This window comes from Cupriavidus sp. D39 (assembly GCF_026627925.1).
Taxonomy (GTDB): Bacteria; Pseudomonadota; Gammaproteobacteria; order Burkholderiales; family Burkholderiaceae; genus Cupriavidus; species Cupriavidus ulmosensis.
Genome location: NZ_JAPNLE010000009.1, coordinates 1594518 through 1652188 on the forward strand (window position 1 = coordinate 1594518; position 57671 = coordinate 1652188).

The following is a 57671-nucleotide window of genomic DNA, read 5'->3' on the forward strand; positions in this document are numbered from 1 at the left end:
CATGGGGATGCCGTGATGGCGGCAGATCATCGCCAGGCAGGCAGCGCCGCAATCCATCTCCTCGGCTTGCTCGACCAAGGCGAAGCGGCGGATCACGCGTTCGCCGAACTCCGGCTTCGAGCGCAGGTCGAGCATCACTGGATGCTTGCGCCGCTCGGCCATCTTCTTTTGCCGGTGCAGCTCCCGGTCGATAAAGCGGATGCGCTCCTCCAGCACTTCGCGCAGCTTGGGATTGCGCTCCAGGATCAGCTGCACGGTCTTTTCCGGAATCACCAGCAGCCGCGCATCCGTGCCGGCGATAGCCGACGCGATCTGTTCCTGGCGCATCACGCAGGCGCGCTCGCCAAAAATGTCGCCCTGGCGCAAGGTCGCCAGCGGATACTCGACGCCCTCCTCGGTCCGCACGATGCGGACTTCGCCCTGGCGCACCACGTACAGGCGGCGGTCTTCCCGTGCATCCTGCTTCAGGATCTCCTTGCCGGCGGACACGCGCTTCACGCCCACGCTGCGCACGGCCTCCTCTAGCTCGCTCTTGTCGAGCTTGCCGCGCAGGTCGAACAGCCGGGCAACAAAGCCGCCGGCCGAACTGATCGCCACATAGCTGGCGACAAAGGCCATCGCCGCCGGATTCTGCGCGATCATGGGCTCGGTCACGCTGCGCGGAATATAGAGCAACTCGGTCTTGGCGGAAGACCGCACCGAGGATTCGTGCCGGTACTCGCGCAGCATGGCAATGTCGGCGAACACCTCGCGTGCCTTGCGCACGCCCAGGCTGACTTCCTTGCCATTGTCTTCGTTGAAGATGCGCACTGACCCCGACTTGATGATGAAGAGCCCGTCGGCCGGCTCGCCCGCATTGCAGATGGTCTCGCCAAAGCCGTAGGAAAGCGATTGCGCATGCTCCGCCAGCCGCTCCATTTCCTCGCGCGAGAACGGCGAGAGTATTTCCACGCCAGCCAGGAAGTCGGCGAGCGGATGCAGTTCGGGGCTGGCTTCCATATGCTCTGGGCCCTCGCGGCTAGCGCGCTTCGATGACGTGTTCCTGCGCCCTGGCCATCAGCCAGTCTTCACGCAGGAGCCGGCGCACCTCCGCCGCCACATCGGCATCGAGCGTGGCGGGATGCTTGGCGCTCACCATGAAGATCTCGAAGAAGGAGCGGTCCTGGGACGGGAACGGACCGAGCAGGTCGCCGGTGGCGGCGTTGAACACCTTGGCTTCGATATCCGTCTTCAGTGAGCCGCGCAAGACCTTGCCGATCGCGCCGCCCTGCTCTTTCGTGTCCGCGATGGAGTGCTCGCGCGCCATCTCGGCAAAGCTGTCGGGATCGTCCCTCAGGTAGGAGATCAGCTCCTTTGCCTTGCCCTCGGCGTCCACCACGATATGGCTCACCTCGATGCTGTCGAACTTCGGCGAGTGCAGCTTGAAGTAGCCCTCCACGGCCTTGTCGCTGGCCACCTCGGCGAGCATCTTTTCCTGGTAGAGGCTATCGGTCACGAACGCCTCGAACTCGTCCAGGCTCACACCGAGCACATCGAGGTAATGGTTCATCTCCGTCGCGCGGTGCAACCCCTGCACGCGGCGGAACTGATCGGCGCGTTCCTGGATTTCCTCCGGCGACACGGTGATGCCCTGCTTCTTCGCCGCGTGCACCGTGAGCTTGTCCCTGACGATCTGCTCGATCAGCCCTTCGAATTGGCCCGTGAGCTTCAGGACACGGATGAATTCCTCGACCCCGATGACTTCATCGTCGACCCGCACAATCGCTGTCATCTCGTCAGCTCCTTGATTGTTCCCATTCGCCAAAATCCGCCGGCACCAAGTGCGGGCCGCCGATGCGTCTCCACCCACCTTCCAATCCTTGCCTCTATCCGCTTGCTTCAGCCCTCCGCTTGCTTCAGCCCGCCACCTGCCGGAACGGATCCAGCCCCAGGTCGATCAGGCGCCGCTCGCGCACCACGATTTCCGCCGTGGCGGTCATGCCGTAGCGCAGCGGGTATTTGCTGTCCGCCACCGTGTAGTAGTCTTGCGCCAGCCGGACCCGCCCCTCGTACACCGGTTGCTTGTTCGCCCCCGCCAGCTTGGTCGCCGGCGAGATGTACTCGAGCGTGCCGGCGATCAGGCCATAGCGCTGGTAGGGAAAGGCGTTGAATTTCAGCTTGACGGGCAAGCCCTCGCGCAGGAAGGCGCGATCGCGCTCGGCAATCTCGATCTTTAGCACGGGGCGCGCGTTCTTGGGCGCGATGCCGCCCAATGGCGCATTGGCCAGGACCTTGTCACCGCGCTGCGTGGAGCTGACATCGGTGATCACGCCCGCCACGGGCGCCAGGATCAGCAGGAAGTTGTCCTTGTCGATATTCTCGAAACGGATGCGCGCCGCCGCCTCAGCAACCAGCCGCGCGGTCTGCACCTGCAGGCGCAGCTTGTCTTCCGTATTGGCTATCTCGCGCAGCGCGGCGTCGTACTGGATGCGCAGGTTGGTCAGCTCCTGGCTGCTGCCTTCGAGTTGCACGGTGGCCTGGTTGAATTCCTGGCTCAGCTTGGAATCCAGCTCCGCCAGCCGCGACTGGGCAATCTGCAGCGCGTTCTCCGCTTCCACAGCCGCGATCCGCTTGCTCTCCACCTGCGACTGCGAGACCCCGCCGCCGCCCGACAGCGCAAACAGGCGGGCATAGCGGTCCTGCTCCTGGCGTGCGAATTCACGAGCCCGCCGCGCGCTGTCCAGGTTGCTGCGCGCCTGCTGCAACTGTGCCCGCTGCTGCTCCGCAAGGCGGGTGGTGCCCTCCGCCGTACGATTCTCGTGCAGGCGCTCCGCCACATCGATCTGCTGCTTCAACGCCGCCGCCTTGCGCTCCATCAACAGCTTCTTGTCGGGAAACTGCTTCCACTCGCGCTCGGAATCCTGCAGCTTGAGCTGCGCCTCCAGCGCATTGGTGGCGGCCTCGATCGCGCCGCGCGCATTCAGCCGCGCCAGCACGTCGTCCTTGTTCACCGGCTGGCCCTCGGCCACATAGAGATCCGCCAGTTCTCCATCGACCGGCGCGTAGAACCGCCGCACTTCCGACTCCGGCGCGAGGGTGCCGTCCGCGGACACGATCACATCCGCGTGGCCCACGAACGACCAGACCAGCGCGCAGACGACCAGCGACACCATGACCAGCACGGAGATCTGCATCAGCTTCCAGGGCTCTGCGCTGAGAATGGCGATGCCCTCAGCGCTGTGGTCCTCGAGCGCCTCGGACAGCGGCTTAAGGCGATTGTCTCGGCTGTCGTCCTTCATCACCCTCCCCTCCAATCAATGCCAGCTTGGACTTGAGCAGCGCCGGGCTCAGCACCATGCGCAATTCCTGCAGGGAACGCCGCTGCAGCTCCGTCTCCGAATCGATATCCGCCTGGACCTGGCTCCATTGCGCCGTATCGCCAACCTTCAGTTGCGCGTAGATGCGCATGCCCTGGTGCGCCTGCGCGCTGGCATTGGACAGCAGGCGTGCCTGCGCGCGGAATTTGGCGGAGATGTCGGACTCCAGCCGCTGCTCGCCGCCGATGGCGCCATCGCGGCGATACTGGCGCCACGACGCAAGCGCGGCGTTCATCAGTTCCTGCGCGCGCCGGATCGCCGCATCGTGTATCGCCGCCACATCGGGCTCGACCGCCTTGAGGAAATAGGTATCCTCCGCGGGATCGAGCATGGCGTAGAACGACAGCAAGGCATCCTCGTTGCCATTGCCGCCGCGCGCCTTCTGCAACTCGGCGAACTGCGCAGCGACGGCCTGCTTGCGCGCGAGGTCCTTGGCGGCGGCCGCGGCCCATGGCCCCGTCTTTATCGCTTGCAGCCCGGCGAACGCCTTGGCGCTATCCCCCGCGCGCCAGGCCTTGTCCACCTCGGCGTACTGCCGCGCCAGTTCCGGCGTCGGCAGGCGGCTGGCCGCCAGTACGCGAAAGCGCGCCTGGAAGGGCGGCGTGGAAAAGCTGGCCTTGGCCATCTGGGCCATCAGCGGGCCCAGTGCCGCCGCGCGTGCCGCACTGTCCAGCGCGATGTACTGCCGCAGGTCCTCCTTGAGGCGATCCATGCCGGCGAGCCTTGGATACTTCTCCGCGTAGTCCGCCAGCACGGCCTGCAGCGCTTCGGGATGCTCGCCCGCCAACCCGGTGGCCAGCGATGCATTCAAGCGGTCGACGGCGGCCAGGTAGACCGAGTCGTCGCTTTGCAGCTTGCGCACATAGCTGAGCGCATCGGCATATGGCTCCCTGAATTGCGGCACATAGGCTGCAATGCGGTCCAGCGCGCGCTGGTGGGCGGGAGTGTCGTCATTCCAGTGCTTGAGCAACGCGCGGATGCTGGCCTCATCGGTGTAAATGCGGATCGGCGCGTCCACGCCTCCCCGGCCCGCCACGAAGCGGTTCAGCCGGCCAATCCAGTCGAGCTCCTCCAGCAGGCCGCGCGCGTCGGCATTGTGCGCGCCGAGCGTCTTCATGCGAGCCAGCGTCGCCTCGGCGCCATTGAAGTCGCGCCCCTGTAGCTTGGCGATCCATCCCGGCACCTGGTCACGCAGCAGCGCCTCGGTGCCCATCGCCCTGAACTGTGCATTGTCCGGGTGGCGCTCTAGATACGCGTCGGCCACGGCCGCGGCGCGGGCATGGTCGCCGCTGGCCATCAAGGACCTCATCTCGCGCTCGGGGGCGCCGCGCAAGTACAGGAAGAGCAGCAGCGCCACAACCGCCACGGCCACGACACCGCCCCAGCGCGCCGCGCGCTTCAGGCCGGCGCGCTCCGATGCGCCAAAACTGCTGCCTAGCCTGCCCATGACGAGCGCGAACTTGCCCTGCGCACGCGGCTTGTCCGTCGCGCCACCTTCGCCTTCCGGCTGGGGCAATGCCTCCTGATTGACCTCGTCTTCCTGCTGCGCGGCGTAGTCGACGCAGAAAATATCCAGGAAGGAGCCGGCAGCGGCGACGAACGTGGTCTTGTCGGGATCGTGCGTCGGGGCGGCGGGTTCTGGCGCCGCGGTGGGTGCAGCTGCCGGCGGGGCCAATGCCGCCGCCGGGCCCTGGGCAGGCACTTCGGCGCCATCGGGCGGCGGCGGGATCGAACTGGTCAGGGTTGCGTCGGTGGTGGCGGTGGCCTCGTTGCGTATGCCTACCCGATAGACAAAATGATTGCCGCCGAACGCGAGGAGATCTCTCTCGCCGAGCGCAACCGCGTGCTCATCCACCCGCTTGCCGTTGACGAAGGTCCCGTTGGTGCTGCCGAGGTCTTCGACAAATGGATCGTTCCCCTTCAGGAAGATGTGCGCATGACGGCGCGAGACATAGTTCACCTGGTGCGGATAGACCTCCTTGTAGCGGGAGAAAGTCTCGTCCGCCTTGCTGATCAGGTAGGGAAATCCAGCTACCTCGATCGGCTGCAGGCCAAGATCGTCGCGCTCAGGCACAAGCGTCAGCACCATCGGCGTGTGGCTCTGCGCCTGGACCGGCGCGCGCGAATGCAAGCGCACCCGGTAGGACAGCGCAGCGCCGAAGCGTAGTTCGTCGCCGTCGCGCAGCCTGGCTGGCTGCTGTGCCACGGTCGCGCCATTGACAGTGGTGCCGTTCTTGCTGCCCAGATCCGCGATATAGGCCGCGCCATGCTCGGAAAAGATGCGCGCGTGGCGGCGCGAGAGCACCGCGGCCACGTCGGCCGGGTATGCGGCGAAAGGCGCTTCCGCGCGGCCCACGGCGAACAGGCTCTCGTCGATGCGGATCTCGCCGAGCTCAGGGTTGGAGATGGCTTCGAGCACGATATCGAACGCCTGCCCCACCTTTGCCCGCATCTCGACAATCAGAGCTTCGTCTGGAGCCATGTTTCGATACCACCAACAGCGCGTGCCATGACGCGTACGCCAATGGCAAGCCATGTTTCATGGCGACGGCGCGAGCCTGTGCGGCCCGCTGCGTCGTGAACGTGTTGACTAAGGACATAGTAGGCCACGCTTGCCCGTAGTCAAACGTCCGCCGGCGGCGTATTTCGCGCCTTGCCGGGCTTGCCCGGCTTGCGTGCGCAACGGGTTGCAGCCCCTTACTTCGCGATCTGTTGCGACGTCTCTTTCGGCGCGTTGCTCACCTCGGTGCTTGGCCACCCGCCGCCAAGTGCCTTGTAGAGGGTGACAGTGTCAGCCAGGATTTGTTGGTGGTTGGCCAACAATTCCTGTTGCGCGCTCAGCAGCGATCGCTCGGTCTCGAATACATCGAGCTGGGACACCACGCCTTCCTTCAGCTGCGCCTCGATCTGCGCCGACACCACGCGCAATTGCGCTACCTGCTGCTGCAGTTCCACGCGTTGCTTTTTGTGCGCGTCGACATTGACCAGCGCGTTCTCCACTTCCTCGAACGCCGTAATCACGGTGCGGCCATATTCGTTCTCTGCCACCTTGGTCTGTGCCTCCGAGGTCTTCACCCGGGCACGCACGCCCGGGTCCAGCATGGGCAGGTTGATGCTCGGCATGAAGCCGAAGGTGAACGACTTCAACAGGTCGCTCAGCGCAAAGCTTGCCGTGCCGCCGCGGCCCGTCAGGCTGACGCTGGGCAGCTGCGCCAGGCGCGCCTGGCCGACCAGGTTGACGGACTCGAGCACGCGATATTCCGCCGCCACGATGTCAGGGCGCCGCGAGAGCAATTGCGACGGCAGGCCCGCCGGCACCGCCGGCAGCTGCACCCGCTCCTGCAGTCGCCCGGCCGGCACCTTGAACACGCCAGCCGGCACGCCCACCAGCGTGGCCAGCGCATTCTCGGAAATATCGCGCGAGCGGCGCAACTCCAGCAGGTCCTTGGTGAGCCGGTTGATCTCGGCCTGCTGCTGCATCACGCGGATCTTCGGGATCAGGCCGTTCTGGACCATGGCCTGGTAGGTGGTGAGGATCTGCTTGTTCCTCACCAGTGTCTTGCTCTGCTGATCGATCTGTTCGTCGAACTGCAGGATCTGGAAGTAGGTGGTGGACACGTTGGAGACCAGGGTGAGGTAGCCGGCACGCCAATCCGCTTCAGTCGCGTTGAATTCGGCCGTCTGGGCCTGCACCCCTTTTCCACCTTGCCCCAGATATCGATGTCCCAGTTGACCTGGGTGCCCAGGTTGTAGCTCTTGACGAGCGGCGTGCCTGTGCTCTTCTCGAAGCTCGCGCCGGCACCCAAGTCGAAGACCGGCAGCGCGCCGGCCCTGACCTCGGCAATCTGCGCGCCGGCCACCTTGATGCGCGCGGCCAGCACCTTGATGTCGTAGTTGCCCGCGATTGCCTTGTCGACCAGTCCATCGAGGTACGGATCCCGGAACGCCTGCCACCAGTTCGGCACGATCGTGTCCGACGGCGAAACCGTGATCGATCCCTGGCGCGCCCAGTCAGGCTTGGCCGGCGTTTCCGGCCGCTGGTACACCGGCGGACGAAAGTCGGCGCAAGCTGCCAGCACCAGCAGGCAGGCGCCAGCCGTCAGGCATCGCCGCAAAGCGGCGCGCGCACCGCGCACGACAAACAGGGGGAATGGTCTGACACGATCGCCTCCTGCGAGCGTCAGCGGGCTGAACATGACCCGGCGGGCACCGGCCCCCGTCAGCCACATCGCCGGCGCCAGCTGCGCCGGGTCAGTCACGGCCCGAATACAAAGGAGCCGCGCCATCAACTCGCCATGCATGCATTGTGTATCCGCTAGCGGCGCGATCCAACCTGTAAATGAAGGCCCTGCGGCAAGAAAAGGGCCGCCCTGCCCGGCACGCCGGGAGGGCGGCGGTGGCTTCAACGATAGATGTTGTTCTGGGCGTTCTGCGTTGAGCTCACGTGGGACTTGATGTCCTCGGCAAAGGCCGTGTTGTTGCCATTCATGTTGACGACGTTTTGCGTCTGCCCGATCAGCTGCTGGGCATTGAAGGTCGAGTCGATCTTGACCGCGCTGAAGACGGGCAGGAATGGCACGAAGCCGCCGCGCACGGCGCGCATGGCGCGGGCGTCGAGTTCTTCGGTGACGGACAGGTCCTTGATGGCGAGGGTGATAGTCATGGCAGTTCTCCGGGGTATTCAGTAGTTCGCGAATTCAGCGTGGGGCGTGGCCCGCGGCTCAATAGATGTTGTTGCTGGCGTTCTGGGTCGACTTCACGTGGGATTTGATGTCGTCGGCAAAGGCCGTATTGTTGCCGTTCATGTTGACGACATTCTGGGTCTGGCCGATCAGCTGCGAGGCGTTGAAGGTCGAGTCGATCTTGGTCAGGCTGAAGACGGGCATGAAGGGCACGAAGCCGCCGCGCACGGCGCGCATGGCGCGGGCGTCGAGTTCTTCGGTGACGGACAGGTCCTTGATGGCGAGGGTGGTAGTCATGGCAGTTCTCCGGGGTATTCAGTAGTTTGCGAATTCAGCGTGGGGCGTGGCCTGCGGCTCAATAGATGTTGTTGCTGGCGTTCTGCGTCGAGTCGACACGGGACTTGATGTCGGACACGAAGGCGGCGTTGTTGCCGTTCATGTTCACGACATTCTGGGTCTGGCCGATCAGCTGCGAGGCATTGAAGGTCGAGTCGAGCTTGACCGAGCTGAAGACGGGCATGAAGGGCACGAAGCCGCCGCGCACGGCGCGCATGGCGCGGGTGTCGAGTTCTTCGGTGACCGACAGGTCCTTGATGGCGAGGGTGGTAGTCATGGCAGTTCTCCTTGGGAGCGATTGGGACTTTGGTTCGTTTGGGTTGAGCATCTGTGCTGCGCTCGGGAGGTACAAACGCATGGAGTGTGCCAAGGCGGGCCATGCCATCGCAGATCGCCCGCAAACGCAGGCGGGGCTTGGGGAAAAGTTTTGTTGCGCCGGAAAAGAGGGGCCAGCAGGCCACGTGGGGCGGCCTGGATCTGATGGGCGGCGGCCAACACAACAGACACCATGTGTTTGCTCGCTGACGACAAACGCCTGGCCCACTCGACGCGCGCGGCCGGTGCAACGAAGACAGAGGGGAATTGTGTAGCGCGCGCCGCGCGGCAAGCGCGCAATGAGATCAGCAGTGAAGCGCCCCCGCGGCGCGCGTCATGCGGCGCCGTGAGAAACCAGGCTCGAAATCGAATTAGCGATCGGGGTCACTTCACATAGATCGTGATCTTCTTGGAGTAGATCGGCGGGTTGTGCGGGATGTGCTTGTCGTCGGCCATCAGCAGTTGCAGGGTATGTTTGCCGGGCGGCAGCTCGATCGTGGTCTCCGTCTCGCCGGCGCCGAAGTGCAGATGGTTGCGGTCGTTCGGGATTTCCTTGTCCATGGGCGGCAGGTCGGTATCGATCAGCAGGTGGTGATGGCCGCTGTTTGGAAACTTCACGCCGCGTGGCGCCACGCCCATGCCGCGCAACCCGAACCACACCTTGACCGGCTTGCCCGCCGGCAGGACCTGGTTGTTGTTGGGAAAGCCGATATACAGGTAGGCATGGGCGGGCGCGGGCGTGGTGTCCGCGATTGCGCCGGTCGGCATGCCACCGATCAGAAGCAGGCTGGCGGCGAGCGCAGCAGCCGGAATGAGCTTACGCATGGACTGTCCTCCCGTATCGTGCCGCCGGCCCGGCGGCCGGGGCCTTATCGAACGGTGATGGTGATCTTCTTGGAGTAGATCGGCGGGTCGTGGGGCTTGTGATCCTTGTCGCCGAGCAGCAACTGCAAGGTGTGCTTGCCCGGCGGCAGCTCGATCCGCGCCTCGGTCTCGCCGGCACCGAAGTGCAGGTGGTTCCGGTCGTTCGGAATCTCCTTGTCCATCGGCGGCAGGTCCGTGTCGATCAACAGGTGGTGGTGGCCGACGTTGGCCATGTCGATGCCCTTGGGAGCGACCCCCATATTGCGCAGGCCCATGCGCACCCAGAATTTGCCACCGTCGATCACGGCGCCGTCAGGCGGCCAGATGATGTAGGCCTCGGCATTGGGTGGGGATGTCGTGGACAACGAGATCGAGGGCAACGGAGCCAGCAGCGATGCTGCCAATGTGCCGAGCACGGTTCGCCTGTGCATACGATAGCCCTCCCGAACAACTTGTCTCGAAACGCGGTGCGTTCTTGCTATTGGTGCTTGGCTTTTGGCTTATTCGTTGATTGGCTTCAGGCCGCGGCGCACTGCATTTCGTCATCCAATTTTGTCATTCAGCTTAGAACGGAAAACTGCAAAAAGATACTTGGCGATACCCTGCATCGCGCCGGCGGCGCGCGGGCGTGAGATTGCTACGCCACCCCGTGTTGCGAAGCACCTCCGGATTCACAATCGCTGTGCTATGGTTGATTGAGCCAGCCCAGTGCCGCCCGCGCTGCATCACGTCGGCGCAAAGGACAAGGCGGGCCGGCCAGGTGATGGCCGGGCATCATCGCACTCGCGTGCCGCGTGACGCGCCGTTGGCACGTGGACCGCCGATGCACTTCGGCGCCGTACGAACAAGGCCTGAATATGTGGCGAAAACTCCTTGTCGTGTGCCTGCTCGGGTTGGCTGCGGCCGTGCGCGCCGAAGCCGGCATCGACACGCCAACCCTCACCGCCGAAGCAGAACACGCGGCCTCCGCCCCCGCGAGCGTTCCGGCCAGGCGCCTCGCCCTGGTCATTGGCAACGCCGCCTATGCGGACCAGCCGCTGCCCAACGCCGCCAATGACGCCCGGGCAATGCGCCGCGCATTGGCCGGGCTCGGTTTCGACGTCATGCTCCGCGAGAACCTGGACCGGGAAGGCATGGCACGTGCGCTTGCCGAATTCCGTCAGCGCCTGCAGGCCGGCGGCACGGGCTTGTTCTACTTCGCCGGACACGGCATCGAAGTCGCTGACAGCCCGGTGCTGATTCCGGTCGATGCCGGCAGCCGCACACCTGGCCGCCTGCTCACAGCGGGCACCGAGCTTGGCGCCGTGCTGGCCAGCATGTCGACGCCGCGACCGGACATGCTTAACGTGGTGATTCTCGATAGCTGCCTGGACAACCCCTATCGCGGCAGTGCCGTCAAGCCGGCCGCCGCCCCCGCCAACACGCTGATCGCCTATGCTACGGCCCCCGGCGTCGTGGCAGCCGAGGGCGCGCGGCATGGCGCGTTCACCGCCGCCCTGCTGCGCACGATGCGCATGCCCGGCCTCGATGCCGAGGCCGCCTTGCGCCGGGCTGGCGAAATCGTGAGCCAGCAAACCGGGCGGCGGCAGCAACCGTGGATGTCATCGTCGTTATCCGCCCCGCTCCGGCTCGCGGCGAACGCCGCGGCCACCAGCGACGATGCAGCCTTCACTCCCGCGCTCAGGCAAGCCGGTCCGCTGATCCTTGCACAGCATCGCGGCATCCTTCCCAAGGACAGCGACGAGCAGTACGAGCTGAGCTTCTGGGACTCCATCAAGAACAGCAATTTCGCGAGCGACTACGAGGCCTACCTGAAAGCCTATCCGAACGGCCGCTTCGCGCCGCTGGCACGCGCCAGGATCGAACGGCTGCGCGCGGCCGGGCCGCAGGCCGGCGCGCCTGCCGAGCGTGCGCGCACGCCAGGCGCCTCATCCGGGCAAGCCACCGCGCAAGGCACCGTCACGCCGCCGGCGCGCGCGCAGTCCGGCAAGGTGCAAGCGCCGCCTGCCGCGCCCCCACGAACGGCACCCGCTGCATCCGCTCCACCCGCCCCGGCCGCCCCGGCCGCAAGCGCGCCCGCACCCGCCACGCAACGTGCTGCCGCGGCCGGCGCCGTGACAGTCGACATCAAGCCGGGCGAGGTCAAGGACTGCCCGGCCTGCCCCGTGCTGCACAGCCTGCCGGCGGGCAGCTTCACCATGGGCAGCAACGGAGGCGACCCGACCGAAAAGCCGCCGCATCATGTCACCATCGGCCAGCCCTTTGCCATCGGCAAGTACGAAGTCACGGTGGAACAATGGGACGCCTGCGCCGACGCCGGCGCGTGCCAGCGCATCGCCACCGTGGCCAACGCGCCCAGGAACGCACCCGTGCGCGATGTAAGCTGGGACGATGCCCAGCAGTACGTCGCCTGGTTGAGCAAGGTCAGCGGCAAGCACTACCGCCTGCCGACCGAGGCCGAGTGGGAGTACGCCGCCCGGGGCGGCACCTCGACGCTCTACTGGTGGGGCGACCAGATGCGCAAGGGCACGGCCAACTGCAAGGACTGCGGCGAACCGTGGAATGCCGACGCGCCCGCCAACGTCGGCTCCTTTGCCGCCAATGGCTATGGCCTCCACGACATGAACGGCAGCGTGTGGGAATGGGTCGCCGACTGCTGGCACATCTCGTACAAGAACGCACCTGCCGACGGACGCGCCTGGGACGAGCCCGGCTGCAGCGTACGCGTGATCCGTGGCGGCTCGTGGCATGAAGGTGCAAGCTACATGCTCTCCTCCACGCGCTTCAAGTACAGCGCGAGCGTGCGCCAGTCGCAAAACGGCTTTCGCGTCTTGCGGGACCTGAAGTAGCCGCTGCAAGCGCCGCCTTGCTAGCGTGGCTTGGTGGATATCTGCACCATGTCGGCACCGATGTGGCTTTCTCCGTGCTTCGCCGCCATCGGACCCAGTTGCCGGTCGAGCGCGCGCAGGTAGTCCTGCCTGGACTCGGACTCCGGGCGCAGCGCGTCGAACAGCGGCGCTGGCGTGGTGATCAGCACGATCAGCTCCGTGCCGAACGGCTTCGAGATCACCCAGTCGCCCAGGCTGCCCACGGCAGCGGTGTAGCTGGCGGGCGCCTGGTTGGCCTTGGCGCGCTCGCTCGGCACCATATGCACGACCTTGCCATCGGCCATGTAGTAGTCGACGTAGACATAGGTGTCGTACGGTGGCGTGGTGATGTCCACGATCAGTGGCGTGCCCTCGGTCAGTTGCGCGCCGGGCTCCCGGGTGTGGATCGTGGTCAGGGCCGCGCCGGTACGGCGCCCCGACCAGTAGGGCGAGATCAGCTTGACCACGTCGCACTTGTCATCGCCAAGCGGCTGCACGTCCAGGTTCAGCGTCTGCACGCCGGGCACCGCACTCAGCTCATCTTTCAGCCGCTTGATGCCGAAGCGCTCCGCTACGTAGCCACCCACCTGGAGTACATGGTCCTGCCCGGTGGCCGACAGCAGCGAGCAAGGCGCGCGCGCCAGCACCGGCGCCACGGCCTGCATGGAGAGCGCGCGCTCGGCCTTGGCTTCCTGGCGCGGTTGCGCCGGCGAGCCCGGCGCAGCGGATGGCGCCGCTGCGTCTTCCGGAGCCGCAGATCCGACCGCGCCTGCAGCGGACTGCGCTGCAGGCTGCTGGCCCTCCAGCGCGCCGCGCGAGCGCCACACGTAGTAACCCAACCCGCCGGCCACCAGCAAGCCGGCCACGGACGCCGCGCCCAGCTTGGCCATCGGCATGCCACCACGGCGCTCGGTGCCCATCTCAGCCAGGAAGCGCGCCACGGTAGGCGTGCGCGTCGCGCGATCGAAGGACAGCGCCGCGCGCAGCGCACGCCACTGCCCGCGGCTGAGCACCTTCGGGCGCTGTGGCTTGAGTCCCGCGCCGCGCGCCTGGTTGGCCGACAACCGCTCGTAGGGGTGCTTGCCCGTCAGCAGTTCGTAGGTCACGCAGGCCAGCGCGTAGATGTCGTCACGCGGATCCGGCTCGCGATGCTCGAACATCTCTGGGCTGGCATAGGCGGGGGTCATGCCACCGAGCGTGCCCGGATCGAACACAGTCGGGTCCGCATCGTCAGCCGGTTGCTGGAAGACGCGCGCGATGCCGAAATCGATCACCTTCACTTCGCCGCTATCGGTGAGGAAGACATTGGCGGGCTTGAAGTCGCAGTGGACGAAGCCACGCTCGTGCGCATAGGACAAGGCCCGGCCCATGCCGGTGATGATCGGCAGCGCCTTGGCGTAAGGCATGCCGACAAAGTCCGGTGCGCGCAAGACGCGATTGAGCGACTTGCCGGACAGGTACTCCATGGTCAGGTACACCACCGAGCCGTCGCGGTCGAAGTCATAGACCGTCACGATATTGCGATGCGCCAGCGTCTGCGCCTTGCGCGCCTCACGCTGCAGCGCGATCAGCGATTTCGGATGACCGCGGAACTGCACATTGAGGACCTTGATGGCGATGTAGGGCTTGCGGTCCGAGGCCTCGAGCTTGCGCAGGTCGAGTGCCTTGTAGACCGTTCCCATGCCGCCCACGCCCAGGCACTCCTCCAGCACGAAGCGGCCATTCAAGGTGTCGCCCACCCCTTTGGTCTGCTCCGCCCCGGCAATCGCCTGGTCGGCCGGCGGCGGCGGCGCCGAGGAAGGCGCTGACGCCATGCCGGCGTGAGCAGTCTGCACGCGGGTTTCCTCGCCGCCCTCCTCGAACTGGGTTGCCCCGCGGCGCTCGATGCGCCTCAGCACTTCTTCATAGACGCCAGGCGGCAGCGGGAAGCGGGTGTTCTCCTCGCTAAGCATGTCCGCCAGCTGCGTCGCGCTGGCCTGGTCCACGGCCAAGGTGCTGTCAATGCGGGCCAACAGCTCGTCGTGCGACAGACCACCGCTTTGGAAGGTACGTATCAGGTCTGGAATGCTAGGCATCGATGCAGCCGCGACGTGATTGCGCGAAGTTGCGCATTGAGCGCCCACTCGCCCTTCTACGGCGAGTACCTGCCCACGATGGATACTAGTGCGCACTCATGCCAATCGCAAACCCCTCGTGCATTGCATCAACGCCGGCAAGCCACGCAAGCGGCACGATGGCGCCGCAAGAGCAGCCACCTGTCGCGCATGCGCGAACACACGGTGTTGTTGTGTTGGCCGCCGCCCATCAGATCCAAGCCGCCCCACGTGGCCTGCTGGCCCCTCTTTTCCGGCGCAACAAAACTTTTCCCCAAGCCCCGCCTGCGTTTGCGGGCGATCTGCGATGGCATGGCCCGCCTTGGCACACTCCATGCGTTTGTACCTCCCGAGCGCAGCACAGATGCTCAACCCAAACGAACCAAAGTCCCAATCGCTCCCAAGGAGAACTGCCATGACTACCACCCTCGCCATCAAGGACCTGTCGGTCACCGAAGAACTCGACACCCGCGCCATGCGCGCCGTGCGCGGCGGCTTCGTGCCCTTCATGCCCGTCTTCAGCTCGGTCAAGCTCGACTCGACCTTCAATGCCTCGCAGCTGATCGGCCAGACCCAGAATGTCGTGAACATGAACGGCAACAACGCCGCCTTCGTGTCCGACATCAAGTCCCGTGTCGACTCGACGCAGAACGCCAGCAACAACATCTATTGAGCCGCAGGCCACGCCCCACGCTGAATTCGCAAACCACTGAATACCCCGGAGAACTGCCATGACTACCACCCTCGCCATCAAGGACCTGTCCGTCACCGAAGAACTCGACGCCCGCGCCATGCGCGCCGTGCGCGGCGGCTTCGTGCCCTTCATGCCCGTCTTCAGCCTGACCAAGATCGACTCGACCTTCAACGCCTCGCAGCTGATCGGCCAGACCCAGAATGTCGTCAACATGAACGGCAACAACACGGCCTTTGCCGACGACATCAAATCCCATGTGAAGTCGACGCAGAACGCCAGCAACAACATCTATTGAATGGTCCCGGCACCCGCGCGAGGCGGCCCCGCCGCCTCCGTTGCCAGCCGGTTCCAGCCATTTCCAGTGATCAAGTGAAGTCTAGGAGAACCATCATGTCATCCATCATCGTGCGCGACCTCGCCCTGAACCAAGACCTCGACAGCAAGTCGCTAGCCGCGGTGCGCGGCGGCGCCAATTCCTGGTTGCAAGGACTGGGCCCGGTGGCCAACGTCAATGTCAACGTCAACCAGAACATCGCCCAGTTGCAGAGCATCAACGTGAACACGCTCAACAACGTCGGCGTGATCGGCGCCGGCTTTGGGCCGCTGAGCATCGACGTCAACCCGTCGCAGTGGGCCGCCACCCACGCCGCGGTCTGAGCGACATGCGCCCCGCTCCGTGGAAACCCAAGGGTTTCCACGGCTGTTGCGCACGAGTTGGCACTGCCCCGGAGGTAAAACCCGTGGCCTATACTGATCTGGCTGGGCTTGCCGCATCGCGCGCACCCACCCGGCGAACCCCGGCCGCGCCGGCCTTCGCCACCCTGCAGGAGGAAGTCATGGCCGTCATCGTCATCAAGGATTTGCCGGACAGCGTGGATCTCGACAGAGAAGCCATGGTGGCAATCACAGGCGGCGCGAGAGCGCGCGCCGGTCATGCATGGACGTCGCGCAAGCTCGGGGGAGCCTTGCGCGTCATCAGCTATCCGGAGGGCTTTCCAGGCCAACCGCTGGCAGGCACGCAGGCGCGGCCGGCCGGGGACATCAAGCGCAAGTAAGCCGAATCAGAAGCGCAAGGCAGCGATATTCTGCCCTCCGCGCCCGTTGCCCTGTCGGCAACGGGCGTCAGTCTTTTGGGCGCTTGGTTTTGCGCAGCTTTGGCGGCTAACGTGGCGCGTTGCGCTCGATCCATTTGCGCGAAAGGAACCGCCGGTCGCCAGCCTACAGCGCCGCCAGCGGATGCTCGCCGTGCGCCCAGGGGCTGTCGAAGAAGGCGCGCACGCGCTCGCGGGTCACCTCGTCGAGACGAGCGGGCTGCCACTTCGGCGCGTGGTCCTTGTCGACCGCCAGCGCGCGAATGCCTTCCACGCCATCGCCGTGGCGGAACACGTAGTACATCATGTCCAGCTCCATGCGCAGTTCGTCGTTCAGCGCCATGGTGCGGGCGCGGCGGATCTGCTCCAGCGTGACGTTGAGCATCAGCGGTGAACGGGCGCGCAGCATGGCGGCGGTCTGCGCGGCCCAGTCGGAGCCGCCGTCGCTCACCGCTGCCACGATCCCGGTCACCGAAGCACCGGCGAACAGGTGGTCGATCTCGTCCTGCAGCATGGCCAGGTGGCTTTCGCCCGGCGGGCAGGCGGCACGGTGCGCCGCGGTGGCTTCGTCGATACAGGCCAGCACGGCATCGCCATCGGCAAACTGGCGCGCGCGCAGCACGTCCACCAGTTCGGCCAAGGCGTTACTCGGCAGGTAGGCATCGGCCAGGCCCGCGTAGAGCGCATCGGCGGCATGGATCATGGCGCCGGTCAGGCCCAGGTACTCGCCCAGGCGGCCGGGCGTGCGCGACAGGAACCAGCCGCCGCCCACGTCCGGGAACAAGCCGATGTTGGTTTCGGGCATCGCCATCTTGGTCCGCTCGGTCACCAGGCGCCGGCGCGCGCCTTGCGAGATGCCCATGCCGCCGCCCATCACCACGCCGTCCATCAGCGCGATGTAAGGCTTGGCGTAGGTATGGATCAGGTGGTTGAGCGCGTATTCCTCGACGAAGAACTGGTCGAGCGCCGGATCGCCGGCGAGCGCGGCCTTGTGGAAGAAGCGGATGTCGCCACCGGCGCAAAGGCTTTGCCGCCGGCGCCGGCGATGACCACGGCCACCACCTCCGGCGCCACCTCCCAGTCATTGAGCGCCGTGGTGATGGCGCGAATCATCTCGAGCGACAGCGCGTTGAGCGCCTGGGGCCGGTTCAGCGTCAGGTAGCCGATGCCACCCTGGATCTCGCTTGTGACCAAGTCAGTCATGTCTCTTTTCTCCGCGAATGCAACCCACGACTTTACACCAGCCAAGCTGCGGGCCGCACCCCGAGCGGCGTTGGCGGCGCCGCTTTCAGGCCACCCTTCAGGCCACCCGAAACGCGGACATCAGCCCGGTGAGCCGCTGCGCCTGGTCCTCCAGCGAAGCCGCTGCCGCGGCGGCCTGCTCCACCAGCGCGGCGTTCTGCTGGGTCATGCCGTCCATCTGCGCCACCGCCTGGTTGACCTGCTCGATGCCCCGCGACTGCTCATCGGACGCGGAGCTGATGCCGCCCATGATGCCGCTCACGCGGCGCACGGCGCCCACCATTTCCTGCATCACCTGCCCTGCCTGCTCGACCATCTCGCCACCGGCGCGCACGCGCGACACCGAGTCGCCGATCAGCGTGCGGATCTCCTTGGACGCGCCCGCGCAGCGCTGCGAGAGATCGCGCACATCGCCCGCGACTACCGCGAAGCCACGTCCGTGCTCGCCGGCCCGCGCGGCTTCCACCGCCGCGTTGAGGGCGAGGATATTGGTCTGGAACGCGATCTTCTCGATCACGTCGATGATGTCGACGATCTTGTTGGCGCTGGCGTCGATCGCCTGCATGGTGCTGGCCACGCGCGCCACCGCGTCGCTGCCACGCTCGGCCAGGCCGGTGGCGTTGCTGGCCAGGTCATTGGCCTCGCGCGCGCTGTCCGCATTCTGGCGCACCGTGCCCGTGAGTTCCTCCATGCTGGACGCCGTCTCCTCGAGCGATGCAGCCTGCTGCTCCGTGCGCTGCGACAGATCGCTGTTGCCGCTGGCAATCTGCTTGCTGGCAGCGGCAATGGAGTCGGCCCCGCCACGTACGTCGGCCACCATCGCGGCGAGGCTTTCCTGCATGCGGCCGAGCATGGCAAGCATGCGGCCGGTTTCGCTGCGCTCGCCCTCGGCACCGGAAGCAGAGGCGGAGGCGGAGGCGGCGCCATCCGCCTTCGCGCCAAGATCGCCGGCGGCGATACGCTCGAAGCGGGCAATGGCCACATCCAGCGGCCCCACGATGGAGCGGCGCAGGCGCCAGGCCACCACGGTGCTGAAGCACAGGCCGAACAGCAGCACGCCGATCGACAGCGAGCGCAGCGTGGTGTAGCGCTCCTGCGAGCCGTGATAGACCTCCTGCGCACCGGCGAGCTGCAGCTTGCCCAGTTCGGTGTTGACGGCCGTAAAGGCAATATCAAGCTTGGGAATGGTCTCCAGCACAGCGCGCATCACCGCCTCCCGGTCGCCTTGCTTGAGCGCCGCGATCATCGGCGACACGCCTTGCGTGAACAACGCCTCACGCTTGGCGGCTACGTCCGCGGCCGCGCGGGCTTCCTCCGCTGAACGCGGCAACGCCAGGTAGGCCTGCCAGGCGGCGTCGGACTGGCGCGCAAACCCCTGCGCGGTATCGGCGCGCGCACGGGCGTCGGCGGGATCGGCGGCAAAGGTGGCCTGGTCGAGCAAGACGCGTACGAGCAACTGGTTGGAACGCGCCTCGGCCAGGTTGACCGCGGCGGCGAGTTGCTGCTGGTAGATCTGCCGCGTGGCGTCATTGCTGCGCGACATGCCAAGCCAGCCTACGGCCCCGACAATCAGCAACAATGCATTGGTGACGATAGTCAGAATCCACAATCTTGTGCCGATAGTAGTGTTGCGAAACATGAGGGCTCCCCGTTGGATTTAGTGCTGATGCGGCTGCGTTTTTGGCCGCCCCGCTATAACGGCGCCCCTCGCCGCGCCTTGACCCCGCGCATGCTGATATTCAGTCGTGCAAAATGGTCAGTAATGCGAATGTGCGCGGTAAGCATTCCGGGGTGCATCAGCGTGCGCATCTGGCAACGCCGCACGGGCGTATAGAGGATCGCCTCAAGACAAAACAGACAGAATCGGGCAACACTTTGCGCATGACACCGTCAACAATCGATCCCGGCCTGATCCTGCTGGCATTCGCGCCGGTCTTCCTGCTGACCATCGGCGCGGAGGCCTGGTACTGGGCGCGCCGCGACCCCGCCATCTACAGCCTGCGCGATACCGCATCCAACGCCGCGCTGGCGTTGATGCACCAGGCGTCGGACGCGTTCTTCCTGTGGCTGATGGTGCGCACGGTCTACACATGGAGCTACCAGCATGGCCTGAAGGCGATGCCGCAGACCGTCTGGTCGTTCCTGCTCCTTCTGCTCTTGCAGGATTTCCTTTATTACTGGTTTCATCGCGCCAGCCATCGGGTACGCTGGATGTGGGCTTCGCACGTCACCCATCATTCCTCGGAGGGCATGAATTTCTCGACGGCGTTCCGCCAGAGCCTCACGTATCCGCTCTCGGGCATGTGGCTGTTCTGGATTCCGCTGGCGCTGATCGGTTTCACGCCCGACTGGGTGATCCTGGCAGTTGGGCTGAACCTGGCCTTCCAGTTTTTCGTGCACACCCGGTTGGGCGGACGCTGGCGCCGGCTCGAATGGCTGGCCAATACGCCCTCGGTCCACCGGGTGCACCATGCGCGCAACCCGCAGTACATCGACCGCAACTATGCGGGTGTGCTGACCGTGTGGGACCGCATGTTCGGCTCCTTCGTGCCCGAAGAGGCGCCGCCCGAATACGGCATAACGCGGCGCATCGCGAGCCATAACCCGATCACCCTCACCTTCCATGAATGGCGCGACATGTTCACGGACGCGTGGCGTCATCGCGACCTGCGCCATCTCTGGAAGCCGCCAGAGTGGCGTCATCCGCGCGATATGGCCGGGGACGTGTCGCGGACCGCCACCGCGTTCGGGACGGATCGCAGCCAGGACGCCTGATGGCTGGATCGCTCGATTGCCAGAGGCGCCACGAAAAACAGCCAACAAAAAACCGCGCACAAGGCGCGGTTTTTTGTCGGCAAGGTTGCCTGAGGCGAAAACGCTTACACGGATTCGCGCGAAGCACGCTTACGCTCGTGCTCCTTCAGGTGACGCTTGCGCAGACGGATGCTCTTCGGCGTGATTTCCACCAGCTCGTCGTCGGAGATGAACTCCACGGCGTACTCCAGCGACATCTGGATCGGCGTGACCAGGCGCACGGCTTCGTCGGTACCCGAGGCGCGCACGTTGGTCAGCTGCTTGCCCTTGATCGGGTTCACGACCAGGTCGTTGTCGCGGCTGTGGATGCCGATGATCATGCCTTCGTACAGCGCATCGCCCGGCTTGACGAACATGCGGCCGCGATCCTGCAGCTTCCACAGTGCGTAGGCCACGGCATCGCCGTCGTCCTGCGAGATCAGCACGCCGTTGTGGCGCTCACCCAGGCCGCCTTCGCGCAGGGGCGCGTAGTCGTCGAAGATGTGGCTGATCAGGCCGGTGCCGCGCGTCAGCGTCAGGAACTCGCCCTGGAAGCCGATCAGGCCACGGGCCGGAACGCGGTACTCGAGGCGGGTGCGGCCCTTGCCGTCGGACGCCATGTCGAGCAGTTCGCCCTTGCGGCGGCCCAGCTCTTCCATCACGCTGCCCTGGTGGCCGTCTTCGACGTCCACGGTCAGCAGTTCGTACGGCTCATGCTTGACGCCGTCGATTTCCTTGAACACCACGCGCGGGCGCGACACGGCCAGCTCGTAGCCTTCGCGGCGCATGTTTTCCAGCAGGATGGTCAGGTGCAGCTCGCCGCGGCCCGACACTTCGAAGATGGTGTCGTCGCCGGTCTCGGCCACGCGCAGCGCCACGTTCGACTTCAGTTCGCGGTCCAGGCGTTCACGCAGCTGGCGGCTGGTCACGAACTTGCCTTCACGGCCGGCCAGCGGCGACGTGTTGACGCAGAAGTTCATGGTCAGCGTGGGCTCGTCCACCTTCAGCATCGGCAGGGCGTCCTGCGCGTCCGGTGCGCACACGGTGCAACCAATGCCGAGTTCTTCGATGCCGTTGATCAGCACGATGTCGCCGGCTTCGGCTTCTGCCACGATTTCGCGCTCCAGGCCCTGGAACTTCAGCACCTGGTTGATACGACCCTTGATGGGGTTGCCTTCCGGGCCGAACTTGACCACCACGTCTTGCAGCGAACGGGCGCGGCCACGCGAAATGCGACCTACGCCGATCTTGCCGACATAGCTGTTGTAATCGAGCGAGATGATCTGCAGCTGCAGGGGGCCATCCGGGTTGTCGTCACGGACCGGCACCTTGGCCAGCACGGTCTCGAACAGCGGCTTCATGTCGCCTTCGCGCACGTCGTCGGTCAGGCCGGCGTAGCCGTTCAGGCCGGATGCGTAGATCACCGGGAAGTCGAGCTGCTCGTCGGTGGCGCCCAGCTTGTCGAACAGGTCGAACGTCTGGTTGATCACCCATTCAGGACGCGCGCCCGGACGGTCGACCTTGTTGATCACCACGATCGGCTTCAGGCCCAGCGCCAGCGCCTTGCGCGTGACGAAACGGGTCTGGGGCATCGGGCCTTCAACAGCGTCAACCAGCAGCAGCACGCCGTCGACCATCGACAACACGCGCTCCACTTCACCGCCGAAGTCGGCGTGGCCAGGGTGTCGACGATATTGATGTGGGTGCCGTTGTATTCGACGGCACAATTCTTCGCGAGGATGGTGATCCCGCGTTCCTTCTCAATGTCGTTCGAGTCCATCACGCGTTCAACCATTTGCTGGTTGTCGCGGAAGGTGCCTGCCTGGCGCAGGAGTTGGTCGACCAGAGTGGTCTTGCCATGATCGACGTGAGCGATGATGGCGATATTGCGGATGGCGCGGGTCATTGCAGCGTCTCGCTTTGGGGCTGAGCATCAAAAGATAACCCGAAATTATAGCATGCTGCGGCGCAAAACCCGAGGACGACGTTGGGAAGCTTCCTAGGCCGTCCCGCCGCCACAAACCCAATTATTGCGATATCCGCAATAGCAAATTGCCGTCCTTGCGGTTCGGCGAACGTAAACATATAGTTGCCACGGCAAACATTGCAGCGACAAGCAACCAGCCGAGATGTCCGAGCAGATCCAGCCCATTTCCGACGAAGCCTTCCCCTTCGACCCGGCCGAATACCGTATGGGCGAAAGCATTGGCTATCTGATGGCGCGCGCCAAGAACGTGCTGTCGCACGGCGTGGAACAGGAAGTCGATGGCCTGGACATCACACACGCCCAGGCTACCTGCCTGATGATGCTGGCCGCCGGACGTGGCAGCACGGTGACCGACCTGGGCCGGGAGCTCAATTGCGATATGGGTTCGGTCACGCGCCTGCTCAGCCGCCTGGAAAAGCGTGGCCTGATCGAGCGCCAGCGCAGCGATGCCGACCGGCGCGTGGTCGACCTGTCGATCACGCCCGCCGGCCGGGTCCTCGTGGACCAGTTGCCCCAACTCTACTGTCGCGTGCTGAACCGGCATTTCCGCGGCTTCTCCGAGGCCGAACTGCAAACCTTCCGCTCGATGCTGCTCCGGATCATCGGCAACAACAGCGGGTAGCCGCCAGGCTTGCCGGCCAGTGACGCCAGCGGCGCCACGATCTCTCCAATACAAGAACAAACACTAACGCCCTGTCGCAGGGCACCCAGATGAACCAAGCACTCTCTTCTATTTCCGCCTTGTCGCCGCGCACGCGCGCGGCGGGCCGCCGGGCCGGCACGCTGGCGCTGACCGCGCTGGCGGCCGCGGTGCTGGCAGGCTGCGCCGCGTTTGGCAACTCGCACAGCACGCAGACCGTTACCGCGCCGGCCTCGCTCGCCAGCGCCCAGACCCTGCCCTCGCAGCATGGCCAATGGCCCTCGCTCGACTGGGTCGACCAGTTCAAGGACCCGCAACTGCGCGCCCTGGTCGATGAGGCGGTGAAGGACAGCCCCAACCTGCAAGCCGCTTTCGCGCGCGTGGAAGCCTCCCGAGCGATGGCCGACGCCACGCGCAGCGCGCTGTACCCGCACGTCGACTTTGAAGGCAGCCTGGTACGCCAGCGCTTCTCGCAAACGGACCTGTTCGAAGGCACGCCACTGGCCGGCTCGTGGCAAAACCAGTCACGCCTGCAGGCTGGGCTTTCGTATGACTTCGACTTCTGGGGCAAGAACCGCAAGGCGCTGGAAGCCGCGCTGTCCGACGACCGCGCCGCCGAGGCCGAAAGCCAGGCCTCGCGCCTGATCCTGACCACGTCGGTCGCCCGCACCTACGCCCGGCTGGCCGCCGTGTACGCGCAACGCGACGTGGCCGAGCGCGCCATTGCCCAGCGCCGCGGCCTGAGCGACCTGTCGCGCGACCGGCTCAACGCCGGCCTGGACACCCAGGTCGAAACCACGCAGGCGCGCGGCACGGTGGCATCGGCACAGACCGACCTGCTGCGCGTGGATGAAGATATCCTGCTGGCGCGCAACCAGCTCGCCGCGCTGCTGGGCAAGGGCCCGGACCGCGGCCTGGCGATCCAGCGCCCGACCATCCTGGCGCAGAGCACGCCATTGCTGCCGGACAATCTCACCATCGACCTGCTGGGCCGCCGCCCGGACCTGGTTGCCGCGCGCTGGCGCGTGGAGGCCACCAGCAAGGATATCGAGGTGGCGCGCACGGAATTCCTGCCGGCCGTCACCTTGTCCGCCTTCGCCGGCGTTGCCTCGCTGGACCCGTCCAACCTGCTGATGGGCATCAGCCGAACCTTTGGCATCGGCCCGGCCATCAGCCTGCCGATCTTCGAGGGCGGCAAGCTGCGCGCCAACCTGAAGGGCAAGTACGCGCAATACGACCTCGCCGTGGCCAACTACAACCAGGCGCTGGTCGATGCGCTTCGCGAAACCGCCGACACGGTGGCCAGCATCCGCAGCGTGGACACGCAGATCACGGCCCAGCGCGAGGCGCTTGCTCTGGCCGAGCGCGCCTACTCGCTGTCCACCATTCGCTACAAGGCCGGGCTGGGCACCCAGCTCACGGTGCTCAATGCCGAAAGCAACGTGCTGCAGCAACGCCGCCTTGCCACCGACCTGCAGGCGCGCCGCCTGGACCTGCAAATGGGCCTGATGAAAGCGCTCGGCGGGGGTTACCAGGAACAAGCCGAAGGCGCCGGGACGGATGCGCAGAAGCCGGCAGAGGCACGCGGTTAAGCGGTTAAGCGGCTAAGCGGTTAAGCGGTTAAGCGGTTAAGCGGTTAAGCGGTTAAGCGGTTAAGCGGCTAAGCGGTTAAGCGGCTAAGCGGCTAAGCGGCCTGAAGAACAACGAGCAGTACCGACAGCATTCTTAAAAGACGATCATGAGCGATAACAAGCAAGCGGCCCAGACTCCCGCCTCCCCGGCGGCTCCCGTCAACAACAACGGCAAGCGCAAGCGCCTGCTGCTCTCGCTGACCGCCGCGGTAGTGGTTGCCGGCGTGGCCTACGGCATCTACTGGGGCCTGTACGCGCGCCACTTCGAAAGCACCGACGACGCGTATGTCGCGGGCAACGTGGTGCAGGTCACCCCGCTGGTCGGCGGCACCGTGATCTCGATCGGGGCCGACGACACGCAACTGGTCACCGCGGGCCAGCCCCTGATCCAGCTCGACCGCGCCGATTCGCAGGTCGCCCTGGAGCAGGCCGAGGCGCAACTGGCACAAGCCGTGCGTGAAGTGCGCACCCTCTACGTCAACAACGGCTCGCTGGCTGCCAACGTGGCCATGCGTGAGGCCGATGTGGCCAAGGCGCGTGAAGACCTCAAGCGCCGCGAGGCCATCGCCGGCTCCGGCGCGGTCTCGGGCGAAGAAATTTCCCACGCGCAGACCGCGCTCACGGCAGCGCAATCGGCACTGCTGGCCACGCGCGAGCAACTCGCATCCAACAAGGTGCTGACGGACCAGACCACGGTGGAGAAGCACCCCAACGTGCAGCGCGCCGCCGCCAACCTGCGCGCCGCTTATCTCTCGTTCGCGCGCTCGACGCTGCCCGCGCCCGTGACCGGCTACGTGGCCAAGCGCTCGGTGCAGGTCGGCCAGCGCGTGGCCCCGGGCGCCCCGCTGATGGCCGTGGTGCCGCTGGACCAGGTGTGGATCGACGCCAACTTCAAGGAAGTGCAGATCACGCATATGCGCGTGGGCCAGCCGGTGACGCTGGAGGCCGACCTGTATGGCTCCAAGGTGACCTACAACGGCAAGGTGGAAGGCTTCTCGGCCGGCACCGGCTCGGCCTTCTCGCTGCTGCCGGCGCAGAACGCCACCGGCAACTGGATCAAGGTGGTGCAACGCCTGCCGGTGCGCATCGCGCTGGACCCGCAGCAACTCAAGGACCACCCGCTGCGGGTTGGCCTGTCGATGAACGTGACGGTGGATGTGCGCAAGGAAGAAGGCGCGGCCATGACCAACGCCACGGTCGCGCGCCCGATGCAGACCGACGTCTATGAGAAGGTCGCGCAGGACGCCGACGCGCTGATCGCCCGCGTCATCTCGCTGAACAACGGCGGCCGCCAAGCGGGCGAGCCCATGGCAGCGCCGGTATCGGCGCCCGTTGCGGCCAAGCCCGCCAACACCTGAACATGGCTACCTCCCTTCCCGCGCGCGACGGTGCCGCGCCTGGCGCCCCGGCGCCAGCGGCGCGTCCCGCCGCGCCCGTGCCGTTGTCGGGCGGAAAGCTGATCGTGGGCACCATCGCGCTGTCGCTGGCCACGTTCATGAACGTGCTCGACTCCTCGATCGCCAACGTATCGATCCCGGCCATTTCGGGCGATCTCGGTGTGGCGCCCAACCAGGGCACGTGGGTCATCACCTCGTTCGCGGTGGCCAACGCCATCTCGGTGCCGCTGACCGGTTGGATGACCACGCGCTTCGGGGCGGTGCGGCTGTTCATCACGTCGATCCTGCTGTTCGTGATCTCCTCGTGGCTGTGCGGCGTGGCGCCTAACCTCGAAGTGCTGCTGGCCGCGCGCGTGCTGCAAGGCGCCGTGGCCGGGCCGATGATTCCGCTGTCGCAATCGCTGCTGCTGTCGAGCTATCCGCCACAGAAGAGCACCATGGCGCTCGCGCTATGGGGCATGACCACGCTGGTGGCGCCGATCATGGGGCCGCTGCTGGGTGGCTGGATCTCGGACAACATGACCTGGCCGTGGATCTTCTACATCAACATCCCGGTGGGCCTTGGCGCCGCCTATGCCACCTGGGCGATCTACCGCGACCGCGAGACGGCCATCAAGATCCTGCCGATCGACCGGATCGGGCTGGCGCTGCTGGTGATCTGGGTGGGTTCGATGCAACTGATGCTCGACAAGGGCAAGGAGCTGGACTGGTTCCACTCGACCTCCATCGTGGTGTTGACGGTGGTGGCCATTGTCGGCTTCCTGTTCTTCCTGATCTGGGAGAGCTACGAGAAGCATCCGATCGTCGATATCACCTTGTTCAAGGGACGTAACTTCAGCGCGGGGGTGGTGGCCATCTCGGTGGCCTACGGCCTGTTCTTCGGCAACCTGGTGATTCTTCCACTGTGGCTGCAAACCATCGTCGGCTATACCGCGACGGATGCCGGCATCGTGATGGCGCCGGTCGGGATCTTCGCCATCCTGCTGTCGCCGCTGATTGGCAAGAACCTGCCCAAGATGGATGCGCGCTGGGTCGCGACCATGGCCTTCGTCACCTTTGGCGTGGTCAGCCTGATGCGTTCGGGCTTCACTTTGCAGGTCGATACCCGCACGCTGATGATCCCGACGCTGATCCAGGGCGCGGCGATGGCGATGTTCTTCATCCCGCTGACCTCGATCATCCTGTCGGGCCAGCCGCCGGAGAAGATTCCGTCGGCCTCCGGGGTGTCCAACTTCGTGCGGATCACGTTCGGCGCGATCGGTGCGTCGATCTCGACCACCATCTGGGAAAACCGCACGGCGCTGCATCACGCGCAACTGGTGGAGCAGGTCAACCCGTACAACCCCACCTATATCGACCAGCTCAATCACCTGATGCAGATGGGCATGAGCCAGGCCCAGGCCAATGGCCAGATCGAGCGCAGCATTTCGCAGCAGGCAGCCATGCTGGGCGCCAACGATATCTTCTGGATCTCGGGCGTGCTGTTCTTCGTGCTGATCGTCTTTGTCTGGCTGACCAAGCCGAAGAAGGGGCGACCTGGATGCCTCCGCGGCCGGGGCGCACTAGCCGCGCTAACCGCCCCCTGCACCGCGAGGCCGAGGCCGATGCCGTCACAGGCATCGGCCTCGTGCTCTCTGGCCCTGCCCCTCCCACTCCCCAGCCTCAGGCCGTCAGGATTTCCTGCACCACCAGCTCTACGGACTGCGCACCATCGGCGACAGGCAGTCGCACATGCCGCCCCGCCGGCGCGCCGAGCAGCGCCATGCCGGCGGGCGACAGCACGCAGAGCTTTCCACACCGGAAATCCGCCTCCTCCGGGTACACGATGCGCCAGACGAAATGCTCGCGGTGGCGCGACTCGATGCAGAGAAAAGGCGTGTTCAGCGTCACCACCTTGCGCGGGCGGCTGCCGGCGGTGCCGACCACGGCACGCTCGATGACGTCGCGGATGGACTTGCGCTGCGGCGCCGCCGTTTGTCGATCGGCGGCGAGCGCGCTCAGGCGCTCGATATCGCAAGGGGTAAGGAAAACCGTCTTTCGCATGCTGACTCCCGGTGTCAATGCGCGCGACGTGGTCACGCGCGTGGCATTTGGCTTCTAGAGGGATCTAGGGGGAGCGAGGTTCGGCCCGGTGCGCTGCGCTTCGACGCACCGTGTATGTAGATGGGTCAGGCAGGGTACCGGGCGACAGCGAGCGAGGCGGCTGTTGCCGCGCGAAGACGCAAAATGAGGATGGTCACGAGAACTTTGCCGTCAGGCCGCGCGCGCGGACACCGGGTGTGTCGAGGTGGCGCGGCCAATAATTGACATTTAAACAAATTTCCGCGACGAAGGGAAGCCATTACCTCCCCTGCGGGCACTTTCACCGGCAATCGCACCACTTAGCATGGCTTTCATGCCCGATGCGGCCGCGTTAGCCACCTTAGCCGCGTCAGAGCTTGACCAGCCGTTCGGGTCGCAAAGCGCCCTCACGCATGCGCGCCACGCCAAGCAAACGGCGCGGCTCGCCGCCATAGACACTGGCGAGTTCGTCTTCCGCCAGCGCCACTCCCGCCGGCAGGTCGCGTTGCGCGATGCGCTGCCCTTGCAGGAAGCGGGCCATCGCGGCCTCGTCGAGCGTCACCGCTACGCAGCGCTGCAACAGCGCATCGACCGGCGCAAGCATGCCGGGGCGCTCATCGTCGGTGCGCTGCTCGATCTGCTCCAGCGTGACCGCGCCGTCCAGGCTCAGGTCCCCCACCGCCGTGCGGCGCAAGCCCGTCAGGTGCGCGCCACAACCGAGCGCCTCGCCGATGTCCTCGGCCAGCGTGCGGATATAGGTGCCCTTGCTGCAGGTCACGCGCATGCTGAACGTGGGCGCCTGCGGCAGCCCGCAATCGAGCAGCGTGATTTCGCGGATGGTGACGCGGCGCGCGGCACGCTCCACCGTCTGGCCGGCACGCGCGTATTCGTACAGCGGACGCCCGTCCTTCTTCAGCGCGGAATGCATCGGCGGTACCTGCTCGATTTCGCCCGCGAAGCGCAGCATGGCCGCGCGCAGGGCATCGATATCGCACGTTACCGGGCGCTCGGCGATCACCTCGCCTTCGGCGTCGCCGGTAGCGGTCTTGAGGCCCAGGCGCACGGCGGCCTCATAGGTCTTGTCGGCCTCGAGCAGGTCCTGGGAGAACTTGGTCGCCTCGCCGAAGCACAGCGGCAGCAAGCCGGTGGCCAGCGGGTCGAGCGTGCCGGTGTGTCCTGCCTTGAGCGCGCGCAGCATGCGCTTGGCACGCACCAGCGCATCGTTGGACGAGAGGCCGAGCGGCTTGTCGAGCAGCAGCACGCCATGCACCTCGCGGCGCGGTTGCCGGGGCGGGCGATTGGTTTTGGGATCGGTCATGACGGGGAGCTATGTGACGCCGGCAGAGCTTCGGGGCCGGGCGCGACAGACAGGGACAAAGGAGACACGAAGCAACAAGCGCCAACAAGAAAACGGCCCGTGGTGACGGGCCGTCTTTCAGTCTTCTTTTGCGCGCGTGGAGTTGGCTTCTTTGATCAGCTTGGACATCTCGATCGCTTGCTCCACCGAGGTATCGTGGAAGAAGCGCAACGTCGGCACGGTATGGATATGCAGCCGCTTGTAGAGCAGCGAATGCAGGTAACCGGACTTTTCGTTGAGGATGCCCTCCACTTCCGCGGCATCAGCCGCCAGGACGGTGAAGTACACCTTGGCGTGCGCGTAGTCGGGGGTCAGCGTGACCGACTGCAGTGTGACGAGCCCCAGGCGGGGATCGCGCAGCTCACGCTGGATCATCTCGGCCAGGTCGCGCTGGATCTGGTCGGAAATCCGGAGATTACGAGAGGAGATATTGCCTTTCTTGGCCATTCAATACGCTTGCTGTCGAGAAGGGCAGCGGCGGGCCAGTTGGCCCGCCGCCCGCAACACACTTTACAGCGTGCGCGCCACCTCGGTGATTTCATACACTTCGAGCTGGTCGCCTTCCTGAACGTCGTTGAAGTTCTTGATCGACAACCCGCACTCGAAGCCTTGCTTGACTTCCTTGACGTCATCCTTGAAGCGCTTGAGCGAATCGAGCTCGCCGGTATGGATGACCACATTGTTGCGCAGCACCCGTACCAGGGCAGTACGCTTGACCAGCCCGTCGGTGACCATACAACCGGCCACCGCGCCAATCTTCGGCACGCGGAAGACCTGGCGCACTTCGACCGTACCCAGCGTGACTTCGCGCTTTTCCGGTGCCAGCATGCCCGACATTGCCGCCTTGATCTCGTCTACCGCATCGTAAATGATGTTGTAGTAGCGAATATCGATGCCGTTGTTCTCCGCCAGCTTGCGCGCGCCCGCATCGGCACGCACGTTGAAGCCGATGATGACCGCCTTCGAGGCCGTGGCCAGGTTGACGTCCGACTCCGAGATGCCGCCCACGCCGCCGTGCACGATCTGTACGCGCACTTCTTCGGTGGAGAGCTTCTGCAGCGATTGCACCAGTGCTTCCTGCGAACCCTGAACGTCGGCCTTGACGATCAACGGCAGCGTCTGCACTTCGCCTTCGCTCATCTGCTCCAGCATCGTTTCCAGCTTGGCCGCCTGCTGCTTGGCCAGCTTGACGTCGCGGTACTTGCCTTGGCGGAACAGCGCGATTTCACGCGCCTTGCGCTCGTCCGGCAGCACCAGCACTTCTTCACCAGCCGCCGGCACTTCGGACAGGCCCTGGATCTCGACCGGAATCGAGGGACCCGCTTCCTTGGTCGGCTTGCCGGTCTCGTCCAGCATGGCACGCACGCGGCCATAAGCGCTGCCAGCCAGCACCACGTCGCCACGCTTGAGCGTGCCGCTGGTGACCAGGATGGTCGCGATCGGGCCCTTGCCCTTGTCCAGCTGGGCTTCCACCACCAGGCCCTTGGCCGGGGCGTCCACCGGTGCCTTCAGTTCCAGCACTTCGGCCTGCAGCAGCACTTGCTCGAGCAGGTCGTCAATGCCGGCGCCAGTCTTGGCGGACACCGGAACGAACGGCGAATCACCACCGTATTCTTCCGGCAGCACCTGCTCGGCCACCAGTTCCTGCTTGACGCGGTCCGGGTTGGCTTCGGGCTTGTCGATCTTGTTGATCGCGACCACGATGGGCACGCCCGCCGCCTTGGCGTGGGCAATGGCTTCCTTCGTCTGCGGCATCACGCCGTCGTCGGCCGCGACCACCAGGATCACGATGTCGGTTGCCTTGGCACCGCGAGCACGCATGGCCGTGAAGGCCTCGTGACCCGGGGTGTCCAGGAAGGTGATCACGCCACGCTCGGTTTCCACATGGTAGGCACCGATGTGCTGCGTAATACCGCCGGCTTCGCCTGCCGCAACCTTGGCACGACGGATGTAGTCCAGCAGCGAGGTCTTGCCGTGGTCGACGTGACCCATCACGGTCACCACCGGCGGACGCGGCAGCTGCTCGGCGTCGGTGTGGTCTTCACCACCCACCACCAGGAGCGCTTCCGGATCGTCCAGCTTGGCGGCAAACGCCTTGTGGCCCATTTCTTCCACCACGATCATGGCGGTTTCCTGGTCCAGCACCTGGTTGATGGTCACCATCTGGCCGAGCTTCATCATCTGCTTGATGACCTCGGAAGCCTTGACGGCCATCTTGTGCGCCAGGTCGGCCACCGAAATGGTCTCGGGGATGTGCACTTCGCGCACCACCGGTTCCGTCGGCGCCTGGAAATTCGTGCCGCGATCGTCTTGCTGATGACGATTGCCACGGCCGCGCGGACCGCCGCGCCAGCCGCCAACGCCACCCGACGAATCGCCGCGGGTCTTCAGGCCGCTGCCCTTCTTCTTCGAGCCTTCGTCCTGCCAGGTCGAGGAGGTACCAGCCTTCACTACCTTGCCGGTCTTCTTGTCGACGGTGGTGGTAGCGGTGGCGGTGGTCGTTGCGGGCTTCTTCTCTTCTTTCTTGACTTCAGTGCCAGGCGGCTTGACCGGCTTGTGCAACGTACCGGTTTGTTCGGCCTTCTTTTCTTCAGCCTTGCGCTCCGACGGCGCCTTGAGCACGCGTGCCGGCGCATTCAGCATCTGCTGAATGGCACGGGCTTCGGCTTCGGCGGCCTCGCGGCGCTTGCGCGCTGCGTCTTGCTCGGCACGCGCCTTGTCGGCAGCCTGCTTGGCATCGTCGGCGGCCTTCTGCGCGGCAGCGCGTTCGGCGGCCAGGCGAGCCTTTTCGTCTTCGGCCTTCTTGCGCGAATCGTCGTCTTCCGGCGCCTTGGCCGTAGCGGCGGCGCGCAGGGCAGCAGCTTCCTCTTCCGCCTTGCGGGCGGCGAGCTCAGCCTGGCGGCGTTCTTCGGCCTCCAGCGCTTCTTGCTTGGCGCGACGCTCGGCTTCCTCGCGTTCGGCCGCTTCCTGGCGTGCCTTGGACTCGGCTTCCTGGCGTGCCAGCAACTCGGCCTGCTGACGATCTTCCTCGTCCTGGCGTACCTGCTCGGCCGCATCGACCGGCAGCTCGACCACTTCGTGGCCATCGGCGCCATCGGCGGAAGCCTCGTCGCGCTTGATCAGGACGCGCTTCTTGCGCACCTCGACCTGCACCGTGCGAGTCTTGCCGGTGGAATCGGCCTGGCGGATCTCGGAGGTCTCACGCTTGGTCAACGTGATCTTCTTGCGCGCGCTGTCATCGGCCGCCCCGTGGGAACGCTTGAGGTAATCCAGCAACTTGGTCTTGTCGGATTCGGTGATGATGTCGTCAGGCGTCACCTTGCCCACCCCAGCTGCCTGCAATTGTTCCAGCAGGGCAGCTGCGCTGCGGCTCAGTTCTGCGGCCAGTTGGGCAACTGTTGTGCTTGCCATTCAAACCCTTTCAATGCTCGGTTTATACGTCGGGACAATTGTGTGCGGAATGCGCGCTCAAGCAGCCTGGAAAAGCACCACGTGAGCGTGTCCCTCAGTTAAACCAATGTTCCCGTGCTTTCATGATCAGCGCGCGGGCATCATCCTCGCCAAGACCAACCATGTCGACGAGTTCGTCGACGGCCAATTCGGCCAGTTCGTCACGCGTGTGGATATTGCCTTCGGCCAGCTTGCCGATCAGTTCCGGGGTCAGGCCGTCGAGCGAGCGCAGATCCTGCGACACCTCTTCCACCTTTTCTTCCCGGGCCAGTTCCATCGTCAAGAGCGCATCGCGGGCGCGGTTGCGCAACTCGTTGACGGTATCTTCATCGAAGGCGTCGATTTCCAACATCTCGCTGATGGGCACATAGGCCACTTCTTCCAGCGTGGAGAAACCTTCGTCGATCAAGATGTCAGCCACTTCTTCGTCCACGTCCAGCTTGGCCATGAACAACTTGCGCACCACGTCGCTTTCCTCGGCTTGCTTCTGTGCCGATTCTTCCTGCGTCATGATGTTGATCTGCCAGCCGGTCAGCTCGGACGCCAGGCGTACGTTCTGACCACTGCGGCCGATGGCGACGGCGAGGTTTTCCTCGTCGACCACCACGTCCATGCTGTGCTTTTCTTCGTCTACCACGATCGACTGTACCTGTGCCGGCGCCAGGGCGCCAATCACGAACTGGGCCGGATCTTCCGACCACAGCACGATGTCGACCGCCTCGCCGCCGATCTCGTTACGGACCGCGGTCACCCGCGTGCCGCGCACGCCGACGCAGGTACCGATCGGATCGATACGCTTGTCATGCGCCACTACGGCGATCTTGGCGCGCACGCCGGGGTCGCGAGCGGCCGCCTTGATTTCCAGCAGGCCCTGCTCCATCTCCGGCACTTCGTTCTCGAACAGCTTGATCAGGAACTCGGGCGCGGTGCGCGAGAGCTCGATCTGCGGGCCGCGTGCGGTGCGATCCACATTCAGGATATATGCGCGGACACGATCGCCGGTGCGCAGATTTTCCTTGGGGATGATCTGGTCGCGGGCCAGCAGCGCTTCCACGCGGCCGGACTCGACGATCAGGCCCTTCTTGTCGGCGCGCTTGACCGTGCCGGTCATGACCTTCTCGCCACGATCGAGATAATCGTTGAGGATCTGCTCGCGCTCGGCGTCACGGATCTTCTGCAGGATCACCTGCTTGGCGGCTTGCGCACCGATACGGCCGAACTCGACCGACTCGATCTGCTCTTCGACAAATTCATCCAGCTGGATGTCCGGATCCTGCTCGCGTGCCTCGAACATGAGGATTTGCTTATCCGGCTCCTGCAGGCCCTGTTCATCGGGGACTACAAGCCAGCGGCGGAACGTCTCGTGCTCACCGGACTCACGATCGATGGCGACGCGAATATCCACGTCTTCCTCGAAACGCTTCTTGGTTGCCGAAGCGAGTGCCGCTTCCAGCGCACCGAATACCACATCCTTGTCGACGTTCTTCTCACGCGCAAGCGCATCGACGAGCAACAGAACTTCGCGGCTCATTGCTTGTTCCCTTTTTCTGATTTCCTTTGAAGTCGATCACCGGCACCAGGCGTGCGCGATCAACATCGGATATGGTGAATTCCAGCAGCGCCGTGCCGTTCTGGCCTTCGAACTCGAGGCCAATCTGCTCTGCCCCCGGCTCACCGGTAGGCGTCTGCAGGATGCCGACGAAATTCTTCTGGCCATTGACCGGAAGGCGCAAGGTAACCCTGGCTTCCTGGCCCGCGAAGCGGACGAAGTCAGCCAGTTTCTTGAGCGGCCGGTCCAGCCCCGGCGAGGACACTTCGAGTCGCTCATAGTCGATGTTCTCGACGGTGAGCACGTGGGTAAGCTGACGGCTTACCTTCTCGCAATCCTCAATGACGATGCCGGTTTCAGGCTGATCGATGTAGACGCGCATGAGTCCGCCTGGAGCGCGCTCGAGCTCAACCAGCTCGTACCCCATGCCGTTCAGGGTGGTTTCGATCAAATCTGCCAGATGCACTGTATTCCCGAATAATGGCCATCAATACCGTGGCAGACCCAGCCCATCGGCACGGCCGTCTTGGTTGACGGCTTCAGCCAGCTTGCCTGCCAGTCACCCCGACCGGCGCGCCGTGAAACACGGCAAGCACACGAAACGGGCGAAGCAAAAAAATGGGCGCAATGCCCATCATTTGCCCACCCTTTTGCAGGATGACTTTTGAATAGACTTTGATTATACGCTGTCGCGGTGCAAAAGGCAAAGGCACCGGGCTTTGGCCGGACAGGGATGCGGCCTGTGCCGCTCTTTTCCCTGCCAAGCCTGTCCATGGCGCCCCGCCTCGCATCGCTCAACGATTGCCGTCGCGGCCACCGCCACGAGGACGGCGGTTGCCGTTGGGCTTGCCGCCCTGCGGCATCACATTCCCATTGGCTTCGCCACCACCGCGACGCTGGGAACGGTTCTGCCCGCCACCCATGCCACCCATGCCGCCCATACCACCCATACCACCCATACCACCCATTCCGGCGCCACGGCCGCCACTGCGGCCCCCGCGACCCGGGCCGCCCGGACCGCGGGGGAACCCGCCGCGCCGCCGCCCAGCTTCGTGGTATGCGACGTCAGCAGGGTCGGGCCACCGATGTAGCCCATCGAGGTTTGCATTGGATCCGGCTGGCCGCGGCCAGCGCCACTGCCGCGCGGGCCATTGCTGCGATTGACGCGCGGCAGGCCGTCCATGCCGGTCGGCATCGGCATGCCGGCAATGGCTGCCTCGGTGCGCTGCTGGCGGCCACCCACCTTGCTGCCGCCCCTGGGACCGCTATCGCCCTTGGACGGCGCCTTCAGGCCGATGGATGCCATCAGCGCACGCACGTCGTCCGCCGCGAGTTCTTGCCAGCGGCCGCGCTTCAAGCCGCGCGGCAGCAGGAACTGGCCGTAACGGGTACGGATCAGGCGCGACACGGTCAGGCCGACAGCCTCGAACATGCGGCGCACTTCGCGGTTGCGGCCTTCAGTCAGCGCCACGTGGTACCAGTGGTTGATGCCTTCGCCGCCACCGTCCGCGATGCGCAGGAAATTGGCCTCGCCATCGTCGAGCTTGATGCCGTGCAGCAGGCGCTGGCGATCGGCCTCGGCCAACTCGCCCAGCGTACGCACCGCATATTCGCGCTCCACGCCGTAGCGCGGATGCATGAACTTGTTGGCGATATCGCCCGACGAGGTAAAGATCAGCAAGCCCTCGGTATTGAAGTCGAGGCGGCCCACGGCCACCCACTTCCCTGCCTTGATGCGCGGCAGGCTGTCGAACACGGTCGGACGGCCTTCCGGATCCGACTGGCTGACGATCTCGCCGGACGGCTTGTGATAAAGCAACACGCGCGGTGGCTTGGACGACACACGGCGGTGGATCAGCTTGCCGTTCACCCGGACCTGGTCGGCCGGCAGGATGCGTTGGCCGATATGGGCAGGCAGGCCATTGACCGAAACCCGGCCCTGCAGGATCAGCTCTTCCATTTCCCGGCGCGAGCCCAGCCCGCCCTCGGCGAGCACCTTGTGCAGCTTGGGCGCGTCGTCGTCTGCCGACAGCTCGCGCACCGGCTTGACCCGGGCCTGCGGGCCGCTCGACTCTTCCTGGTCGTACTGACCGGAAATGACAAAGCGGAACAGGTCTTCGCCGCTCGCGGCGGCGGGCGCCTTCTCGGGCACACCCGCGGCCGGCGCTGCGCGCCGCCCTTGCCCTTGTTTGCCTTGCCTTGCTGGCGCGGGCCGCCTTGCTGCCCCTCGGCGCCACTGCGGCGGGCCACGCCTTGCGGCTGCTGGCCTTGCTGCGGCTTGCGCTTGCGGGCGCCATTGCCGTTCGGGTTGGCACGCGCGCCGTCGCGCTGGCGCTCGCCCGCGGCTTCGCCGCCAGCTTCGCTTACGCCTTCGGCATTGTCGGCGCTGAAGGTGCGGCGAGCGCCTCGCGGCGCCGGGCGTTCGCCCTGCTGCTCGCCGGCCTGCACGCCCTCGCCTTCGGCCGGCTTGCGCTTGCCACGGGTACGTCCTTTCCTTGCGCCGTCGCCACGCCCGGCCTGCGCGTCGCCCGCGTCGGGGCCGCCCGCAGGGGCTGCCGTGTCGCCGTCCGCGGCACGCCCGCCATCGCGGTCCTGCGCGGCCTGGCGGCGCGTGGCCACCAGATTGCGCAAGCCACGGCGCAGGCCCTTGCGGCGCGGCGCGCCATCGGTGCCGGCGCCGCCTTCGGCGCCATTGCCGGCATCGCCGGCCGGCGTATCCGCCTGGCGGACGTCTTGATCAGAATCGGACAAGGTATTCACATTCGGATGTTGCATGGTGTTCAGTTGGACACGCGCTGGTCGTGCTCGTCGTGCTCGCTGGGGTGCGCCGGATTCGTCTTGGACGCCCCCGGGACTTCGGATGCCTGCTCGCCGGAGTCCACTTGTACGTGGTAACCGTTGGCGGGCGTGTCCGTTTGCTCATTTGCTTCACCGTCTATGACGGCTTGCTCGTCGGCTGTGTCGCCAGGCCGTGCGCCGGTGGGCTCGGCGGACACCGGCTCGCTCTCTGGCTCACTGTCTGGCTCACTGTCTGGCTCCGGCGGCGCCAGCACTTCCGCCTCGGCCTCGGGCGTGGGTGGGAACCCAGCTTCCGCTTGCACCAAGGCTTCCTTCTTTTCAAACGCATCCACCAGATCGGCGATGCCATCCGCGGCGCCGGCCGCAAGAACATCGGGTGCAACCACTTCGGAATGGGTCGATTCACCCTCCCCGGCATCGGCCACAGCCTCTGCGGCAGCCTCGGCCTGATCATGACCAGGTTCCGCAAATGCCTCTTCGTCGCTATCCGCCGGCACAGTGCCCAGCGCCTCGAAATCGATTGGCTCCTGGTTCAGCAGCGCGACCTGCGCCTGGGCCTGGATGTCCTCCAGCGGCGGCAATTCATCGAGCGTGCGCAAGCCAAGGTCATCAAGGAAATTCTTGGTGGTGGCATAAAGCGCGGGCCGCCCGGGCACGTCACGGTGGCCGATCACCTCGATCCAGCTACGGTCCTCGAGCTTCTTCACGACCTCGGTGCTGACCGCGACACCGCGGATTTCCTCGATATCGCCCCGCGTGACCGGTTGCCGGTAGGCAATGATCGCCAGCGTCTCCATCACGGCGCGGGAGTACTTGGGCGGCTTTTCAGGATTCAGCCGATCCAGGTATTCGCGCATGACAGGACGGCTCTGGAAACGCCAGCCACTGGCCAGTGCCACGAGCTCCACGCCGCGTTGCTCCCAATCGCGGCGCAACTCTTCGAGCAGCACGCGAATGGTGTCGGCACCGACGTCGTCGGCAAACAGCCGGCGCAAGTCATTGACGCGCAAGGGTTCCTGCGCGCAGATCAGCGCGGTCTCGAGGACGATCTTCGCCTCTTGGGTATTCATGTTGATTGCGTGCAGCCTGTCTTTGCACCTGCGCCCCGATTGATCCCGGGCGCACTGGAGATTGCGGGTTCAGCGGTAGGGATTGCCACCGCCATCTGGCCGCGCAGCCAACCGCATGCTTGTTGCATGCCAGCCGTGCGCTTTCTTTTATTGCATCGGGTGCCGGACCTGACCGGCAGGAGATCGCCCGGCCACCGGCTTTACCTGCCAGTCGACGGAGCCCTTGCGTCGCGCCTTCCCCTGATGTGGCGGACCTGTCCGGCGCGGCGTTTATCATCGAACGCGCCGGGTGCAAGAAAATACGGATATCGGGCCTGCTGGCCTATTTCACCCCGCCCTGCCGTGGCTGGTCTTTTGAACCGAATCTTTTGAACCGGACGGCGGATGGGGAACGGTCCCTGGCGCTGTTGCCTGCCCGGGTGTTCCTGGCATGCATCCCTGAGCAGCGGATGCTACCTGACGATGCCACGATGAAATACGCTGCGCGATATCGCTGTTCTTGCGATTGTATGGCATTCCCTGGCAAACCTGCAACCGATTCGCACAGCTACCTCACCGAAGAAGTGACAGATACGCCGCGAACAACGTTTCAGAAGACCAGGCAGAATCCATGTGCGGCAAGCGTCTGGGGCAAAAGCAGCGTGCGCGCCACCCCGGCCAGGCCAAAGGCCACCACCGCGAGGCCGGCGCCGGCCCGTAGCGCCGGGCGCCGCGAAAGCTGCCTGAGGTAGCCGGACAGGCCCGAGATCACCAGCAGGTTCGGCAGGGTGCCCAGGCCAAACACGGCCATCACCAGCGCGCCAGACGGGGCATTGCCAGCCAGCAGCGCCATGGCAAGGGCGCCGTACACCATGCCACACGGGACCAGCCCCCAGGCCAGCCCCATGCCGTAGCGGCGCAGCAACCGCCCCTGCCCCTGCGCCCGGGCCACGGCAGGCAAGCGCGCCCCGACAGCGCCAAGGCCGCGCAGCAACCCGCCCGCGGCGCGGGCGGCAAGCCGCTCCAGCCAGCCAGTACCCACGGTCCGCCCGCGCAACATCCACAGGCCCGACAACACCAGCATTACGCTGCCCACCCCAAACAGCCAGCGCTGCAGCGGCAGGTACCGCCCCCAGACGCCAGCCCCCAGGGCGCCAAGCAGGGCCCCCAGCACCGCATACATGCTGAGCCGCCCGGCATGCATGACGAGCAGCTCCAGCAACCAATGGCCGGGACGCCGGAGCACCGTGGCAGGCACGCGCGCTTCACCGCCCTGCTCCGCGGCCAGCGCGATCCCGCCGCACATGGCGGCGCAATGCACGCCGCCCAGCAAAGCCAGGGTAAATACGCTGATTAGCACGCCTATGGTCAACTTCTCCTCCCAATCACACAATCGCAACGTCCGGCGCGGTAAAATGCGCCCAACGCGCCCCCGCAGCTTCAAGAGGCGCTATCAACATGAAGCCCAGCGCCCGCGGCAGTTCGCGCGTTCGCAAAACAACATGACGACGGGCACGGCAGGCCGCGCTGCACAGATAGCGCACCGCCGACAGACCCGCGCGCCGGGCCGATGTGGATAGCGCTTCCCATCGACGACTCTCAACGTCAAGCTCTCAACTCAATGCGCCTGCCACACCGCGCTTGATTGACTGCGCTAAACCGACAGGCCTCAATTGCTAACCTCCATTCCTATTACCGAGATGTCGCCCCGCTGCTCCACCTGCTCGCTCGGCCAGCTCTGCCTGCCCGTCGGCATGACGCAGCAGGACCTCGAAAAGATGGATACGCTGGTGCAGGACCGGGTGCGCGTACGCAAGGGCGAAAGCCTGTACCGCCTCGGCGACCCTCTCACCGCCGTCTACGCGATCCGCTTCGGCACGCTCAAGACCCACCTGACGATGGAAGACGGCCGCTCGCAGATCACGGGCTTCCACCTCCCCGGCGAAGTCGTCGGCCTCGACGGCCTCGGCGAGATGCAGCACGCATCGGACGCCACCGCGCTGGAAGATACCGAAGTCTGCGTGGTGCGCTTCGGCGATCTCCAGACGTTGTCCAACGTCCTGCCTTCCCTGCAGCATCAGTTCATGCGCCTGATGAGCAAGGAGATCTCGCAGGACCAGGTAATGTTGATCACGCTCGGCTCGATGCGCGCCGAGGAGCGGCTTGCCGCTTTCCTGATCAACCTGTCCGAGCGCTTGTCCGCGCGCGGCTATTCGGCTTCCGAGTTCGTGCTGCGCATGAGCCGGGAGGAAATCGGCAGCTACCTCGGGCTTAAGCTCGAAACCGTCAGCCGCCTGTTCTCGCGCTTTGCGGAAGCTGGCCTGATCCAGATCCGCCAGCGCCACGTCAAGCTGGTCGACATGGTGGGAATCAAGCAGATCGTCAACAAGTCCTGCTGACGTGCACGTCGCAAGCCGCCCTCGCCAGCGGCGGCCCGCCGTGATGCCGCGCCTTCTGGCCTGAACCGGCAAGGCGCGCATCGCACTCATTCCAGCTCGTCCGTGTCCGCCAGCCGCGTGGGCATGGTGTACAGCGTCAAGCCGCTCGACAGCGAGCAGAGCACCCACGCGATCAGGAATCCCACGGTGTAGACCGCCTCCCGCGATGCCTCGACCGGTTGGCCGAAAAAGCGCAGGTCGCCGGGGTCTACCATGGAGAACACCAGCGCGGTCGTCAGCCCGGCAACCAGGAAAGCGGGCCACAGCACCCACATCAGCCAGCGCAGTCTCATGATCACCTCGCTTGCGCCGCAACCGGCGCTGTCTGGCGTGCCGCGCTGCCCGCCTTCTCGACCACCAGGCCGTGCCGCGACACGCCTTCCACAATGGGCGGGTCCGGATGCGTCATGGCCAGCCAGATTGTGACCCCGCAAGCCACCATTGCCACCAATGGCCCGCTCATCAGCAGCCACGGCCATGGCTCCTTCCACCAGGGATTGCTTTGCCGCGTCATCTGGCCTCCTGTAGATCTAGATCGCGTATGTTGCGTATGGATCGGTGCATCCAGCGTGCCCTGCCGCCTCATAGATTGCGCGGCACGATAAAGCTGGTGCTCTGTCGAATCTCTGCGCCATGGCTCCCCGTGCCCTCATCGGGCACCGCGGTCACCGTGACCTCGATCTTGTGCGTGCCCTGCTCCGCTGACTCGATCGGCACGCGCACCCGGATGGGAATCAAGCGATTGGACGTGGGCTCCAGGTTGCCGGCAGCGTGGTCATACTCCACGGCCAGGCCCTTCAGCGCATTGCTGCCCGCGCTGACGGCGACGCGCATCGGCGCCTCGGTCGTGTTGATCAGTTGCAGCCGGTACACGTTCTCGATCCAGCGCCCTTCCACTTCCCGCCCCAGCGCGCCGCGGTCCCGGATGATGTCGACCTTGAGCGGCGTGCGCATGGCCAGCGAGGCCATGAAGCCGACGACCAGCGCCAGCCAGATCACCGAGTAGATCACCGTGCGCGGCCGCACCAGGCGCTTGCGCGCCACGGTCTCGGAGAGCGCGCTGCGCATGGCGTTCTCAGATGTATAACGGATCAGCCCGCGCGGGTACGCCATCTTGTCCATGACCTGGTTGCAGGCGTCGATGCAGGCGCCGCAGCCAATGCAGTCGTACTGCAGGCCATCGCGGATATCGATGCCGGTGGGACAGACCTGCACGCAGATGCTGCAATTCACGCACGCGCCCAGCCCCGCTGCCTTGTGGTCCGCCTTGCGCGAGCGGCTGCCGCGCGGCTCGCCACGGCCCACGTCATAGGTGACCACATAGGTGTCGCGATCGACCATCACGCTCTGGAAGCGTGCATACGGGCACATGTACTTGCAGACCTGCTCGCGCATGAAGCCGGCGTTGCCCCAGGTGGCGAACGAATAGAACAGCATCCAGAACGTTTGCCACGGGCCAAGCGAGAGGCTCAGCACCTGCCCGCTCAGCGCGCGGATAGGCGAGAAGTAGCCGACGAAGGTAAAGCCCGTCCACAGCGCGATCACGATCCAGAGCACGTGCTTGGTCGCCTTCAGGCGCAGCTTGCGTGCGCTCCACGAATCGCCGTCCAGGCGGATGCGGGCAAAGCGGTCGCCCTCCACATGCCGCTCGATCCACATGAAGATCTCGGTGTACACCGTCTGCGGACACGCGTAGCCGCAGAACAGCCGCCCCGCGATCGCCGTGAAGAGAAACAGCGAGAGCGCGGAGATCACCAGCAGCACGGCAAGGTAGATCACGTCCTGCGGCCACAGCACCAGGCCAAAGATATAGAACTTGCGCGCGCCGAGATCGAACAGCATGGCCTGGCGGCCGTTCCACTGCAGCCAGGGCATGCCATAGAAGAACAGCTGGGTCAGGACCACCATCCAGACCCGCCAGCTCGAGAACGCGCCCGACACCGAGCGCGGATAGATCTTGCGGCGGACTTCATACAGGGTCTCATCCGAAGTCTGCTCATCCGCCGTCGCGATTGCGGGCTCTCGATGCGGCGCCCATGCGGGCCCGTTTGATCCAAGCGGCTCCGGTCCGGGGGCGTTCATCGGCGATCACCCCCGCCGCGGTGCGGGCCCGGCCGACAAGCACAAGCGTGGTGGCTCATTGCCTGCTCCCTCGCCTGCGCCGCTCCCGGTGTTGGACAGGCCCCAGACATAGGCCGTCAACATGCGGATACGCTCCGGCGTGAGGATTTCCTCGTGCGCCGGCATATGGTTGTTATGGCCCTTCAGGATCGCGTCGACGATGCTGGCCTCCGAACTGCCGTACAGCCACACGCGGTCCGACAGGTTGGGCGCGCCAAGCGCCTGGTTGCCCTTGCCGGTGGAACCGTGGCAGGCCGCGCAGGTGGACTTGAAGGTGCTCTCGCCGCGCGAGGCGCGGATCGGGTCGTAAGCGAGGCCGGAGAGCGAACGCGCGTATTGCGCCACGTCGCCGGCGAGCTTGCCGTCGATGGTCGAGGCGAACGACGGCATCACGCCGTTGCGGCCCTTGGTAATGGTCTGCGCGATGGTCTCGGGATCCCCGCCGTACAGCCAGTCGTTATCGGTCAGGTTGGGAAAGCCGCGGCTGCCGCGCGCATCGGAGCCGTGGCATTGCGCGCAGTAGTTGAGAAACAGGCGTTGCCCGATCTCGCGCGCCGCCGGGTCGGCCGCCACCTGCTTGACGTCCATGTGCATGTACTTGCCATAGACCTCGCGCTGCAGTTGCTCGGCCGCCTGGCGATGCGCCTCGAGCTCGACCCGGCTGGAGGTCTTGAGCACGCCGGCGTAGGAACCCAGGCCGGGGTACAGCACCAGGTAGCCCAGGCCAAAGATGCACGCCAGCAGGAACATCCACATCCACCAGCGCGGCAGCGGGTTGTTCAGCTCGCGCAGGTCACCGTCCCACACGTGGCCGGTGTCTTCGGCGGCGCCGGCGACCTTGGTGACCTTGCGTTGGGAGAACAGCAGCCACACGCACCAGACGATGCCGACCAGCGCGATGGCGGCAATGTAGTAACTCCAGAAATCCGTGAAGAAGTCGCTCATGACTCAGTGTTCCTGCTTGGTGTTGTTTGCGCCGCCGGCATGACGCGCGATGCGGTAGCCGGCATCGACATTCGCGTCCAGCGGCTCGTCGGGCAAGGCGAACGGCAGCATGGCCGACTCCTGGTTGGCGGCCTTGCGCCCGGACGACCAGGCCCACCAGCAGATGGCGATGAAGGCAGCCATCGAGACCACGGTGGAAAACGCGGTGATCATTGCCATGGCTTACTCCTTGGCCGGCGTGGCCGCGGGCTGCGCCGCGGCCGCGGTATCCACGCGCACATTGCGCTTGGCGATGCCAAGCTCCTGCAGGTAGGCGACCATCGCGTCTTCCTCGGTCTTGCCGGCCAGCGTGGCGGGCGCCTGCTCGATCTCGGCGTCGGTGTACGGCACGCCAAGGCGGCGCAGCGCACGCATGCGGTCGCGGACATCGTTGGCCTGCAGCGGGGTTTTCTCGAGCCACGGGTAGGACGGCATCACCGATTCGGGCACCACGTCGCGCGGGTTGCGCAAGTGGATGCGCTGCCAGTCGTCGGAGTAGCGCCCGCCCACGCGCGCCAGGTCGGGACCGGTACGCTTGGAGCCCCACAGGAAGGGATGGTCGTAGACCGACTCGCCGGCCGTGGAGTAGTGGCCATAGCGCTCGACATCGCCCTGCAGCGTGCGCACCTGCTGCGAATGGCAGCCCACGCAGCCCTCGCGGATATAGATATCGCGGCCCATCAGGCGCAGCGCGGAGTACGGCTTGATCCCCGCGTCGGGCTCGGTGGTGGAGTGCTGGAAGAACAGCGGCACGATCTGGACGAGCCCGGCGATGCTGACCACCAGGATGGTGCACAGGATCAGCCAGCCGATGTTCTTCTCCAGGGTCTCGTGCGTAAAGAAGCTTCGTTTTTCGGACATCGTTTCTATCCTGGAATGATCAATGGGCGGAGGCGGCAACGCTGGCCGGGATCAGTGCGTCCACCGCGGGCTTGCCGATGATGGTCCGGGCCAGTTGTAGGCCATCAGCAGCATGCCCGAGAGGAAACACAGGCCACCCAGCAAGCGGATCAGGTAGAAGGGATACTTGGCCTTGACCGCTTCCACGAAAGCGTAGGTCAGGGTGCCGTCGGGCTGCGTGGCGCGCCACATCAGGCCTTCCATCACGCCGGCGATCCACATCGAGGCGATGTACAGCACCACGCCGATGGTGGCGATCCAGAAGTGCAGCTCGATCAGGCGCACGCTGTACATCTCCTTCTGGCCAAAGAGCCGCGGGATCAGGTAGTAGAGCGAGCCGATGGAGATCATCGCGACCCAGCCCAGCGCGCCGGAGTGCACGTGGCCGATGGTCCAGTCCGTGTAGTGCGACAGCGCGTTGACGGTCTTGATCGACATCATCGAGCCCTCGAAGGTCGCCATGCCGTAGAAGGACAGCGCCACCACCAGGAACTTGAGGATGGGATCGGTGCGCAGCTTGTGCCAGGCACCTGACAAGGTCATGATGCCGTTGATCATGCCGCCCCACGAAGGCGCCAGCAGGATCAGCGAGAACACCATGCCGAGCGATTGCGCCCAGTCCGGCAGCGAGGTGAACTGCAGGTGGTGGGGACCGGCCCACATATAGGTGAAGTTGAGCGCCCAGAAGTGAACGATCGACAGGCGGTAGGAATAGATCGGGCGGCCGGCCTGCTTGGGGATGAAGTAATACATCATGCCCAGGAAGCTGGTGGTCAGGAAGAAGCCCACCGCGTTATGGCCGTACCACCACTGCACCATGGCGTCCTGCACGCCGGCATAGGCCGAGTAGGACTTCCACATGCCCACCGGCATCTCGGCGTTGTTGACGATATGCAGGATGGCGATGGTCAGGATGTAGGCGCCGAAGAACCAGTTGGCCACGTAGATGTGCCGGGTCTTGCGCTTCATGATGGTGCCGAAGAACACGATGGCGTAGGCCACCCACACCAGCGTGATCAGGATGTCGATCGGCCATTCGAGCTCGGCATATTCCTTCGAGCTGGTGATGCCCAGCGGCAGCGTGATGACCGCGGCCACGATCACCAGTTGCCAGCCCCAGAACGTGAACGCCGCCAGCGGGCCACAGAACAGCCGCGCCTGGCAGGTGCGCTGCACGATGTAGTAGGAGGTGGCGAACAACGCGCTGCCGCCGAAGGCGAAGATGACCGCATTGGTGTGCAGCGGGCGCAGGCGTCCGAAGGACAGCCACGGCGTATCGAAATTAAGCTCCGGCCAGATCAACTGTGCCGCGAGCAGAACGCCTACGGCCATACCGACAATCCCCCAGACTACCGTCATGACGGCAAATTGCCGCACGACGCCGTAATTGAAGGTGTCGGCGCGAGAATACGCGGCGGTGACAGCCATTCAGACCCCCAGATTGGATAAACATGAATCGATGTTGTGACTGTAGGAAAAGAGGGGGATGGGCGTCTTGATCTGTATCAAGCGGTATGGGAATGGGGGGAACCTGGAGGCGTAGGAGGCGTTTCGGGTTGGGTTCTGATGCCCGCCGTGGCACGCGTAACCTGCAGTCGCTTGGCTATCTCACTATTTGGGTCGCCCGCCGCAGAAACCAAAAGCGATGCGTGCCCGTGCAACCAGCGACGCCGGGATGCTCCGCGAACGCGCCATCGAGGCGAGTTGGAACCGCTCGACTTCACGCGGGGGGCTCTTTAGGGCGGGGTTTTGATGCTTTAGCCCCGCTGACGCGGGTGGGTCTCTTGTGGGCGGGGTTTTCGCTCTTCTAGCTGCTGGCGCGGCTGGGCGGTGTTGCCGTTTTAGAACGTGTGAGATGTCACTTTTCTTTACTCGCGGCGTGTGTCAAGGTAGTTGTCGCCTCAGCCGTTACGCTGCTTGCTTGTAATTCTCTGCGTTTTGCTGCGCTCGCTCCGGGTTCAGGTACACCGCATCTGGGAGTTCCCAGTTGCGGATGCCCGCGGTCCAACGCTGCGGATTCCGGCGCGCGCGGCTTCATACAGCGCCGTTCTCTGCGCCAACAGTGCGGTAGCTTTGCCCTGATGCCGCTGGCTTGGCGTGACGTATTTCAGGCCGCTGTGTCGGTGCTCGTCGTTGTACCAGCGCACGAAGCGCAACACCCAGTCACGCGCTTGTTCCAGGCTCTCGAACGGGCGCTCCGGCCACATCGGGCAGTACTTCGCCGTGCGGAACAACGCTTCGGCATAGGCGTTGTCGTTGCTCACCCTGGGCCGGCTGTAGGAGGGCACCACGCCTAGGTCATACATCGCTGCCAGCATGGTGGCCCCTTTCATGGCCTTGCCGTTGTCCGAGTGCAGTACCAGCGGACGACCCGCGGTCTGCTCCCGCAAACAGCCGTGCATCAGCAGGCGGCTGGCGTGCTCAGCCGTCTGGCTCTCATGCACCTCGTTGGCGACCAGCTTGCGGCTGTAGATATCCTTCATCATGTACCAGTAGAAGAACTTGCCCTTGACCGTGGTCGGTAGCCAGGTAATGTCCCAACACCACACCTGGTTCGGACCCGTAGCCCGGTGCGTCGTCAGCGGGCGCACGCACGGGGCCTTGCTGCGGCCGCGCCGACGGCTTTGTCCCGCTGCATGCAGCACCCGGTAGATCGTCGATACCGATCCCACGTAGATACCCTCATCCGCCAGCTTTGGCACGATCTGGTGCGGCGTCAGGCTCGCGTAACCTGGCTGGTTCGCCGCCTTCAGCACCGCCTGCCGTTCTGCTTCGCTGAACTTGTTGGCCGGTGCCTCGCGACGCGCTTCCAGCCGCCCGTCGGCGGGGCTTGCCGCCAGCGCTGCAAGGTCCGCCCGGTCAAACCGAGCGCCTCGCAGGCCTTCTCCTGCCGGGCCCCGGCGCTCACCGCTTCGTCGATCAACTCTATGGCTTCCAAGCGATCCGGGGTGCTGATCAGTCTTCCTCGTCCCGTCCCCAGATCGCTGCGGCTTTTTTGCAAGACCAGCAGTGCTGCCGTCTCCGCCAGCGCCGCATTCTTGCGCTTGAGCTCGCGTTCCAGTTCACGCACTCGCCTGCGCGCCGCTTCGTCTTCCCGCCGCTGCGCCAGCGTTCGCTTGACGGGCGCAGCCGCATTAGCCTGCTCGCACGCCTCGCGCCATTGCTGAACCTGCTCTGGCTGGATGCCTTTGCCGCGGCAGTATTCCGACAACTCCGCTTCGCTTAGCGGCGCTGTCTCCAACACCACGCGGAACTTGTCCGCGCTGCTCCATTGATCACTTTGCTTTCCGTCACCCGGCACAATTCTTCCTGCTTCTCTCGCCATCCTGCGCCAAGTCCGCAAGGTCACTGTCGTGATCCCTGTGGCCTTGGCCAACTCCACTACCGACCGGTTCAGCGGCGGCATCATCTGCTCCACCACCCATTCCCGATGCTCGGTTGCATATCGTGTCATCACCTATTCGCACACCGCCCTCCATTTTGCTTCACCAAGGAGACCGAGGGTCGAGTGGCCCGAGGGAACTGCCCCCTCAGGCTCTCACAGATCCGTACGTGAATCTCTCGATTCATACGGCTCTTCTTGTCCGCCGTTCTTCGAAACAGAAATCCCAGTGCGCGAACAGCTGAGGAAGACTTTCCCGACATCGTTTGAGCCACGCCCAAGATCCTCGTTTATGTCCTCTCAACCGCTTGTACTTATTTCGCGCCCACCTGCCAAGCCGTAAGTCTATTCTGATCAAGAACTGTTTCAGCCGCTCTGGATAGAAAGCACCGTAGTAATTCACCCATCCCCGTACCATTGGGTTTATGCGCTGCGCCAGTTCGCGCAGCGTCATTGAGGTACTTCGATTGAGACTCATGCTTCGGATGGCCTGAGACATGCGCGTTAGTGCCTTTTGACTTACCGCAGGTCCGAATCCGTTGAACAAATTTCCCGCTCGGTCCTGTACCGTCCGAGCGTGAAAGCTGAATCCAAGGAAGTCGAACTTTGTATGGATATGGTCCTCTCGACGTCGTCCATCTTTGCAGTAAACCAAGCGCGTCTTTTCCGGGTGTAGCGAAAGCCCACAATCGGTAAGCCGTTCCCTCAAGGCAGACAAGAACTGTTCCGCCTGATGCTTCGTCCTGCAATGACAAACCACATCGTCGGCATACCGTTCAAACGGCACCTCCGGATGCTCGGTCTGGACCCATCGATCAAACGCATAGTGAAGAAAGAGGTTAGCCAACAATGGACTGATAACGCCACCAACAATAGAGCAAACTGCCGGATAAAATTGGGCCTGCGCATTTCGAGGGAGTGTCTGGCGCCCTGGTCCAGAAGCTGTGCTGACGTCAATGTGGATCTTGTCCTTGAGACGGTCGCTCCCGCTGACAGGCAGGTGCAGCGATGACCCGAAGACGTAAAAAGTGGAGCGTGCGTCTGGCTTTCGAGCCGAACCGCTATGCCCAAGAGCAGTTGCAAAAGGCTTACGAGCAGATTAGTCCGATCGAAGCACGCGCGACGGCACAGCCGTCCGCTACGTGGTCTGCAGAGTCCAAGCAAGCGACCATCAAGCGAGGTAGACGATGAGCAAAGCTGCGATGGTTGCACTCTACGCGCGGGTATCCTCCGAACAGCAAAACAAACGCGGCACCATTGAAAGCCAGATCGCTGCACTGAAGGAGCGTATTTCAGCTGACGGCGCGCAGATCGTCGACGACATGTGTTTCGTTGACGCTGGCGTGAGCGGTGCGACGCTGATCAGGCCTCAATTGGAGCGCCTCAGGGACTGTGCCGCGCTCGGTACGATCGATCAGCTGTACATCCTGTCACCGGACCGGCTGGCGCGCAAATATGCGCACCAGGCGCTGCTGATGGAAGAGTTCTCCGCCTGCGGTGTCCAGGTGGTCTTCCTCAATCACGCGATCGGTACGACGCCGGAAGAGTCGCTGCTATTGCAGATGCAGGGCATGATCGCAGAATACGAACGGGCGAAGATCGCCGAGCGTCACCGTCGTGGCAAGCTTCACGGCGCAAAACGCGGCAGTGTCAATGTCCTGTCCGGGGCGCCCTACGGCTACCGCTACATTCGCCGGCAACTCGACGGAACGCCGGCCCGGTACGTTATCGAACTGCCCCAGGCTGCAACGGTCCGGGCGATCTTCCAGTGGGTGGGGATGGACCGCCTGAGCATAGGGGATGTGGTACGCCGCCTTGCCGAGTCGGGTACCGTGACAGCGTCGGGCAAGCCATACTGGGACCGTAGTGTGGTGTGGGGCATATTGCGCAATCCTGCGTACATGGGGCGAGCTGCGTTCGGCAAGACGCAGTCGCGCGATCACCTGCAGGTACGCGTGCGCGCCCAGCGCCACAGTGCTGACGTGCCCAGAAAGCCGTACTCGACAACACGAACCGAACCGCAGGACTGGATCGAGATTCCGGTGCCGGCCATCGTGAGCGAGGGGCTGTTCCAGGCGGCTCAGGAACAGCTTGCCGAGAACCGCAAGCTGGCGCGCCAGAGGCGCGAGAGTGCACCGCTACGCCTGCTGCAAGGGTTGACGGTATGCGGCGAGTGCCATTACGCCTATTACGCCAAGAAGGTGAGCAAGGTTGCAGCTAAGGGGCATCAGCGGGACTACGCCTATTACCGCTGTGTTGGGACTGATGCCTACCGTTTCGGTGGCCACCGCATCTGTGACAATCTGCAGGTACGAACAGACAGGCTCGATGAGCTGGTATGGCAGCAGGTTGTGGAATTGCTCAGTCATCCAGAACGCTTGAAGAGCGAATATGAGCGTCGACTGGATATGATGGAGCGCAACGAGAAGAGTGCCTTCGACACAAGCAACCTTGAAAAGCAGCGGCTGCAGCTGGAGAAGGGAAAGTCCCGGCTGATCGATAGCTATGCGGACGGCATCCTCGATAAGTCCGACTTCGAACCGAAGATGCAGCAGTTGAGGAATCGGCTTGAGCAGATTGACCAGCAGATCCTTGAATCCAGGCAGCAAGGCGCGGTGCAAAGCGAGCTGTTTCTGGTCATCAATCGGATCGAGGAATTTGCAGGCGCCGTCACCGAAAAACTGGACACGATTGATCTTGAGACAAAGCGCAGGATCGTATTGGGTCTGGTCAAGCGCGTCGAAATCCACAAGGATGAAATCGTCGTTGTGTTCAGGGTTGACCCACAGCCTGGGGCTTTTGACAGCGAAAACTCGAATGATTCAGACGACGGAGTGAAAAGTATGCAACGTTGTAAGCGGCGTAATCACCCCGCCTTGCGGAGTGCCTCTATCCCGAGCAACCAATTCCCCGGTTTGCTTCTGCACCGGGCTCTCTAGCCAGCGTCTAATGTAGAGTCGTACCCATGGCTCCGTGACATGCTTTTCTACCGCACGCCTGAGAAGCTCGTGGTCGATGGTGTCAAAGAAGGATTTCAAGTCAATATCGACTACCCAATCGTAGCGCCAACAGTTCCTTCTCGCTTGCGCCACAGCTTGCTTCGCCGATTTGTTCGGCCGATAACCGAACGATGATGCATGGAATATCGCATCGATTCTCGGCTCCACCATTAACTTGACCGCCATCTGCGCCACTCGGTCAGTGATGGTCGGTATCCCGAGAGGACGAAACCCGCTCCCCTTCGGAATCAGCACCTCTTTGACCGGCTGGGGAAAATAACTCCCCGAACTCATTCGATTCCACAGGGCGTATAGATTCCTTGCCAAACGATTTCGGAAGATTTCAATACTTTCGCTGTCCACGCCCGGCCCGCCTTGATTGGCGGCCACACGCTTCCAGGCTTCCCAAATCAACCGCTTGGGTATCTCGAACGACTTGGCGTCGACCCTGGAATCCTCCCGCATCGCGGTTGTTCTATGGTCTCTGCCGGACAAGGTCATGCCTTCGCTCCAGAGGTCATACAACCCTTTCACCGCTACTACGCATGACTCCGCCCCTGTGCCTCGCATTGGTACTCTGACTCTCACGGGTTCTCCGCTTGAGTTTCTCCCTTAGCATCGAGACGACAGGTTCCCAAGTTCCGTATCCATGCCTGCAGGAAGGTCGCGCCATCTCTATGCCGGATGCCGTCAGACCCACCTCCAGGTTGCCGTCTGACTTATCCCGAGGTGTTGTCGAGCCCTCGGTTTTGACATCATTGCAATTCTCGACACTTCTTCGATGGTTCACTTGCGTTCGCCTCCTCCTTGCCTACCTGACGAGATTCATCCCGCCTTTTCCCTTGACGCTCACCACAACCGCTCTTAACGGCTGCAGCTCAGGGTGGTTTGGTATCACCGCCTGATCGGCGAAACCGAGGGGCCTACCCTCATCACAGATACAGCATGTACGACGACGTACTGTCGCTTTCCTTCTTGGCACACCGACAAGTATCCTGACATGGAGGGCTCGTAAAGAAAAGTGACATCTCACACGTTCTAAAACGGCCAACACCGCCCAGCCGCGCCAGCAGCTAGAAGCATCAAAACCCCGCCCACAAGAGACCCACCCGCGTCAGCGGGCCACAAGCCATACACATCGCACACTTCCTCCAACATACAATTCCCGCTCCAATCTCAACAGACTTTGCGAACGAATCAGCGGAACGAGATACAAGCTGCTGGCGCGGCTAGGCGGGGTTGGCCGTTTACGCGAATGGAGACATTTCCAGGCTTCTAGCCCCGCTGACGCGGAGGTGTCGCTTGCCCCCATTCAACCAACCCCAATTCACGGCCTATAATTCACGGCCTATCGTTATCAAGAAGAATCGCCTCCCCCGGCCGATCAAGATCATCATACTGTCCCGCATGCAGCGCCCACCAAAGCGCGCCCGCAATCACGGCAACCAGCACCAGGCTCATCGGCACCAGCAGGTAGAGCATGTCCATGGCGTCAGTCTCCGGGCTTGCCGGCGCGCAGCAGGCGCCAGGCATTGGCCACCACCAGCAGCGACGACACCGACATGCCGATGCCCGCCATCCAGGCGGTGACATAGCCGGTTGCCGCCAGCGGGATGGCGATCACGTTGTAGGCAAAGGCCCAGGCCAGGTTCTGGCGCACCACGCGACGCGTGCGGCGGGCCATCTTCAGCGCGTTCGCGATCTCCGCCACGCGGCCATGGGCCAGCACGGCGTCGGCGCCCGCCTGCGCCAGCGGCGCGCCGCTGCCGATGGCGATCGAGACTTGCGCCTGTGCCAGCACCGGCGCATCGTTGATGCCGTCGCCCACCGCCAGCACCACGGCGCCGCCGCGCTGCAGGTGCGCCACGTACTCGCGCTTGCCTTCAGGCGTGACGCCGCCCTCGCGGCGCGGGATCTGGAAATGATCGGCCCACCAGCCGACCGTGGCCGGCGTATCGCCCGACACGAGATGGCAGCGCACGCCAAGCGCGCGCAGCTCGCTGAGCAAGCGCGCGGATTGCTCGCGCGCGACATCGGCCAGCGCGAACACCGCCAGCGCGCCGGCAGCACTGCCTAGCCACACCAGCGTGGCGCCGCGGCGCTCGCTGCCGGCAAGCTCGGCGTTTGGGCCGCCGGCATTGCCGTGCTCGCACAGCGCGTCGACGAACTCGCGACGGCCAAGGCGGTAACGCCGCCCATCCACTTCGGCTTCGAGGCCCTGCCCTGGCACGTTGCGCATGGCGTCGATGGCAAGCGTCTCGTGCGCAAGGCCTTGCGCCTGCGCAGCCTCCACGATGCCCCGGGCGATCGGGTGCTCGCCGGAGCGTTCCATGGCCGCAGCCAGCCGCAGGCTGGCTGCGGCATCGGCATCGCCCAAGGGCTGCGTGCGCACCAGCGCGAAACGCCCTTGCGTGAGCGTGCCGGTCTTGTCGAGCATCACGTCCGTGACGCTGGCCAGGGTCTCCAGCGCGTGGCCGCGCGTCAGCAGCAAGCCACGGCGCGACAGCGCGGCCCCGGCCGCGGCCAGCGCCGCTGGCGTGGCCAGCGAAAGCGCGCACGGGCAGCTCACCACCAGCACGGCCACCGTCACCAGCAACGCACGCGCGGGATCGATCCATGCCCACCAGACGGCGCCGGTCACGGCCGCCAGCACCAGCAGGATGGCGACGAACCAGCCCGCCACGCGGTCGGCCACCGTGGCCAGGCGCGGCTTCTCCGCCAGCGCGCGGTCCAGCACGGCGACGATCTCTGCCAGCCGGGTGCCCGCCCCTACCTTGGTCACGCGCAGCTCGAGCGGACTCGTGGTATTGAAGCAGCCTGCCAGCACAGCGTCGCCGATGCCGCGCGGCACCGGCCGGCTCTCGCCGGTCAGCATGGACTCATCGAGCTCACCCGCGCCAGCGATCACCGTGGCATCGGCGGGCACTACCTCGCCCGCCTTCACGCGGATCAGGTCGCCGGGGCGCAGGCGCGCCACCGGCACCCGCTCGCCCACGCCGCCCTCGGCCCGCAAACGCTCGCAGGTGGCGGGCAACTGCCGCGCCAGCATCTCGGCGCCACTGCGCGATGCCTGGCGCACGCGCAGCTCCAGGTAGCGTGCCAGCAGCAGGAACGCCACGAACATGGTGACGGAATCAAAGTACACCTCGCCGGTGCCGCGCAGCGTCGCCACGGTGCTGGCGATAAAGCCTGCGCCCACGCCCAGCGCCACCGGCACGTCCATGCCCAGGTGGCGCTGCCTCAGGCCGCGCCACGCACCGGCGAAGATCGGCGAAGCCGAGTACAACACGACGGGCAAGGTCAGCACCAGGCTGGCCCAGCGCATCAGTTGCAACTGGCCGGGATCGATGGCGGCTTCATGGGTGTAGATGGGCCATGCGTACATCATCACCTGCATCATGCCGAGCATGGCCACCGCCATGCGCATCAGCAAGCCACGGCGCGCATGGCGGTCCTGCCGGTCCGAGCGCGAGACCTCGAACGGCCACGCCAGGTAGCCGATGCCAGCCAGCGCGCCGAGCAAGGCGGAGACCGGCTGTTCTGCCGCGCGCCAGCGCACCACCACGCGGCGCGTCGCCACATTGGCGATCACCGATTCCACGCCGGGCAGGCTGCCCAGGTGCTGCTCGATCAGCCAGGCGCAGGCGGCGCAGCGGATATTCTCCGGCGCCAGGGTGATCTCGGCCCGGCGTTCGTCCAGCGGGCGCACGAACTGGGCCCGCAATTCCTCGGTGTCGTAGGCGGCCCAGACGGGCTCGGCCTCGCGCCGCGCCGCGTCGTCGATCGGCCGGGCAAAGCGGGCCTGGTCGCCATAGAGATGGCCGAACCCGGCTGCGTGCAGGGTCTGCGCCAGGGCCTGGCAGCCACCGCAGCAAAAAGCCTGTTCCTCGCCATTGATGCTGGCATGCAAGGACGGCTCGCCGGACGCGAGCGGCTGTCCACAGTGGAAGCAGCCCACGCGCCCGGCGGCCGCAGGCACGCCGCTTGCGCGTGCAAGCGGCGGATTGGGCAAGGAGCGGGCAGGATAGGCTGGGGCTGGGGAAGTCGGCATCGGGACTCATTTTTTACCAACTGCATGGTAAGAGTCCCGGTGGCAAGCCGCCTTGATACAGATCAAGCGGGAGGCTGGGCGGCGCATGGCGCGCCGCTTGCGCAGGGCTTCAGGTCAGCGAGGTGTCGACCGTGCGGCGTGGCGCTTCCAGGTATTCGCGCGACTGCATCTCGATGATGCGCGACACCGTGCGGCTGAACTCGTTGGCCATCTGGCCTTCGGTGTAGAGTTCGTCCGCCGGCACTTCCGCCGAGATCAGCAGCTTGACCTTGTGGTCATAGAACACGTCGATCAGCCAGGTGAAGCGGCGGGCCTCGGACGACATGCGGGGCGTCATCTTGGGCACGTCGGAGAGGATCACCGTGTGGAACTCGGTGGCGAGCTCGAGGTAGTCGTTCTGCGAACGCGGGCCGCCGCACAGCGTATTGAAATCGAACCAGACCACCCCGCCCGCCTTGCGCAGCGCACGCAGTTCACGGTGCTCGATATGCAGGATGGGGGATTCGTCAGCCACACCGGCAATGCTGGTAAAGGCGTGACGCAGGGCCGAGCTGGCCTCGGGCCCCAGCGGCGTGTGATAGGCATCCACCTGCTCCAGCGCGCGCTTGCGGTAGTCGATGCCGGCGTCCACATTGAGCACGTCGAGCTTTTGCTGTAGCAGCGCGATTGCCGGCAGCACGCGGTCCTGGTGCAGGCCGTCCGGGTACAGGAGGTCCGGCCGGTAGTTGGAGGTCATCACGAACTGCACGCCGTTCTCGAACATCTGCTGCAACAGGCGGTGCAGGATCATCGCATCGGCCACGTCGCTGACGTGGAACTCATCGAAGCAGATCAGGCGAAACCGCCGCGCAATGCGCTTGGCCAGTTCATCCAGCGGATCCGGGCGCCCGCGCAGCTCTTCGAGCTGGCGATGCACCTCGCGCATGAACTCGTGAAAGTGCAGCCGCGTCTTGCGGACCACCGGCACGCAGGTATAGAAGCTGTCCATCAGGAAGGACTTGCCGCGCCCTACCCCGCCCCACAGGTACACGCCCTTGGGCACGTCCGGGTGCACCAGCAGTTTTTTCAGCGTGCTGTTGCGCCGGCTCTTGTAGGCCACCCACTCGTCATAGCATTGCTGCAGGCGCTCGACGGCGCGCAACTGCGCGGGGTCGGTGGTGTAGCCGCGTTGCTTCAGTTCCTGCTCGTAGTACTCACGGACGTTCATGCTGACTGCTTGCCCTGGATGCCGGGAGGCGCCGGCTTGAATGAGGATCGGGGCGCGTGACAGGGCAAACTCCCCTGCCCGCCCCGAAAGCGAAAACGGCGCGCCGCTGTGGCGGCGCGCCGGTACTCAACAATACGAAGGCTTAAGCCTTGAAACCTTACATATTGAGCTGGCGCTTGTCGACAGCGAGTGCGGCTTCGCGCATGACTTCCGACATCGACGGATGCGGATGGCAGGTACGGCCGATGTCTTCGCTGGCGGCCTTGAACTCCATCGCCACCACGGCTTCGGCGATCAGGTCGGACGCATTCGCAGCAACCACGTGCACGCCCAGGATCTCATCGGTCTTGGCATCGGCCAGCATCTTGACGAAGCCGTCCGAATGCCCCATGCCCAGCGCGCGGCCGTTGGCCATGAACGGGAACTGGCCGGACTTGTACTCGCGGCCTTCGGCCTTGAGCTGCTGCTCGGTCTTGCCCACCCATGCGATTTCCGGGAAGGTGTAGATCACCCACGGGATGCAGTTGTAGTCGATGTGCGGCTTCTGGCCGGCGATGCGCTCGGCAACGGCCACGCCTTCGTCCTCGGCCTTGTGGGCCAGCATCGGGCCACGCACCACGTCGCCGATGGCCCACAGGCCCGGCACCTTGGTGGCGCAGTGATCGTCCACCTCGATAAAGCCGCGCTGGTCGGCAGCCATGCCGATGGCGTCGAGGCCGAGGTTGTCGGTGTTGGGCACGCGGCCAACCGACACGATCAGGCGATCCACTTCCAGGGTCTGGGCAGCGCCGTCCTTGTCGGTGTAGCTGACGGTCACGTTGTCCTTGCCGGTCTTGACTTCGTTGACCGTCACGCCCAGGCTGAACTTCAGGCCTTGCTTGGTCAGCAGCTTCTGCGCTTCCTTGGCCACGCCTTCGTCGGCGGCGCCCAGGAACGCGGGCAGCGCTTCCAGCACGGTCACTTCGGCGCCCAGGCGGCGCCACACGGAGCCCAGCTCGAGGCCGATCACGCCGGCGCCGATCACGCCCAGCTTCTTCGGCACGCTGGCGAACTTGAGCGCGCCTTCGTTATCGCTGACCAGCACGTTATCGACGGGAACGCCCGGCAGGTGACGCGCCTTGGAGCCGGTTGCGATGATGACCTGCTTGGCCGTCACGACTTCGGTGCCGGCCTTGCCGGCGACTTCGACCTGGAAGCCCTCGGCGGTCTTGCCGACGAACTTGCCGTAGCCCTTGAGCAGCGTGACCTTGTTCTTGCGGAACAGGAACTCGATGCCCTTGGTCATCTTGCCGACGATATCGTCCTTGCGCTTGAGCATCTTGGCCACGTCGACCTT

At 64.8% G+C, this 57671-nt stretch carries 43 protein-coding genes and 7 pseudogenes (2 of these 50 cut by a window edge); 12 read left to right on the forward strand and 38 right to left on the reverse strand.

Features of this window, described 5'->3' with window-relative positions; translation table 11 throughout:
* The 10 genes and pseudogenes from OMK73_RS19360 to OMK73_RS19405 form a co-directional block, all read right to left on the reverse strand.
* On the reverse strand, window positions 1-999 hold the beginning of the coding sequence (locus OMK73_RS19360) for a peptidase domain-containing ABC transporter (protein ID WP_267603545.1). The gene continues 2061 nt to the left of window position 1, outside the view; the window shows 999 of its 3060 coding nt (coding positions 1-999); the start codon lies at window positions 997-999; its stop codon lies off the left edge, out of view.
* A gap of 19 nt (window positions 1000-1018) precedes the next feature.
* On the reverse strand, window positions 1019-1771 hold the full coding sequence (locus tag OMK73_RS19365) for a peptidylprolyl isomerase (RefSeq protein ID WP_267603546.1): 753 nt from the start codon (window positions 1769-1771) through the stop codon (window positions 1019-1021).
* 124 nt (window positions 1772-1895) lie between these two features.
* Entirely contained in the window at window positions 1896-3278 is a 1383-nt protein-coding gene (locus OMK73_RS19370; RefSeq protein WP_267603547.1) for an HlyD family efflux transporter periplasmic adaptor subunit, read from the reverse strand.
* Window positions 3247-5838, reverse strand: coding sequence for an FHA domain-containing protein (locus OMK73_RS19375; protein ID WP_267603548.1), 2592 nt, complete (start codon window positions 5836-5838; stop codon window positions 3247-3249). The genes OMK73_RS19370 and OMK73_RS19375 overlap by 32 nt, the downstream gene beginning before the upstream one ends.
* A 215-nt stretch (window positions 5839-6053) precedes the next feature.
* Window positions 6054-7552: pseudogene (locus OMK73_RS19380) on the reverse strand (efflux transporter outer membrane subunit).
* A 206-nt stretch (window positions 7553-7758) separates the two neighbouring features.
* Window positions 7759-8019 (reverse strand): hypothetical protein, encoded by a 261-nt coding sequence (locus OMK73_RS19385; RefSeq protein ID WP_267603549.1) that lies wholly within the window; start codon window positions 8017-8019, stop codon window positions 7759-7761.
* Window positions 8020-8077: 58 nt separating this feature from the next.
* A complete protein-coding gene (locus OMK73_RS19390) occupies window positions 8078-8335 on the reverse strand; it encodes a hypothetical protein (RefSeq protein WP_267603550.1) in 258 nt (85 codons plus the stop codon).
* 58 nt (window positions 8336-8393) lie between these two features.
* On the reverse strand, window positions 8394-8651 hold the full coding sequence (locus tag OMK73_RS19395) for a hypothetical protein (protein WP_267603551.1): 258 nt from the start codon (window positions 8649-8651) through the stop codon (window positions 8394-8396).
* 422 nt (window positions 8652-9073) lie between these two features.
* Window positions 9074-9514, reverse strand: a complete 441-nt coding sequence (locus OMK73_RS19400) for a DUF4399 domain-containing protein (RefSeq protein ID WP_267603552.1) — start codon at window positions 9512-9514, stop codon at window positions 9074-9076.
* A gap of 44 nt (window positions 9515-9558) precedes the next feature.
* The gene (locus tag OMK73_RS19405; protein WP_267603553.1) at window positions 9559-9984 is read right to left on the reverse strand and encodes a DUF4399 domain-containing protein; all 426 of its coding nucleotides are present in this window, start codon (window positions 9982-9984) and stop codon (window positions 9559-9561) included.
* A gap of 426 nt (window positions 9985-10410) precedes the next feature.
* On the opposite strand from OMK73_RS19405, the gene OMK73_RS19410 reads away from it, so the two are divergent.
* Window positions 10411-12402, forward strand: coding sequence for an SUMF1/EgtB/PvdO family nonheme iron enzyme (locus tag OMK73_RS19410; RefSeq protein ID WP_267603554.1), 1992 nt, complete (start codon window positions 10411-10413; stop codon window positions 12400-12402).
* A gap of 20 nt (window positions 12403-12422) precedes the next feature.
* Here OMK73_RS19410 and OMK73_RS19415 read toward each other — a convergent pair whose 3' ends face one another.
* Window positions 12423-14495: a serine/threonine protein kinase gene (locus tag OMK73_RS19415; protein WP_267603555.1), complete on the reverse strand. Its 2073-nt coding sequence runs from the start codon at window positions 14493-14495 to the stop codon at window positions 12423-12425.
* 433 nt (window positions 14496-14928) lie between these two features.
* On the opposite strand from OMK73_RS19415, the gene OMK73_RS19420 reads away from it, so the two are divergent.
* From OMK73_RS19420 to OMK73_RS19435, 4 genes are all read left to right on the forward strand, one after another.
* Window positions 14929-15186: a hypothetical protein gene (locus OMK73_RS19420; RefSeq protein ID WP_267603551.1), complete on the forward strand. Its 258-nt coding sequence runs from the start codon at window positions 14929-14931 to the stop codon at window positions 15184-15186.
* Window positions 15187-15244: 58 nt separating this feature from the next.
* On the forward strand, window positions 15245-15502 hold the full coding sequence (locus OMK73_RS19425) for a hypothetical protein (protein ID WP_267603550.1): 258 nt from the start codon (window positions 15245-15247) through the stop codon (window positions 15500-15502).
* A gap of 95 nt (window positions 15503-15597) precedes the next feature.
* Entirely contained in the window at window positions 15598-15864 is a 267-nt protein-coding gene (locus OMK73_RS19430; protein WP_267603556.1) for a hypothetical protein, read from the forward strand.
* A 179-nt stretch (window positions 15865-16043) separates the two neighbouring features.
* Window positions 16044-16262 carry a hypothetical protein gene (locus OMK73_RS19435; protein ID WP_267603557.1) on the forward strand — a complete coding sequence of 73 codons (219 nt, stop codon included), beginning with the start codon at window positions 16044-16046 and terminating at the stop codon, window positions 16260-16262.
* 163 nt (window positions 16263-16425) lie between these two features.
* Here the strand turns inward: OMK73_RS19435 and OMK73_RS19440 are convergent.
* Window positions 16426-17501: pseudogene (locus OMK73_RS19440) on the reverse strand (enoyl-CoA hydratase/isomerase family protein).
* 97 nt (window positions 17502-17598) lie between these two features.
* Window positions 17599-19179 carry a methyl-accepting chemotaxis protein gene (locus OMK73_RS19445; protein WP_267603558.1) on the reverse strand — a complete coding sequence of 527 codons (1581 nt, stop codon included), beginning with the start codon at window positions 19177-19179 and terminating at the stop codon, window positions 17599-17601.
* Window positions 19180-19421: 242 nt separating this feature from the next.
* Between OMK73_RS19445 and OMK73_RS19450 the strand changes: the two genes are divergently transcribed.
* On the forward strand, window positions 19422-20315 hold the full coding sequence (locus OMK73_RS19450) for a sterol desaturase family protein (protein ID WP_267603559.1): 894 nt from the start codon (window positions 19422-19424) through the stop codon (window positions 20313-20315).
* A 104-nt stretch (window positions 20316-20419) separates the two neighbouring features.
* Here OMK73_RS19450 and typA read toward each other — a convergent pair.
* Window positions 20420-22239, reverse strand: a pseudogene (gene typA / locus OMK73_RS19455) (translational GTPase TypA).
* A gap of 223 nt (window positions 22240-22462) precedes the next feature.
* Between typA and OMK73_RS19460 the strand changes: the two are divergent.
* From OMK73_RS19460 to OMK73_RS19475, 4 genes and pseudogenes are all read left to right on the forward strand, one after another.
* Complete coding sequence (locus tag OMK73_RS19460) at window positions 22463-22942, forward strand: MarR family winged helix-turn-helix transcriptional regulator (RefSeq protein ID WP_267603560.1); 480 nt, start codon at window positions 22463-22465, stop codon at window positions 22940-22942.
* A gap of 89 nt (window positions 22943-23031) precedes the next feature.
* On the forward strand, window positions 23032-24552 hold the full coding sequence (locus tag OMK73_RS19465; RefSeq protein ID WP_267603561.1) for an efflux transporter outer membrane subunit: 1521 nt from the start codon (window positions 23032-23034) through the stop codon (window positions 24550-24552).
* A gap of 146 nt (window positions 24553-24698) precedes the next feature.
* The gene (locus OMK73_RS19470) at window positions 24699-25949 is read left to right on the forward strand and encodes an HlyD family efflux transporter periplasmic adaptor subunit (protein WP_267603562.1); all 1251 of its coding nucleotides are present in this window, start codon (window positions 24699-24701) and stop codon (window positions 25947-25949) included.
* Between the two features lie 2 nt (window positions 25950-25951).
* Window positions 25952-27554, forward strand: a pseudogene (locus OMK73_RS19475) (DHA2 family efflux MFS transporter permease subunit).
* A gap of 96 nt (window positions 27555-27650) precedes the next feature.
* On the opposite strand, the gene OMK73_RS19480 reads toward OMK73_RS19475, so the two are convergent.
* The 10 genes from OMK73_RS19480 to OMK73_RS19525 form a co-directional block, all read right to left on the reverse strand.
* The gene (locus OMK73_RS19480) at window positions 27651-28031 is read right to left on the reverse strand and encodes a GreA/GreB family elongation factor (RefSeq protein WP_267603563.1); all 381 of its coding nucleotides are present in this window, start codon (window positions 28029-28031) and stop codon (window positions 27651-27653) included.
* 388 nt (window positions 28032-28419) lie between these two features.
* On the reverse strand, window positions 28420-29367 hold the full coding sequence (gene truB, locus OMK73_RS19485; protein ID WP_267603564.1) for a tRNA pseudouridine(55) synthase TruB: 948 nt from the start codon (window positions 29365-29367) through the stop codon (window positions 28420-28422).
* 117 nt (window positions 29368-29484) lie between these two features.
* Window positions 29485-29853: a 30S ribosome-binding factor RbfA gene (rbfA, locus tag OMK73_RS19490; RefSeq protein ID WP_006162086.1), complete on the reverse strand. Its 369-nt coding sequence runs from the start codon at window positions 29851-29853 to the stop codon at window positions 29485-29487.
* Window positions 29854-29916: 63 nt separating this feature from the next.
* Complete coding sequence (infB, locus tag OMK73_RS19495; protein WP_267603565.1) at window positions 29917-32817, reverse strand: translation initiation factor IF-2; 2901 nt, start codon at window positions 32815-32817, stop codon at window positions 29917-29919.
* Window positions 32818-32911: 94 nt separating this feature from the next.
* The gene (gene nusA / locus OMK73_RS19500) at window positions 32912-34387 is read right to left on the reverse strand and encodes a transcription termination factor NusA (RefSeq protein WP_043347317.1); all 1476 of its coding nucleotides are present in this window, start codon (window positions 34385-34387) and stop codon (window positions 32912-32914) included.
* Window positions 34344-34871, reverse strand: a complete 528-nt coding sequence (gene rimP / locus OMK73_RS19505; RefSeq protein WP_267603566.1) for a ribosome maturation factor RimP — start codon at window positions 34869-34871, stop codon at window positions 34344-34346. Before rimP ends, nusA begins: the two co-directional genes overlap by 44 nt.
* 396 nt (window positions 34872-35267) lie before the next feature.
* Window positions 35268-36365, reverse strand: a complete 1098-nt coding sequence (locus OMK73_RS19510) for a pseudouridine synthase (protein ID WP_267606436.1) — start codon at window positions 36363-36365, stop codon at window positions 35268-35270.
* The gene (locus tag OMK73_RS19515) at window positions 36353-37180 is read right to left on the reverse strand and encodes a hypothetical protein (RefSeq protein WP_267603567.1); all 828 of its coding nucleotides are present in this window, start codon (window positions 37178-37180) and stop codon (window positions 36353-36355) included. Before OMK73_RS19515 ends, OMK73_RS19510 begins: the two co-directional genes overlap by 13 nt.
* A gap of 5 nt (window positions 37181-37185) precedes the next feature.
* Window positions 37186-38274, reverse strand: a complete 1089-nt coding sequence (scpB, locus tag OMK73_RS19520) for an SMC-Scp complex subunit ScpB (protein ID WP_267603568.1) — start codon at window positions 38272-38274, stop codon at window positions 37186-37188.
* 589 nt (window positions 38275-38863) lie between these two features.
* A complete protein-coding gene (locus OMK73_RS19525; RefSeq protein ID WP_267603569.1) occupies window positions 38864-39625 on the reverse strand; it encodes a sulfite exporter TauE/SafE family protein in 762 nt (253 codons plus the stop codon).
* A 301-nt stretch (window positions 39626-39926) separates the two neighbouring features.
* On the opposite strand from OMK73_RS19525, the gene fnr reads away from it, so the two are divergent.
* The gene (gene fnr, locus OMK73_RS19530) at window positions 39927-40652 is read left to right on the forward strand and encodes a fumarate/nitrate reduction transcriptional regulator Fnr (protein ID WP_267603570.1); all 726 of its coding nucleotides are present in this window, start codon (window positions 39927-39929) and stop codon (window positions 40650-40652) included.
* Between the two features lie 86 nt (window positions 40653-40738).
* On the opposite strand, the gene OMK73_RS19535 is transcribed toward fnr, so the two are convergent.
* The 9 genes and pseudogenes from OMK73_RS19535 to OMK73_RS39310 all read right to left on the reverse strand — a co-directional run bounded on the left by OMK73_RS19535 (window position 40739) and on the right by OMK73_RS39310 (window position 49084).
* Window positions 40739-40984 (reverse strand): hypothetical protein, encoded by a 246-nt coding sequence (locus OMK73_RS19535; RefSeq protein ID WP_043421572.1) that lies wholly within the window; start codon window positions 40982-40984, stop codon window positions 40739-40741.
* Window positions 40985-40986: 2 nt separating this feature from the next.
* The gene (locus tag OMK73_RS19540; RefSeq protein WP_267603571.1) at window positions 40987-41205 is read right to left on the reverse strand and encodes a FixH family protein; all 219 of its coding nucleotides are present in this window, start codon (window positions 41203-41205) and stop codon (window positions 40987-40989) included.
* A gap of 68 nt (window positions 41206-41273) precedes the next feature.
* Window positions 41274-42773: a cytochrome c oxidase accessory protein CcoG gene (gene ccoG / locus OMK73_RS19545; RefSeq protein WP_267603572.1), complete on the reverse strand. Its 1500-nt coding sequence runs from the start codon at window positions 42771-42773 to the stop codon at window positions 41274-41276.
* A gap of 6 nt (window positions 42774-42779) precedes the next feature.
* A complete protein-coding gene (gene ccoP, locus OMK73_RS19550) occupies window positions 42780-43757 on the reverse strand; it encodes a cytochrome-c oxidase, cbb3-type subunit III (RefSeq protein WP_267603573.1) in 978 nt (325 codons plus the stop codon).
* Between the two features lie 84 nt (window positions 43758-43841).
* A pseudogene (locus tag OMK73_RS19555) lies at window positions 43842-43976 on the reverse strand (cbb3-type cytochrome oxidase subunit 3); the annotation flags it as partial.
* A 3-nt stretch (window positions 43977-43979) separates the two neighbouring features.
* Window positions 43980-44657 (reverse strand): cytochrome-c oxidase, cbb3-type subunit II, encoded by a 678-nt coding sequence (gene ccoO / locus OMK73_RS19560; protein WP_267603574.1) that lies wholly within the window; start codon window positions 44655-44657, stop codon window positions 43980-43982.
* 19 nt (window positions 44658-44676) lie between these two features.
* Window positions 44677-46124, reverse strand: a pseudogene (gene ccoN, locus OMK73_RS19565) (cytochrome-c oxidase, cbb3-type subunit I).
* A gap of 480 nt (window positions 46125-46604) precedes the next feature.
* A pseudogene (locus tag OMK73_RS19575) lies at window positions 46605-48150 on the reverse strand (IS3 family transposase).
* Window positions 48151-48262: 112 nt separating this feature from the next.
* Complete coding sequence (locus OMK73_RS39310) at window positions 48263-49084, reverse strand: reverse transcriptase domain-containing protein (RefSeq protein WP_420715658.1); 822 nt, start codon at window positions 49082-49084, stop codon at window positions 48263-48265.
* Between the two features lie 181 nt (window positions 49085-49265).
* Here OMK73_RS39310 and OMK73_RS19580 point away from each other — a divergent pair, with 181 nt between their 5' ends.
* Entirely contained in the window at window positions 49266-51017 is a 1752-nt protein-coding gene (locus OMK73_RS19580; protein WP_267603575.1) for a recombinase family protein, read from the forward strand.
* On the opposite strand, the gene OMK73_RS19585 is transcribed toward OMK73_RS19580, so the two are convergent.
* The 5 genes from OMK73_RS19585 to lpdA form a co-directional block, all read right to left on the reverse strand.
* Window positions 50901-51578 (reverse strand): reverse transcriptase domain-containing protein, encoded by a 678-nt coding sequence (locus OMK73_RS19585; protein WP_267603576.1) that lies wholly within the window; start codon window positions 51576-51578, stop codon window positions 50901-50903. The two genes, OMK73_RS19580 and OMK73_RS19585, sit on opposite strands and share 117 nt — an antisense overlap.
* Before the next feature lie 840 nt (window positions 51579-52418).
* Window positions 52419-52565 (reverse strand): cbb3-type cytochrome oxidase assembly protein CcoS, encoded by a 147-nt coding sequence (gene ccoS, locus OMK73_RS19590; protein WP_267603577.1) that lies wholly within the window; start codon window positions 52563-52565, stop codon window positions 52419-52421.
* A 4-nt stretch (window positions 52566-52569) separates the two neighbouring features.
* Entirely contained in the window at window positions 52570-55128 is a 2559-nt protein-coding gene (locus OMK73_RS19595; RefSeq protein WP_267603578.1) for a heavy metal translocating P-type ATPase, read from the reverse strand.
* Window positions 55129-55237: 109 nt separating this feature from the next.
* Window positions 55238-56335 (reverse strand): cell division protein ZapE, encoded by a 1098-nt coding sequence (zapE, locus tag OMK73_RS19600; RefSeq protein WP_267603579.1) that lies wholly within the window; start codon window positions 56333-56335, stop codon window positions 55238-55240.
* Between the two features lie 157 nt (window positions 56336-56492).
* A protein-coding gene (gene lpdA / locus OMK73_RS19605) for a dihydrolipoyl dehydrogenase (RefSeq protein WP_267603580.1) crosses the window boundary here: on the reverse strand, window positions 56493-57671 show its 3' portion. Its footprint extends 258 nt past the window's final position; only the last 1179 of its 1437 coding nucleotides appear in the window; its start codon lies beyond the right edge, outside the window — the gene reads right to left on this strand; its stop codon occupies window positions 56493-56495.

Excerpts from the sequence above, each read along its gene's own strand:
- zapE (WP_267603579.1), bottom strand. The coding sequence starts at position 56,335 with ATGAACGTCCGTGAGTACTACGAGCAGGAACTGAAGCAACGCGGCTAC.
- OMK73_RS19400 (WP_267603552.1), bottom strand. The coding sequence starts at position 9,514 with ATGCGTAAGCTCATTCCGGCTGCTGCGCTCGCCGCCAGCCTGCTTCTG.
- OMK73_RS19420 (WP_267603551.1), top strand. The coding sequence starts at position 14,929 with ATGACTACCACCCTCGCCATCAAGGACCTGTCGGTCACCGAAGAACTC.
- OMK73_RS19585 (WP_267603576.1), bottom strand. The coding sequence starts at position 51,578 with ATGACCTTGTCCGGCAGAGACCATAGAACAACCGCGATGCGGGAGGAT.
- OMK73_RS19385 (WP_267603549.1), bottom strand. The coding sequence starts at position 8,019 with ATGACTATCACCCTCGCCATCAAGGACCTGTCCGTCACCGAAGAACTC.
- ccoG (WP_267603572.1), bottom strand. The coding sequence starts at position 42,773 with ATGAACGCCCCCGGACCGGAGCCGCTTGGATCAAACGGGCCCGCATGG.
- scpB (WP_267603568.1), bottom strand. The coding sequence starts at position 38,274 with ATGAATACCCAAGAGGCGAAGATCGTCCTCGAGACCGCGCTGATCTGC.
- OMK73_RS19375 (WP_267603548.1), bottom strand. The coding sequence starts at position 5,838 with ATGGCTCCAGACGAAGCTCTGATTGTCGAGATGCGGGCAAAGGTGGGG.
- OMK73_RS19460 (WP_267603560.1), top strand. The coding sequence starts at position 22,463 with ATGTCCGAGCAGATCCAGCCCATTTCCGACGAAGCCTTCCCCTTCGAC.
- infB (WP_267603565.1), bottom strand. The coding sequence starts at position 32,817 with ATGGCAAGCACAACAGTTGCCCAACTGGCCGCAGAACTGAGCCGCAGC.
- ccoP (WP_267603573.1), bottom strand. The coding sequence starts at position 43,757 with ATGAGCGACTTCTTCACGGATTTCTGGAGTTACTACATTGCCGCCATC.
- OMK73_RS19580 (WP_267603575.1), top strand. The coding sequence starts at position 49,266 with ATGAGCAAAGCTGCGATGGTTGCACTCTACGCGCGGGTATCCTCCGAA.
- OMK73_RS19445 (WP_267603558.1), bottom strand. The coding sequence starts at position 19,179 with ATGTTTCGCAACACTACTATCGGCACAAGATTGTGGATTCTGACTATC.
- OMK73_RS19410 (WP_267603554.1), top strand. The coding sequence starts at position 10,411 with ATGTGGCGAAAACTCCTTGTCGTGTGCCTGCTCGGGTTGGCTGCGGCC.
- OMK73_RS19405 (WP_267603553.1), bottom strand. The coding sequence starts at position 9,984 with ATGCACAGGCGAACCGTGCTCGGCACATTGGCAGCATCGCTGCTGGCT.
- truB (WP_267603564.1), bottom strand. The coding sequence starts at position 29,367 with ATGACCGATCCCAAAACCAATCGCCCGCCCCGGCAACCGCGCCGCGAG.
- nusA (WP_043347317.1), bottom strand. The coding sequence starts at position 34,387 with ATGAGCCGCGAAGTTCTGTTGCTCGTCGATGCGCTTGCGCGTGAGAAG.
- OMK73_RS19470 (WP_267603562.1), top strand. The coding sequence starts at position 24,699 with ATGAGCGATAACAAGCAAGCGGCCCAGACTCCCGCCTCCCCGGCGGCT.
- ccoS (WP_267603577.1), bottom strand. The coding sequence starts at position 52,565 with ATGGACATGCTCTACCTGCTGGTGCCGATGAGCCTGGTGCTGGTTGCC.
- OMK73_RS19595 (WP_267603578.1), bottom strand. The coding sequence starts at position 55,128 with ATGCCGACTTCCCCAGCCCCAGCCTATCCTGCCCGCTCCTTGCCCAAT.
- OMK73_RS19465 (WP_267603561.1), top strand. The coding sequence starts at position 23,032 with ATGAACCAAGCACTCTCTTCTATTTCCGCCTTGTCGCCGCGCACGCGC.
- OMK73_RS19370 (WP_267603547.1), bottom strand. The coding sequence starts at position 3,278 with ATGAAGGACGACAGCCGAGACAATCGCCTTAAGCCGCTGTCCGAGGCG.
- OMK73_RS19430 (WP_267603556.1), top strand. The coding sequence starts at position 15,598 with ATGTCATCCATCATCGTGCGCGACCTCGCCCTGAACCAAGACCTCGAC.
- OMK73_RS19535 (WP_043421572.1), bottom strand. The coding sequence starts at position 40,984 with ATGAGACTGCGCTGGCTGATGTGGGTGCTGTGGCCCGCTTTCCTGGTT.
- OMK73_RS19435 (WP_267603557.1), top strand. The coding sequence starts at position 16,044 with ATGGCCGTCATCGTCATCAAGGATTTGCCGGACAGCGTGGATCTCGAC.
- OMK73_RS19510 (WP_267606436.1), bottom strand. The coding sequence starts at position 36,365 with ATGGAAGAGCTGATCCTGCAGGGCCGGGTTTCGGTCAATGGCCTGCCT.
- OMK73_RS19395 (WP_267603551.1), bottom strand. The coding sequence starts at position 8,651 with ATGACTACCACCCTCGCCATCAAGGACCTGTCGGTCACCGAAGAACTC.
- OMK73_RS19365 (WP_267603546.1), bottom strand. The coding sequence starts at position 1,771 with ATGACAGCGATTGTGCGGGTCGACGATGAAGTCATCGGGGTCGAGGAA.
- OMK73_RS19425 (WP_267603550.1), top strand. The coding sequence starts at position 15,245 with ATGACTACCACCCTCGCCATCAAGGACCTGTCCGTCACCGAAGAACTC.
- OMK73_RS19515 (WP_267603567.1), bottom strand. The coding sequence starts at position 37,180 with ATGCAACATCCGAATGTGAATACCTTGTCCGATTCTGATCAAGACGTC.
- rbfA (WP_006162086.1), bottom strand. The coding sequence starts at position 29,853 with ATGGCCAAGAAAGGCAATATCTCCTCTCGTAATCTCCGGATTTCCGAC.
- OMK73_RS19415 (WP_267603555.1), bottom strand. The coding sequence starts at position 14,495 with ATGCCTAGCATTCCAGACCTGATACGTACCTTCCAAAGCGGTGGTCTG.
- OMK73_RS19540 (WP_267603571.1), bottom strand. The coding sequence starts at position 41,205 with ATGACGCGGCAAAGCAATCCCTGGTGGAAGGAGCCATGGCCGTGGCTG.
- OMK73_RS19450 (WP_267603559.1), top strand. The coding sequence starts at position 19,422 with ATGACACCGTCAACAATCGATCCCGGCCTGATCCTGCTGGCATTCGCG.
- OMK73_RS19390 (WP_267603550.1), bottom strand. The coding sequence starts at position 8,335 with ATGACTACCACCCTCGCCATCAAGGACCTGTCCGTCACCGAAGAACTC.
- OMK73_RS19480 (WP_267603563.1), bottom strand. The coding sequence starts at position 28,031 with ATGCGAAAGACGGTTTTCCTTACCCCTTGCGATATCGAGCGCCTGAGC.
- ccoO (WP_267603574.1), bottom strand. The coding sequence starts at position 44,657 with ATGTCCGAAAAACGAAGCTTCTTTACGCACGAGACCCTGGAGAAGAAC.